The following is a 42,646-nucleotide window of genomic DNA, read 5'->3' on the forward strand; positions in this document are numbered from 1 at the left end:
CAGATTATCTGTTTGAAACGCTGTCGCAAAAATTCGGAACCGACAAAGGCAACCTGGCCAAACAGGCCATCGCCTTGATTGAAAAAATAAAAGACCCGGTGCTGGCTAATCTGCTGCTTGAAAACCTTGCCCACAAACTGGGTATGAACAGCAGTGAGGATTTAAAGAAGAAGCTCGGCATTGGGGGCCAAACCGGCGGGGCCAAAATAATGGCTCAAAAAGGCCTCAAAGGACGCGGTACTCCACTGCGTCTGGCGATTGCCCTGTTGGTGCAAAGCCCCGAGCTGGGTCATGGTCTGGCAGTGCAACCAGCGTTGAGCCATATCCGTATGACCGGATTGGGGCTGCTGACAGAGCTGCTTGAACTGACCCGGGACAAGGCGCTGACCACAGCGCAACTGTTGGAACATTATCGGGAAACCGAACACTGGAGCCCTTTGACCAAGCTGGCCCAGTGGGAACACCAGATAGCCGAAGACAATGTGGCTCAGGAATTTCGCAAAACGCTGATATGGCTCAATAATCAATATATTGAGCAGCGCTACCAGGAGCTCAGCATCAAACCCGACCTGACCCGGGAAGAAAAGCTGCAACTCCAAAAGCTAATTGCTGTGATGAAGGGTATGAACTAGGGCAAAAAACCGCCCCGCCCCTCTGGCACAGGCTTAGGCAGATGGCTATAATTGACGATTTGCGCGGCTTTGTGACTCTGTCACAGTCGCCATCGTTGTAACAATTACCCAAATTGGATGATATCTATGGATCATACTCCGCAGTCGCAACTCAAATTGTTGCTCGCCAAAGGTAAAGAGCAAGGTTACTTAACCTATGCAGAAGTGAATGACCACTTGCCTGCAGATATGGTCGATTCAGACCAGATCGAAGATATTATCCAGATGATCAATGACATGGGTATCCGCGTATTCGAAGAAGCGCCGGATGCCGATGACATGATGATGTCCGAAGACAATACTGACGAAGATGCCGCTGAAGAAGCTGCAGCGGCGCTGGCCACAGTAGAGAGTGAACTGGGCCGCACTACTGACCCTGTGCGCATGTACATGCGTGAAATGGGTACCGTTGAACTGCTGACCCGTGAAGGCGAAATCGTTATCGCCAAGCGCATCGAAGAAGGCATCAACACGGTTCAGAGTTCGGTGGCAGAATACCCACAAGCCATCGCCATGATACTGGAGCAATTCGACCAGTTCGAAGCCGATGCTATCCGTCTGTCTGACATTATTTCTGGCTTTGTTGATCCCAACGAAGAAGATGTTGCTCCCTCTGCAACCCATATCGGTTCCGAACTTTCAGAAGAAGAGCTGGAAGATGAAGACGATACGGACGATGATGAAGATGAAGATGAAGACGGCGACAGCAGCGACGACGACGGTGCCAAGGGTCCTGATCCGGAAGTTGCCCGTGAGCGTTTTGCCGCCTTGCGGACCTCTTACTACAACGCGCTGAAGATTATTGAAGTCAAAGGCCGCGCACACCCCGAAGCCACCGTAGCCCTGTTTGAGCTGGGTGAGATCTTCAAAGAATTCCGTCTGGTGCCCAAGCAATTTGACCGCCTGGTCAAAAGCATGCGCGAAATGATGGACAAGGTTCGCGTTCAGGAACGCCTGATCATGAAGCTGTGTGTTGAGCAAGCCAAGATGCCAAAGAAGAACTTTGTAAAGCTCTTCACCGGTAATGAAACCGATCTGAGCTGGTTTAACAAAGAAATCGCAGCCGGTCGTGCTTACTCCGCTGATCTGAAGCTGGTTGAAGAAGACGTACAGCGCTGTCGCAGCAAGCTGGAATCCATAGAAGTGGAAACCGGTTTGTCCATTGAATCCATCAAAGATATCAACCGCCGCATGAGCATCGGTGAAGCCAAAGCTCGCCGTGCCAAGAAAGAAATGGTTGAGGCCAACTTGCGTCTGGTAATTTCTATCGCCAAGAAATACACCAACCGCGGCCTGCAATTCCTGGATCTCATCCAGGAAGGTAACATCGGCCTGATGAAGGCGGTGGACAAGTTTGAATACCGTCGCGGTTACAAGTTCTCGACCTACGCGACCTGGTGGATACGTCAGGCTATCACCCGCTCTATTGCAGATCAGGCCCGAACCATCCGTATTCCGGTGCATATGATTGAGACCATTAACAAGCTCAATCGCATCAGCCGCCAGATGCTGCAGGAAATGGGTCGTGAACCCTCCCCTGAAGAACTGGCTGAGCGCATGGCCATGCCTGAGGACAAGATCCGCAAGGTACTGAAAATCGCCAAAGAGCCAATCTCCATGGAAACCCCAATTGGTGATGATGAAGACTCGCATCTGGGCGATTTTATCGAGGACACCACCCTCGAGCTGCCACTGGACAGCGCCACCAGCGAGAGCCTCAAGCAAGCCACTCACGAAGTACTGGCAGGTCTGACTGCACGTGAGGCCAAGGTACTGCGGATGCGTTTCGGTATCGACATGAACACTGACCACACCCTCGAGGAAGTGGGTAAACAGTTCGACGTTACCCGTGAGCGTATCCGTCAGATTGAAGCCAAAGCTCTGCGTAAGCTGCGCCACCCAAGCCGCTCTGAAATTCTCAAGTCATTCCTCGACGATTAAAAATCAGTGCACAGCAACACAAAGCCACCTTCGGGTGGCTTTGTTATTTACGGGCTGCCTTGCAGCTGATTACCCATTAACCAATTGAACATCAAGCTGGAATTTTGCGCCATTTGCCCCGTGACAAGCCTTGGCAAACTTCGTATACTGCAAGCCGCCTCGGGGAACGCCGCGGCAAATATGGCCCCTTAGCTCAGTTGGTTAGAGCACACGACTCATAATCGTTAGGTCCACGGTTCAAGTCCGTGAGGGGCCACCAAATTCGAAACAAAAAAGCCCATGTCATCATGGGCTTTTTTGTTTTTATCTGAGGATGATTCACTCAGAGCCCTTGCTGCAGGCTGGCATTTGCCAGCCTGCCTGCTCAGTTCAGGGATTCACCACCAGTCTATGGCTTTCATGCAGCTGATGGACAATCTCGGCAGCGTGTCGCGCCCGGTTCTGCAGCGGCAAACTAATGCGCTCGGCTATCTCATCGGCACTGATGACTCCACACAGACTGTCGTCGGCATCCACCACCAATAACATTCGCTCACTAGCATGGGCAAGCGTACGTCTGACATCCCCGACGCTGGCATATTGCAGCTCATTCAGGGTCACCGCCTGCAATCTGTCACGGGGTAACATTACGTCAGCCAGCGTCAACGAAAAGGGCGTCACAGTCTTGCTGACCATCGACAGAATACGGTCGGCGGCAAGTTCTGTCGCCCCAACAACCCCTTGCCAGCGTCCGCGTGAGTCTGTCACAAGAAAAATAATTCCCGGTGCAGACAACAGACGTTTTCGGGCATCGGCCACCGACATGTCGGCGGGCAGAGACCAAAGATGATGATCGGCAATCGCTTGCATGGCAGATAAGGCGCTGCTTTGCTCAGTCAGTGTATGATGGGCAGCGCGCAGAGGCAGTGCGCCCAGAGAAAAGGGATGCAGAGTTTTCATGGAATTCTTCCTTTGATAATTGATTTTGATTAACGACCGGTAAATCAAACGGTCAAAGGAGGAGAGCACCCAGTCGGAAAATGACGGCACAGGCTATGCAATGCGATATCACGAGTGTCCGCAAAAACGAGGGGGAAGACGCTATACTGCGCAAGCGGCATTGGCACAGCCTGCACTGGCAACTCTTCATCCCCCTGCGGCGGACGCAAGGAATTAAGGGAGGGCTCAGAAACAGGCAAAAGGCTGACAGCATGGCTGCTGTCCAGCAGCACGGGGCCATGGGCAAAATCGGCACGCTCCATGGCGGGGATCCCCAGCAACACGGTCAGCGTAAATAGCCAAACAACAACTTGCCTGCTCAACATTCTGTGATCCTGATCAATTCTGAGTCACATTCGTCATGCTAGAGGAAGTCGCTGTAGGCTGGCAATGGCTATCACCCTGATGAAAAAATTTTAATCTTGCGACATCAGCCGCGCCTATTTTCAAGGCAAAGTGGGGCAATCATCTTATTCATCTCGTGTCAGCACTTCGAGCAATTCAATCTCGAAGGTCAAATCTGAGTTGGGCGGGATCATATTGCCTATCTGGCGCTCGCCATAGCCCAAATGCGCCGGTACCTGCAAACGGCGCTTACCACCCACTTTCATGCCGATAATGCCCTGATCCCAGCCCTTGATTACCCGGCCGGTGCCAATCACACACTGGAACCCCTGCCCCCGTTTATGGGACGAATCAAACTCAGTGCCATCGGCAAGCCAGCCGCGATAGTGCGTGGTGATAAGGGCGCCCTTGACGGCGGCCTTACCCTCGCCTTCCAACAAATCTTCAATTATCAGTTCTGTCATTGGGAGATCTCTTACAGTTTGTAGGAGCAGAAGTTTACCACAGCCACCCGCAACAGAAGGACTGTAAGCGGACAGGTCGCAGGCACCTGCTATGTCCACTGTGGTGAAATCGACCAGTTTTTAGTGTCCGATACAATCCACCAAGTAATGAAAAAATATAATTACCTAAATATCATAAACTTAAAGTGTGGCACAACTTATGCTTTACTGGTAAAGCGTAAATCACTATTCAATGGTTCAGTACAAGGAATTCACCATGACCCTCAGCAAATCCGTTATTGCCCTCGCCCTGACCTCAGGAATGATATTTTCATCTGTAGTTGCCGCAGCAGACGAACAACTTCGCGAGCTATCGCTGCCTGCTTCGTCGCTGACCGGCCTTAACGCTGAGGTGGGAGCAGGCGGCTTCACCCTCAAAACCAGTGCAGATACGGATACAGTGACCGTAACGGCACTGATAGGTCATCAAGGTGACAGGGAGCCTGAGCTGAAGCTTGAACAACGGGGCAATGATGCATTTCTGGTAGCCAAATTCCCTGCAAATACATCCTGGTTTGGCAAGTCTCCATACATAGATATCACAGTTACAGTTCCAGCAAACTTCAACCTCGAGCTGGAGGATGGCTCAGGCGATATTCACATCAGTGGCCTCAAGGGCAACATTAAGGTGAAAGATGGCTCTGGCAACATCGAACTGATGGGGGGCAATACGGTGTCCATTGAAGACGGCTCAGGCGATATTGAGCTCACGGATATCGTTGGTACCCTGAGTATCACCGATGGCTCCGGTGACATTGACATCAGCAATGTCGGTGGCAACACCCACATTAAAGATGGTTCTGGCAATATTCAGGCGTCAGATATAAACGCCAATATCGAAATAAACGATGGCTCGGGCAATATTGATGTGAGTAGAGTTGCCGCCAAAGTCGAGATCACCGACGGTTCCGGCAATATCAAGGTCAGCGATGCCGAGAGTCTGGTACTGCACGAAACTGGCTCAGGTAACGTCACCTCAAACAACATCCGCTCAGGCGTTACCCTGTAAACATCTTCCCGGCGCTGAAGCGGTCCCGGGCTTGCCTTGGCTGCTTCGGCCCACCCTTTTGCGATATTTCAGCGCTTGCGAATGACCAGGGTCACCTGGCCAACCGTGATACCAAACTTATTGATATCGCTCTTGTTAAGCAGGGTGTTTTCATCAATCAGATAGAGCCAGTCGTCAAAAGCTACCTCAACCTCGCTGCCATCCACCTTAAGGCGCATATCGTAGCGCCAGCGCAGGGCAAAGCCTTCCAGCTGCCCCTCGGCGACACCTAAAATATCATCGGCACGACCAAGCCAGCGACCACCGCCCTGTGGTTCGAGCTGCCATACCCGGCGCTGCTTTTCACCGTCATCAAACACAAAGTCCTCTTCAAGAATGATGCGCGCGCCGTCGAGCCGACCCTGCATGGCGACCACAAAGCGGCGGGTGACCTTGCCGCTGATATCCTGCACCATGCCATGGGCATCGAGTTCGCCCACAAAAAAGTGTTCCAGCTTCAGCTCGTTGTTTACACCGCGATAATCATCGATGTCTGCGCTCTCGCATCCCAAAAGAAAGCTTGCACAAAGCAATAGCGCTAGCAGTCGCATGAGGTCTCTCCCAATAGCTGCGCCCTGAGCGAGGGCTCACTGGTGTCGTCTCTTAGCCAGATCCCCAAAAAGACCTGCATCAGTCCTGTGTCGACAACCCCGCCAAGGGATTGACCATTATAAAAAAACTCGCCGTGGTTCTCGTCACTCGCCACCAGCAGCAGAGTGTCGCCCCGCTTCACATCAACCCAGAGAGGGGCAAGTTTAGCCAAAAACACTTTCACCTGGGACTCATTCAAACCCTGCTTTTGCCATTCGCTGCCAGTGGCATCCAGCAATTCTTTGGCTTTGATATCCCGGGAATATTGGATTTCCAGCGCCTGAGGGTAGCGGCCGGCCTGATAGCGACCGTCAACTGTGTAAAGGCTGGCATGGTATAACTCAAGCCACAGCCAATTCATTTGTCCTTTACCCACCCGGTTCATGCCATCAAGGGGTGCTGCATCGCTGCCTGAAATTGCCAGACCGCTGACAGCCATCATCAGGAATGCACCGCACAGCCGTATTATCGCCATGATACATAGCCCTCCTTACCTGGCAGCCTTTGCTGCAGCCAAAAGAAGCCGGGAATGATGACCGCCCAAAGGGGCGCCAACAACAGCAAAGTGAGCAGGTTCCCAAGTGGCAGTGACACGGCACCAAGCTGTGCGCCGGCAAGGTAGCTGCCCGCGCCACCAATCACACCGGCACCGGCCTGTAACCAAACAGGCTGGTTGCCTAGCCAGGCCAGACAATGTCCCATGGCAAGTAAAAAATGCAGCCACAGCAGCATAAGCCATACCGGCATGGCACTGAATTCAAATACCCCTGCGTACATAAGCAGGGTATCCATGGTCATGCCAATCAGGGCCAGCGGCAGTAGCTGGAAATCCCTAAGCCGTGTTGGGCTCAGGGCAAAATGCACCAAAAGTAATAAACACAGCCAAATCAGCCCCTCGCCGCGCCACAGCACCGCAAGCCACCATGCGGCGGTGTAAATGGCGGCACTCAACAGCAAAAACCATTGCCGGGTCATAGAAGGCTCCTTTGATTATTGGGGGCGCCAGCCAGGCCTTGCAGCCACCAGATGCACCGCACTGGTGGTTCGCTCCCAGAAGCCACCTTCACAGTAGCTCAGGTAGAATTTCCACAAACGGATGAAGCGTTCATCGTACCCCAGAGCACGGATTTGCGGCAGTTCACGGTCGACGTTCTCGTGCCAGTGCTTCAGGGTGCGGGCATAATCTTCACCTATGTCATCCAGACTCATCATCACCATGTCTGTACGCTGGGCAAGCAGTGCGGCCATGCGGCTGACCGAGGGTAAACAGCCACCGGGGAAGATATATTTTTGGATGAAGTCACAGCCTTTTCGGTAGCTCTCGTACCTCTGGTCTGCGATGGTAATGGCCTGCAGCAACATCAAACCCTCGTCTTTGAGCAGGCTTTCAAGCTTGCCAAAGAAACCCGGCAGGTATTCGTGTCCCACAGCTTCAATCATCTCAATGGAAACCAGGCGATCGTATTTACCTTCAAGCAGGCGATAATCTTTTTTAAGCAGAGTAATCTGACCTTCGAGCCCAGCTTCGCGAATACGCGCCAAGGCATAGTCATGCTGCGCATCAGAAATAGTGGTAGTGGTAACCTTAACCCCGTAATGGCTGGCAGCGTAGATGGCAAGCGCTCCCCAACCAGTACCAATTTCCAGGAGTTCCATGCCTGGCTTGAGCTTCAGGCGCTCACATATGGTGGCAAGCTTGTGCTGCTGCGCCGCTTCCAAAGTCGCGTTGACGTCGGGATAGATCGCAGACGAGTACAGCATCGACTTATCGAGGAAGCACTCGTACAAAGCATTGCCCAAATCGTAGTGCGCCAGAATGTTGCGCTTTGAGCCTTCAATACTGTTGCGACTGAGCAGGTGGCTGACACGGTTGGTAACGCCGGACAAAAACGCAAACCGCTTCTCCAGCCGTTCGAGCAATGGCAGGTTGGCGGCAAAAAGACGCACAACCTCAGTTAAATCCGGACTGTCCCAGTGACCGTCAATAAAGGACTCCCCCGCCCCAACCGAGCCGGACAATAGCACTTCGCGAAAAAACCTTGGCGACTTCACATGTATCACCGCCTGCGACCCCTGATGACTGCCAAACACCAGGGTTTCGCCATCAAAAATCAGCCTCAGGCCACCGTAAGACAAGCCTTTGAGAGCGGTCAGCAAGATACGCTGAGCCAAAGATTCCAGAGTCGATGAAGTGCTCTTATTGGCAACTGCGGTATTGTCCATGGTTATTTCTCCACCGGCCCTGGGTGGGCCACAAAAGTCACACCTTTTCGAAACAGGCTCAGAGCCTGACGATAAATGCCGTACAGAATATAGGCTGTAAGCATAGGAAAACGTTTAAAAAACTGATTAAGACCTGCCCTATCAAAGGGCTGCCCGCGAAGCTGTAATCCGGCACGGAACAGTCGCTCACCGCCATCACGCTCGTTATCAATTTGCAACCTGAAACATTCGCTGTTGACGTCAACCTGCCAGCGATAACGCATATCCAGGGTCATAAAAGGCGATACGTGAAAGACTTTGTCGTTCAGCGCCAGGCCTTGTTCATGAGCTTGGTTGATATCAACCAAATAGCAATGGCGTTCATTCCAAGGGGTATTGCTCACTTCCGCCAGCAAGTAACGCTGCTTTTCGCCATCACAGATAAAAAAGAAGTTCACCGGACTGAAATAAAACCCGAAATGGCGAACCTGCCCGGCAAACACAACTCGATTCAATTCGCCTTGGGCACCAAGATCACAGGCTTTGGCGAGCACCCTTTGTTTTAGCGCCAGCACAGCCGGTTCCGGGCGTTTATCTTTAGTGCCTGCAGTGTCATCCGCTGCACCTGACACCAAATAATCTTCGGCACGAAACCGCAGCGGCCGAAACCAGTCAAAGCCAAACAGGGAACTGAGACTGGCGAGCCTGGGCAGCTCATCCAAATCCATCACCAACATGGCCATGGGGTAACTGAAGCTGTGGCGCACCGGCCCCAGCCGCTGGTGACTCACGTGGCCAAAAAAGATGCCGCTGTTCATGCACTCTCCAGGGTGACACCGAAGCGTTGGCACACATCGAGCGCACTTCGTACACCGTCCTCATGGAAACCGTTGTACCAATAGGCACCGGCGAGATGGGTGTGCCGCTGACCACAAATCTCCATTCTGCGAGCCTGAGCGTTCATGGCAGCCGTGGAAAACACAGGATGGGCGTAACTGAACTTACGCAGAATTTTGTCTTTGGCGATGGCGTCGGTTTGATTCAGGGTGACCATAAAGTCCGGTGAACCCGCCGGCAGTCGCTGCAGGGTATTCATATGGTAAGTCACCGCAGCCGGGCGCTGATTGTCTTCATCGAGGCGATAGTTCCAGCTTGCCCAGGCCGCACGGCGTTTGGGCAGCAAGCGGGTGTCAGTGTGCAGCACCACATCGTTGCGCCTGTAGGGCAAGGCGCCAAGCAGGTCGCGCTCGGTATCGGTGGCATCGGTGAGTAATCTAAGCGCCTGATCGCTATGGCATGCCAACACCAACTCGTCGAAGTCGAGCCAGTCCTGACCATTTATCTCAATGGCGACACCATCATGGTTACGCTTAACCGCAGTAATGGGAGTCGACAGATGAATGCGCTCGGCAAAAGGTGCAACCAGAGCGGGAATATAGCTGCGTGAGCCCCCTTTGAGCACATACCATTGAGGGCGGTCGCTGACATTCAGCAGGCCATGGTGATGGAAAAAGCGCAGGAAAAATTTAAGCTCAAACGCCGCCATATCATCCAGGCTGGATGACCAGATCGCTGCCCCCATGGGCAGTATGTAGTGACGGGAAAAAAACGCGGAAAACTGCTCTTTGGCCAGAAACTCGCCCAGGGTATTACAGGGGAATTGCCCAGATTCAATACAGGCCTTACCCAGCTTATTGAATTTAATGATTTCACTCAGGAAACCCCAAAACCTGGGGTTCAATAGATTGCGCTTTTGGGCAAACAGGGTTGCCAGCGTATGGCCATTATATTCAAGACCGCTGTCTAAGTTTTGTACCGAAAAACTCATTTCGGTGGCCATAGGATTAACTGACAGCCGCGCCAGCAACTTTAGAAAATTAGGGTAAGTGCGGTCGTTAAAAACGATAAAGCCGGTATCTATTGCGTAGTCTTTGCCGCCAACGCACACATCCACGGTGGCCGTGTGTCCACCGAGATAATCATTGGCTTCAAACAGACTCACCTCATGGTGGCCTGAAAGCAAATGGGCAGTGGTGAGGCCGGAAATTCCCGAGCCGATAACGGCGATTTTTTTCATCTTATCTTCCAGTGGTGAATACCAAAAAATACAGAGCGTACATCAGGGGCGAGTTCTCATCAGACCTGCAGAGGATTGACCACTGATACCCGCTTTGGCAATCCGTCCCCAAAGGGCGTCAGGCAGCAGTGCAAGTAAGCGCATCGGCCACAGCAATCTGCGTGGGAACTGAATTCGGTCTTTGCCTCTGGAAAGCGCACTGACAATACGTCGAGCAGCATCTTCTACTTCTATCCGTCCCGGCATGGGGAAATCGTTCTTATCGGTCAAAGGCGTGCGCACAAAGCCTGGCTCAATCAGGGAAACATCTATCCGACTGGCTGCCAGATGAAGCCGCAAGGAGTTGGCCAAATAGGCCAGTGCCGCCTTTGAGGCACCGTAAGCTTCTGCCCGAGGCAATGGCAATAGCGCCGCGCTTGAGCCCATCAGTGCGACCCGCCCTCCGGCCTTCAGCGCAGGCAAGAACGCCTCAAGGCAGTAACCAACTGAAATTAAGTTATTTTCTATCACTCTCGCGAACAATTTTCCGTCAAACATATTTGGATCATCTATGTATTCGCAGCCACCAGCGTTTAGGATCACAAGATCAAGTCGCCCATTCAATTCAGCCGCAGCTTCAAGACAGCCAATACGATCACAGACGTTAAATGCCAGGGTAGATAGTTGCGCACCATATCCCGAATAGGCCACAGGTATCTCATTCAGCCGAGTCTCGTTGCGTCCGCAAACAATTACCTGCCACCCCAACATGAGATAACGTGATACCAATGCCAGACCTATCCCGGATGTCCCGCCTGTTATCAGTACCCGCGAAGATTTTGATGCAGTAGCCTTACTCATTGTCTAGCCCTGCCCTTGACCAATACGACGTTTCAATAATCTCAGTAAAGCACCAAGGCCGGGAATGTGCTCATACACCATTGCACCAAGGTCAAAAAAATCACGATGGAATTCAATTTGTTGGTCGTAGGCAATCTGGCTTACACCGTCAACTCTGATGAGTTTTCCCGAAGCCAGTTTTGGGTGACTGAAGGCCATGGTCCACACCAGCATGGCATGTTGGCCATCGTCCATGACCTGATGGAAGGTAAAGTTGATACTGCGGAGATCCTGGTACATCTGGACAAAATAAGTTTTTAATGCGACCAAACCTTCAATCCGGTGCACAGGGTCGCAAAACACCACATCATTACTGTATACATCATCGAGTAATTCCAGATTATTGGCGTTAAGATGCCGATAGAGTTCCATCAGCCGCTGTATTTGCGCTGATATTTCCTGTTCATTCCCTCTGGGTTGCAGTTTTGCGTTCATATCTTCAGCCCTTCTTCATTACAGAGAACACATCCAAGGCTCTCGAGCGAGCCTTACCATGTTCCACCAACATATCCGGGTATCCGCCGCTATCAATCACTCCCGCCCTACTAGCCTTGTGCAAAGATTTGACAGGCCAGTCAGCGACCTCTGGTAAATACTTACGGATAAAGAGGCCGTCGGGATCAAATTTTTCTGACTGACTCATGGGGTTAAAGATCCGAAAATAAGGCTGGGCATCACAGCCTGTACCGGCGGCCCACTGCCAACCACCATTATTCGCGGCCAGGCAGCCATCTATCAGTTGCTCGCGGAAGTAGCGCTCTCCCCAGCGCCAGTCGATAAGCAAATGCTTGGTGAGGAAGCTGGCCACCACCATCCGCAATCGATTGTGCATCCAGCCGGTTTGCTTAAGCTGTCGCATCGCGGCATCCACCAGCGGGTAGCCAGTGCGGCCGTTTTTCCAGGCCTCGAACTCACGCTCATCGTTACGCCAGCAAATAGCGTCACCGAGGGAATTGAAATTCTTCGCCATGCTGAGCCCGGGAAAAGCCACCAGCAAGTGGCGGTAAAACTCACGCCACACCAGCTCATTAAGCCAGGTGCGCGCGGGCGAGGCTTCATTTACAAACACATCCGGAAATGCTTCCAGCAGCGAGGCCAGACATTGGCGGGGAGATATAACCCCAAGCGCCAGGTAGGGCGACAGGCTGCTGGTTCCGTCGATGGCAGGAAAGTCACGTTGCTCACCGTAACGTGCCATAGCACGCTCACGAAAGCGGGACAGTTTTTCGAGTGCAGCATCCTCGCCAACGGGCCAGTTGTCGAGCGCAGGGTCGTCCCGGGTCGAATCGCCCCAAAATGCAAAGGGGATAAAAGCCACTGGTGCCCCAACAGGCGCAGGTGCCGGAATGGGCCACAATGGGCGGGAGGCGGCGATATCACGCCAACGGCGGGCGAATGGCGTAAATACCCGGTACATGGCACCGTCTTGCTCCCTTTGCCCTTGAGTAACCACACTGCCGGGCGGCAATATGCAGTGCTCATCAGTCAGTTGCAGTGGGAATCCTTTGTCCAGCAGTGCTTGATCGCGTCGGCGCTCATCAATTTCGATTTGCGCTCCGGCGAATATGTCAGAAATGTCATTGGCCTTGCAGAATGCCTTAAGAACGGCCGCAGTTTGATTAAAGAAATCGACCTTCAGCAAAGTAAGCGGGATCCCAAGACGCCCAAGGGCTTCACCCAGGACATTGAGGTTTGCCAGTAAAAAACGCTGTTGCCGCTGCCCCATATCATGTTGTAGCCATTGACCCGGGCTTGCAATAAAGATCGCATGCACCTTACTGCCCCGTGCGCAGGCTTCCTCACACGCTCTGGTGAGCGCATGGTTATCAAGGGTGCGCAAGTCCTGTCTGAACCAGACAAGTGTATTCATTCTTTTTTTCCGTTTTTCAATATCTTGTCAGTAAGCATATCGCAGACGCAGCGAGTCAGGATGCGGATTCAAATACACCTGAGCTGCGATGTAATCGTTTGGATGCTCCCGCAGGTAATGGCGTATCAAGGTAATGGGCACCAACAGCGGCTGCAGCCCCTGACGGTAAGCATGAATCGCTTCTGTCAGCTCAGCCTTTTGGCTGCCGGACAGGAAAGTCTTAAAGTATCCCTGAATATGCTGCAGTGCACTGGTGTGATTGCGACGGCTGGCTTTTTGCTCAAGCGCCGTCATAAAGCCATCGAAATAAGCATCGGCCACAGCTTCAAGCTCGCCATTCCCGGCCAGCAATGGGCCGAGGGTGCGGTAAATGGCAGGACTGTGGGATAACAACAGGTATTTATAGCGGGCATGGAAATCGGTCAGCGCTTTACGGCTAAGCCCTTCCTGTCTCATACAATGCCAGTCGTGGAAGGCATAGACCCGGGTGAAGAAGTTCTCACGAATAACCATGTCATGCAGCCGGCCTTCTTCTTCTACCGGCAAATGGGGGAAGCGATTCATCAGCGCACGGGCAAAGACACCTATGCCTTCTTTCGAGCCGCCCGTACCATCGGCTTTGTAAACGGTTACCCGCTCCATACCGCAGGAAGGGGACTTGCTGCAAAACAAATAGCCACCCAAAAAACCAAGCTCAGCAGTCTTTTTTGCGCTGAACTCGGTCAAAGCATCGGTTACGTCCAGGGTGCCATCGCCACTGCGGATCCGGATTTCATTACCAATACGCACCTGCCGTATACTTTTGCGTGGCGCCCCAAGGCCTATGGCCATTTCAGGGCAAACAGGCACGAACTCAAAATGTTGCTTCAGCTCTTGCTGACAATAAGCGGAGTTTTTATGGCCGCCGTCAAAACGCACCTGTTGACCCAATAAACAGGCGCTGATCCCAATCTGGATTTTGTCTGGATTGAATACGTGCATGATGTCTCTCCCGGCATTTTTGTTGTAATACGCATAGCTGGGCAAAAAGATCATTGAGGTGGCAATTATTGGCTGACAGTCTCAGCACTTTGCCGGCACGCTCAGTGGGGCGCTGCGGTTTGCAAGCTGATGACTTTTTGATTTTGTCCGACTTTTCGCCGCACATTAAGCCAGCGCATCAATTCACCAAAAGGCTTGGGGCGGCACACCAGAAAACCCTGCACAATCAAATCGGGGACATTCTCAAGAAACGCAAAATCCCGTGGATCTTCAACACCTTCAGCAACAACTTTAACGCCCAGCTGATTACCGATATCCAACAGTGACTTCAAAATAGTTTGGGCAAGCGGATCCATATGGATGCCACGTACCAGGCTCATATCCAATTTCAGCTCGCTGATTGGCAAACGGCACAGCTGGGTCAGATTGGTGTAGCCGGTTCCAAAATCGTCTATCGCAACGCCGAAATTATGCAGTCGCAGGCGGGAGATTCCTGAATGTTGCGACTGACGATCCAAAGCATGATTTTCTGTTATCTCAACTGTCACCCGCCCCATATCCACCTGGTGCTGCTCACAAAAATGTTTCAATCGAGAGGGCCAATAACTCTGCCCAAGTTGCTTTGGAGTGAGGTTAATAGAAAGAGTCGCCAGACTGCAGTCAGGGTGTCGTTCAATGTCACCCCATTCATCTAACGCGCCGTCTATCAGTTGCTCAGAGACTGCATTGAGCAAGTTATTTTGTTCGGCCAACTCAATAAAAAAATCCGGTGTAAGGAGCTTAAGCTGCTCTCCCTGCTGCATACGGCACAGCACTTCAAAGCCTTCAATCCGACCTGTGTTGATATTGACCTGAGGCTGATAGTAGGGCACGACTCGCCGGTGAATAATCGATTGCTTCAATGACTCCAGTTTCATCGGACGCTTGGGGCTAACCAGCTCGGGAGACATCATCAACAATCTTTCAATGCAGATCTGTAGTTGGGCACGGCATATGGGCTTCATCAAGGCTCCAAGCAATCGAAGCCGTGAACCGATAACCACCTCTGACGCCGTTTCAATGATCCGGCTTTCCATAGCAGAGGCTATGATTACCCCGCCACGGAATCCAATCCGCGCTAATTTACTCAGCAGTTCAATACCATCCATACCCGGCATATGCAGGTCAACCACCAATATATGGTAATAATTCCGGTTGGCCGCCAGCCGAGACAGAGCCTTGCCGCCTTCATGACAATAATCCACTTGATTAACGTCGAGGGTATTGAAATAACTGGCAAGCAACTGGCAACAACTCAGAGAATCGTCAATGATCAGCACATTAATTGACATATTGCGACTCCGGAATATTAATTGAGTCGGGTCACAGCAGATGACAGTTTCTTCCCTGAAACCCGAACTTTACCACTGGTTAATGAAGGCATGTAACTGAAAGCCTAGTTCAGCGAGTTATCAAGTCAAACCCTTGCAGAAATAAAAGGACGAGCCGGGGATAAAAAATCTGCTATAATTCGCGCCCCTTTGTGAAAAGGCATATTCCGACCAAGGCTGAAATTACCCAATGCCGCCTTGTTAACTGTCTGTTTACGCCCAGGAAAGACCATGAAATTTGAATCTTACAGCTTTGCACCAGAAATCCTGAAGGCCGTCGCCGAATGCGGCTACGAGACCATGACCCCGGTTCAGCGCCTTGCCATTCCTCCGGTTCGCCGTGGTCAGGATGTGCTCGCCTCCGCCCAAACCGGCACGGGTAAAACGGCAGCCTTTGCCCTCCCTATTCTGCAAAAGCTGTTTGACAACCCCAAACCTATGGAAGCGACCAAGGCACGGGCGCTTATTCTGGCTCCCACCCGTGAACTGACAGAGCAGATTTCCAAAAACATTCAGGCTTACAGCCGTTATCTGGACTTGTCCATTGTGACTGTCTTCGGCGGCGGCAAAACCGAAACCCAGGCACAAAAACTGCGTAAGGGTACCGACATTATTGTGGCCACGCCCGGTCGTTTACTTGAGCATCTGCTGGCGGGTAACCTGTCTCTTGCTGGCATCGAATTTTTAGTACTGGATGAAGCCGACCGTATGCTCGATATGGGCTTTATCGCCGATATTCAAAAGCTTATCCAGGCTGCCAATAAAGAACGTCAGACTCTGATGTTCTCTGCAACCTTTTCCGGCGGCGTACGTAAGCTTGCCGATGAGATAATGAAAAAGCACAGCGTGCTCACCGCAGACAGGCACAATACTGCCGCCATCACAGTCAGCCAGGTGGTGTATCCGGTTGAGCAGCGCCGCAAGCGCGAACTGCTGTCTGAACTGATTGGTCGTAAAAACTGGCAACGGGTGCTGGTGTTCTCGGCCACCCGGGAAGACTGTGAAAAGCTTACAGAAGAACTGAATCTTGACGGCATTCCAGCGGCAGTGATCCACAGTGAAAAGACCCAGGGCACCCGCCGACGCGCTCTGAGTGATTTCAAAGAAGGCAAACTACGGGTATTGGTATCCACCGAAGTGGCCGCCAGGGGCCTGGATATCCCTGACCTTGAGTATGTGATCAACTACGATCTGCCTTTCCTGCCGGAAGACTATGTGCATCGCGTTGGCCGTACCGGCCGCGCAGGCAAGAGTGGCGTAGCCATCAGTTTTGTCAGCCGCGAAGAAGAGCGCACCTTATCTGACATCGAGAAACTCATCGGTCAGCGGCTCAAGCGCATCGTAATGCCAGGTTATGAAGTATCCAACCGAGATCTGCTGCTCAAGCAGCTGCAAAAACGTCGCAGTTTCGCCAAAAAGACCCGGGTTGAGAGCGATGCCATCGCTCAGGTTGCTGCCGAAAAAAGCATGGCCGGCCGCAGGGTTAAGGTAAAGGTAGGCTCAAAAGGCAGCGATAAGAAAATTAAATAACTGCCTAACAACAATCGAAAAAAAGCGGCTCTGAGCCGCTTTTTTATTTTTCGCTGTTTTTTTCCCGTCAGCTGAAAGCCCTGCAGGCCACCGCAGGTCTTTTAGGCAAACACCAATCGTGCCCAAGGGAATTTAACATGCGCACCTTAACCCAACCGCTTCGCCTTCTGACAAGCCGCCCAGACTCTGCTGCCAATCTCAGCACCCACCTGCTTGCAGCTGTGTTATCACTCGGCCTGCTGATGCCAGCCTCAGCCAACCCTATCGCCAAGGATGAAGTATCGGTATCACCACTGCTTAATGGGGAAGTAATCCCCGATATTAAACTCAGCGACAGCAAAGGAAAAACCGTCAGCCTCAAAGCCCTCACAGAGAGTAAACCCACGGTTTTCTTCTTCTACCGTGGTGGCTGGTGTCCGTTTTGCAATAACCAGCTCGGACAGCTCAAAGAGATTGAGCCCAAACTGATTGAACTTGGCTATCAACTGGTCGGGATAAGCCCTGACAGCCCAGAGCAACTTTCCGCCTCAGCAGGCGAGCGCCAGCTCGACTATCTGCTGCTGTCCGATGCCAATATGGAAGCGTCCAAGGCCTTTGGTCTGGCGTTTTTCACCAGCGAGCAGACCACCCAAACCTATTTGAACCGCATGAAGCTTGAAAACACACTGTTCAAAACACCTCAGGGCGATGAGCGTTTGGTGTTGCCGGTACCGGCTGTGTATATCGCAGATAAAAAGGGCCTTATCCACTTTCAGTACGTCAACCCAAACTTCCGCGTACGTCCGGCGCCCAGGCTTATTCTGACCGCGGCCGAACTGGCACTGCAGTAAGTGGCGCACCGCAGCCTCTATTCAGGTGCTGCGGGTACAATAGCCACTTTACAGCCGGGAGCCGCTATTCCTAAAATAGGCCGCCTTTTTATTTTGGATACACCCATGTCGACTCCCGGTTATAACCAAACTCTGCTCAGTATGGCCAGCGATGCTCTCGATGCACTCGCCGCCTCCAACGCAGGCAGCAGCCACGCCACCGCCGCCCAGCAAAGCCATTTTCTGTGCAGTTGGATGGCACAGGCACTGAAAGACAGACGCTATGCCAAATGCATCGCCGACGATCTTACCCAGTGGGTTCGTCAGGGCAGAAGCCTGGGCGCCGGTGCCAACCTAACTTCACTTTTAGAGCGGATCCGCAGTCAATACACAGCGCTGATGCAATCACCGACCGCCCTGGGCAGCGCGCTTGCATCTATGCTGGACGCCGCCCGCGAACAGGACTTTATCGTCTACAGCGACACCCCGATTAAAACCAAACTAAAACTCGATGCCGATGGCCAGGCCTCCATCATTGTTTGCGCCGACGAATATCAGGCCAACATCCGCGACGGCGAGCTTATCAAGCCCATCAGCCTTTATGTTCGCTGTGACGAACAGGCACTGGCAAAACTCGCGTTCGACCATGGTCTAATGCTGACCCTGGGCGACAAAAAGAGTTCGTTAATCAAGCACCACAAGGCATACCGCCTGTTTCCTGAAAATGAACTGCCTTCGCTGGCACTGCTGACAAATCATTAACAAAGGCGTAAAGTTACAGCAAGTATCAACAAATAGGGTCATGAAGTTTATGCGCATGTTGCTCTTCGCTTTGTTGCTGACTCCAGTGTTCGCCTTTTCAAATAATATTGATCTGCCAGTCCTGAAGTACAGCGTATCCGGCTCCAGCAGCTGGTACCCTTATTACATCCCCAACAACTCAGAAAACCCGGGACTGATTTCAGAGTTGTTGCCAGCTTTATTTACCCATGCTCACATTCAGGGGCAAAACATACCCTTGCCCCCCAATCGCACCAATCAGGCGTTAGACAAAGGGACATTGGATTTCGATATCGTCAGCCCCAGCTGGTTCGAGCACGGCAATTTTGGTCCGCTGTTTGTCAAATCAGATCCTATTATGACCATCACCGAATATGTGATTACCCTGCCGCAGAATCAAAGCGACTGGCTGGACATCACCAAGATCAAAAACCGGGAAGTCGGAACCGTAATGGGCTATCTCTACCACGATGACGGTGATTTCACCCGGATAGATTTCAAGTCAGAACAAGAACTGATAAAAGCATTGCATCGCGGACGCATCCAGGCTGCAATCAGCGGCGATAACACCGCATTATATTGGTCTGCCAAACTGGAATTACCAATAGCACTGGCTGCCGAGCACTCCAGTGGCGATCTGGTATTCAGACTCAGAAAAGAACGCGCAAATTTGTTGCCGGCTATCAACGAGGCTATCGCCACATTAAAAGCGAACGGCACCATAGACAGACTCATAAACAAGTACACACATACATTGGATAATGACTAGCCGCAGGCCTGAGTAGATTGCACACTCTGGTTTACCAAAGCGCTGCGGGCCAACTGCCATGCAACACCCTGAACACCTGCTGTGTCTGTACCCAGCCATTAAAAAAGCGCCTTTCGGCGCTTTTTTAATGGCTGTTTGTAACCCTTTTATTCGTCTGCGGCTTGCTGCACCAGGTGACCATTAATACGGGTTTTGGCCTGCTCCACCACCTGCATTGCCTGGGTAGTCAGGGCATTGTTTCCGGTGAGCAAATCGTTCAGGCCGCCTGTATCTTTGTCTACCAGACCCAGCTCCCGCAGCATGGCATCCACCACAGGGGCATTGGCACGGTAATTCAGGGCAGCCTGGGTTACCTGCTCGGCAATACCGCCATTGGCAGCACCTTCACCAGTGGCCAACGTGGTACCATTTGCGCCATAGCCCTGCAAAATCTTAATGCCTTCAATATTTTCCAAAGGCTTAACCGCATTGGCCACAATCTCAGGCAGGGCACGCAAAATCGCAAGCGACTTTTGCAGCTCAATCTGCTCATCTCGCAGCACGTTTTCGGCCTCGTATAAGGCCTGCTTACCGGCAGCTTCCACCGCATATACCTTCTGGTCGGCCTCCGCCTTAAGCTTCTTGGCATCGGCGGCAGCGCGGGCTTCGGTAAGGATGGCAGACGAGCGGTCTTCTGCTGCACGCTTCTCTGCTTCGGCCTGAACTGTCACGCCCACGGCCTCACGCTCGGCTTCTTTGCGGGCGTCAATCACTTCGATTTCTTTGCGACGGTTGGCCTCGGCCACCTGACGCACGGTAATAACCGCTTCTTCTTTTTCCACTTTCAGCTTTTCGGCTTCAGCGGCGCGGGCACGGGCGGCAGACTCTTCTTCCGACTTGGCGGCTACCGCAATTTGCTTTTCCTGCTCGGAGACTTCAATGTCACGCTGCTGCTGAATGCGCGCCTGCTCAATGGTTTTGCGCTTTTCAATCTCACGGGTTTCAATTTCGCGGGTCTTTTCAATCTCGGCCGCTTCTACCGCACGTTCCTTGGCAATTTCCGCCTCGCGCTCTTCACGGGCCTTCTGCTCCCGCTGCTTGATGATTTCCGCCTTTTGTTCGGCGCGTTTGAACTCCAGCGCCTGCTGTTGCACCAATTTGGCTTCTTCTTCAGACTTTTTGATTTCCAGTGATTCTTTTTCCGCCTCGAGGTTTCTCATCTCGATCTTGATGCGGTTTTCCTGCTGGATGTCGTTGGTTTCTTTGCGCTTCTCTTCAATAATTTTAGCCAGACGGGCACGACCTTCTGCGTCGAACGCGTTATTTTCATTGAAGAAATCAAGTTCAGTCTGGTCAAAGCCGGTCAGTGACACTGACTCAAGCTCCAACCCGTTTTTCTCAAGGTCGTTGGCAACATTATTTTGCACCCGCTGCACAAAGTCAGCACGCTGCTCGTGCATCTCGGTCATGGTCATTTCAGCAGCCACGGCACGCAGCACGTCAACAAACTTGGACTCCATCAGTTTTTTCAGCTCTTCTACCCGGGTAGTGCGGGTACCCAAAGTCTGAGCCGCCATGGAAATGCCCTCGGCGTGGGGGGCAACCCGCAGATAGAAGTCGGCTTTTACGTCCACCCGCATGCGGTCTTTGGTGATAAGCGCATCTTTCTGAGTTTTTTCCACCTCAATACGCAGGGTATTCATATTCACGTGGATGGTTTCATGCAGCACGGGCAGCACTATTGCGCCACCATCTTTAACCACTTTTTCACCACCAAAACCGGTACGGACAAAGGCAGTTTCTTTGGTAGCCCGGCGATAGAGCTTGGCAAAAATCAGCCCGATGACCAGCAGGCCAAGAACGGCCACACCGGCCATCACAAACATAAAGGTGCCGCTGTCGGCAAAAAATTGAGTGTTTTCCATGTAGCTTCCTTGTTATCTACAGCACGTAATCATTTGTTATTAATTAAATTTACTGGCAGCCCACACCCGTCCTTCCCGGCGAAGCAGCACCACCTGCGTGCCCTGGGTAAACTCCGACTCCACCTCATCGGGCTCGACCAGCACATAGTGTTTCTGTTTGTAGCGATCGCGCACCAGAGCCTCAGATGGATTGCCCTTGACCGCCCGGCCAAGCGTAATTGTGGCAATACAGCCACTGAGGTCATCAATAGAAACGGCACTGGTTTCATTTTTTGGCAGCAGCTGTGCCAAGGGTGAGCCCAGATAACGACAACCGAACGCGGCCAGAAGCAGCGCCAGTGGCACCGACATCCAGCCAGGCAAGAAGTAACCCAGCACACCTGAAAACAGAAAGTTCAGGGAAAAGCCTGCAATAACAAAGCAGGTCATGGCCAGAACAAGCCAGATAAGCAATGGCAGCCGATTGAGACATAGCCAGCCCAAAAGCCCGGTCAGACCGCCACCGGCCACATCGGCATCCACATCCGCCATATCCAGGTCTTTGAGCAGCCCCATCAGGCTTAAGCCTGTGACCAGCGCAAGCGCCTCTATAATTCCGAGCAGTAAAATAACCGTCAGAACAATACTGAAAGGTAAGTTGGCATCAGAAAAGAAAAAGCCAAGCATTATTAACTCCTTGTACAGAATGCTATTCCGTAGCTAAAACCCTGTATTTAGCAAGGTTCGAGCATATCAAAGCCAGAGCCTTTGCCAAGTGTTTTTACCCGCGGCCGTAAGATGCATTATCATGACGCTATTCCTTTTGCCGAGAACCTGCGATGAGCCAACATTACCAGTCACTTCGTAAACACTTTGCCCAAATCGCCCATTTTGAACATTTCAACGCACTGGGGGACTGGGATCAGGCCACCATGATGCCCATGGGCGGCAGCGAAGGCCGCAGCGATGCAATGGCGACGCTCGCAGGCCATATCCATTCCATGCGCACCGCTCCCTGGCTGATGGATGTCATAGCCCAAGCCGAAGACGAAGCGCTGAGCCACATCGACCGCGCAAACCTCAGGGAAATGAAACGCCAGTGTCTGGAAGCCACTGCAGTGCCCCAATCTCTGGTTGAAGCGAAAACCAAGGCCGCCTATAAATGCGAGAACGCCTGGCGCAGCCAGCGTAACGACAATGACTGGCAAGGGTTTAAGCCCAACCTCGAGGCCGTGATGACACTGGTGCGCGAGGAAGCCGCTCACCGTGCTGCTGCATCCGGCCTTGCCCCGTACGATACCCTGCTGGACAAATTTGAACCCGGCATGACCGCGGCCAAAATCGAGTCCACCTTCGCTCAGGTACGTCAGTTTCTGCCGGGCTTAATTCAGGAAGTGTGCAGCCGTCAGACCTGTGAGCAACAAGCCGCCATCGAAGGCCCCTTTGATATTCAGGCACAGGAAGCCATTGGCCGCGAAATCATGCAGATTCTCGGGTTTGACTTTAATCAGGGCCGACTGGATGTGTCCAGTCACCCTTTTTGTGGCGGCGTGCCCGGCGATGTGCGCCTGACTACCCGTTATCGCGATGATGACTTCACCGGTGCCCTGCTTGGCATCATCCATGAAACCGGTCATGCCCGCTACGAACAGGGGCTGCCACAAGCACTTCGAGGCCAGCCCGCTGGTGCTGCGCGCTCCATGGGCGTGCACGAAAGCCAAAGCCTGTTTTTTGAAATGCAGCTCGGGGCCAGCCAGGCTTTTATTGAGCAAATCACCCCCAACATCAATCGCCATTTTAAGCGCAACTTCAGCGCCGGCCAGCTTATCCATCAGGCTACCCGAGTAAAGCCGGGGCTCATTCGGGTGGACGCCGATGAGGTCACCTACCCATGCCATATTCTGCTGCGTTTTGAAGCCGAAAAAGCCCTGGTGGATGGCAGTCTGACCGTGGCTGATCTCCCTGACTTCTGGTCAGCCCAAATGCAGCAGCTTTTGGGAATAAACACCGACGGCGACTATCGCAATGGCTGTATGCAGGACATCCACTGGACTCTGGGTGAGCTTGGCTATTTCCCAAGTTACACCCTGGGCGCCATGTATGCCGCCCAGCTTCGCTTCGCCATAGAAGCAAGCCTGGGGCCGCTGGATACCCTTATTACCAAACGACAGCTGGATAAGGTATTTGCCTGGCTTAATACCAACATCTGGTCGCAAGGTTCGTTGCTTGAAACCGATGCGCTGATCAGCGCCGCCACCGGCGAGCCCCTGAATGCCCGCTACCTTGAGCGCCACCTGAGACAACGCTATCTGGGCGAATAAGCAGCAATCAGGTATAATCGCGCCCTTTGATTAGTCGTATGCAGTTTTTCAAAGGGCAAGCAATGCAACTCAGGGCAATTCGGGCCGATGATTGGCCAATGATCCTCAATATTCAGGACGAATGTTATCAGGCACTGGATCCGGAACCTTTGCATGTGCTCAAAAGCAAATGGGAAGTATCGCCCGACTCTTGCTTTGTAATGGAAAAAGAAGGTCAGGTGCTGGGTTACTGTCTGGCACACCCCTGGGTGGAAGCCACACCGCCGCCGCTGTATCAGGCACTGACTGAGCTGCCGCTGCCCAACACTCTGTATTTGCATGACATGGCTATTTCTGCCAGAGCGCAAGGCTTGGGCGCCGGCACCAAAGCCCTTGCCATGCTTAAGCAAGTGGCGCGCAGATGGTCACTTAACTCACTGTCACTGGTCGCAGTTCAAGGCGCCGACAGCTTCTGGCGTCGTCAGGGGTTTGCCGACACTGAAAGCCTTAAGTGTCTTGGCAGCTACAGCGAAGACGCCAGCTATATGATTTTGACTGTTTGAGGTCACTATGCATCCTGCACTGACAACTATCGGATTACTCTGTCTGTCCAATATCTTTATGACCTTCGCCTGGTATGGACACCTCAAGGCACTTAATCACAAGCCCTGGATTATTGCCGCGCTGGTGAGTTGGGGAATTGCCCTGTTCGAGTATCTGTTGCAAGTTCCAGCCAATCGTATTGGCTACACAGTGATGAATGTGGGGCAGCTTAAAATTTTGCAGGAAGTGATAACCCTGAGCCTGTTTGTTCCCTTCGCGGTGTATTATCTGAAAGAGCCGCTAAAGTGGGATTACCTGTGGGCCGGGCTGTGCATTCTCGGAGCTGTGTACTTTATTTTCCGCAGCGAATTCAATTAATCCCAACGCTCAAATCGGGATTCAGTTTAAAACAACGAAAGGACCATACAATGGCACGTCAGGTAGCCTACACCTATAAAGGTAAGGCCAAGGTGATCAATTTTGCCTATGACAAATACCACGATATGTACGAGGCAGCCGCTGCTGCCGAAGGCGTGGATCTCAGCCGCTTTCTGGCCATGGAGCAACAGGTAGCCATGACAGCCAAAGGCAAAGGTGCGCTCAAAAGCTATCGGCTGAACGAATTTGCCCGCATGGGGTTTAAAGATATCCGAATGTTACGTGACGAAGAACAGGGCTGAAACATGATAAATCAGGAACACGCCAATTTCCCCCGCGCCGGATTCTTCCGCCGTCTCGGTGCCATGGTGTACGACCTTTTGCTGGCAGCGGCCGTGTGGATCCTTGCTGGTGTTGTCAGTTTCGTGGTGTTTGCCGTATTGGTGAATACTGGTCTTATTGACCGGGGTAGTCACGAGCATGTGATTGATGTACTGAATGGCAACGAAACATTCCGTAACCTCAATTTCGCCTGGATCCTCTTTTGTGTAGCGAGTTTTTATGTGCTGTTCTGGTGTAAAGGCGGCCAAACCCTGGGTATGCGTGCCTGGCGTCTTAAAGTACAGCACCCCAACGGTCAGAACCTCAGTATTATTGCCGCGGCAGCCCGTTTGGTATGGTCGCTGTTCGGTCTGGGTAATCTGTTTATCCTGATAAATCCCGACAAGCTTGCGCTGCAGGATAAGATGACCCGCTCCGAAGTAGTGGTGTTATCAGCAGAAGCCAATCAAATGCGCAACTGGCACGGCATGAGCTGAATTTTACTGCGTACATCGTCGAGCCAGCCCTGATTGGCTGTGCAGACAGCCAAACAACCAACAGCCAAACACAAAAAAGGGCGCCAAATGGCGCCCTCTTCGTTAATTATCAGTCAGTCCATTACTGTCAGCGACGTATGTAGTACACGGCAACAGTGGCAAACAGCATCGCCGGCGCTCCGGCGCCAATAAAGGCCGGTAATTGATACACCAGCGTCATGGGACCAAAGATTTCGTTACAGATATAGAAACCAAAACCGGCCACGACTCCAAGCAGCACCCGGGCGCCCATGGTTACAGTGCGCAGCGGTCCGAACACGAACGATAAAGCCACCAACATCATCACCGCCACCGTAATCGGTTGCAGCAATTTGCGCCAAAGCGCCAGTTCGTATCGGCTCGGGTCCTGGCTGTTCACCTTGAGATATTCAAGATAGCCAAGCAGGCCCTGCACCGACAAAGACTCGGGCTTCACCGACACCACACTTAACTTATCCGGGGTCAGACTCGATTCCCAGGGTTCACTGGCCAACTCATCACGGGTTATCTGGTTTTCCTCAATGTGCGTTTTACTCACATCAAGCATCATCCACACCTTGCCATCAAACTCAGCACGGCGGGCATTGACCACATGCGTCAGATGTTGCTCGGCATCGAACTCGTAAAGAGTGATATTGCCAAGGGTATTGAGGTCTTCTACCTCGCCGATGTTCACAAACAAATCGCCGTCTTTGGCCCAGATGCCCCGATGAGACTTAATCAGGCTGCCACCGGAAATCATATTGGCCTTGAGCTCATTGGCACGCTGCTCGGCAACAGGGGCAACCCACTCACCAAGAGCCATGACCAGCAACATCAAAGGAACGGCAGTTTTCATCACTGACAGGGTAATTTGCAGTCGTGACTGACCGGAAGCCTGCATTACCACCAATTCAGAACTGGCGGCCATCATACCCAGGCCAATCAGTGCTCCAAGCAATACTGCCATAGGAAAGAACATTTCTATATCACGGGGGATAAGAAACAGCACATACACCCCTGCATCCATCATGGTGTAACTGCCACGCCCCACCAAACGTAACTGATCAACCCATTTGATAATGCCTGAAAGCCCGGTGAGCACCAACAAACACAGGGAAGAAGTGCTGACGAGAACCCGGGCAATATACCAGTCCAGAATACTCATTCTCACACGGCAGCCCTCCGCTTAAAGCGGCTACTTAGCCGCGCACCGAATGGCCGCTCTTTGCCCAGCAGCATCATGCCCATGACCAGCGCAGACAAATGGATCCACCACATACCCAGGTACGCAGGTATAACTTCATCTTCCAGCGCCTTGCGACCTGCCACCATCAAACCGAAATAGCCAAGATAGAGCAAAATCGCAGGCAACATTTTGGCAAATTTCCCCTGACGCACATTGACCCGTGCCATAGGCACGGCAATCAGGGTCATTAACGGAATCGCCAACGGGATCGCCAAACGCCAGTGCAGTTCGGCAACAGCTTCGGGTGTATTCTGCTTCACCAGTTGCTCAAGCGGCAGCGCCGACATCTTGCGTCTGCGCTCATCCACTTCCTGCTCCTTGATTTGCATACCGTAGCCACCAAACTCCAGCACCTGATAATCGAGGCGGCTTGGAGAGCCCTGATAACGCACACCATCACTGAGTTTAAGCTGCTGACCGCCGCTGGCATCTTCCACCACCTTACCGCCCTTGGCAGACACCAGATTAACCTGGCCTTGCTCATCTTCTGGGTCTGGCAGTTGTGCCACAAATACTTTTTCCAGCTCATTGTCTTTACCAATCTTTTCAACAAAGAGCACAGCACGTCCATCGGGACTGGTTTGAAAACGCCCCTGTACCAAAGCGGCAAGGCCTGCTTCGGACTGCGCTTTTTCCAGCACCTGATTTTGCCGCTCTTCAGCCCAGGGGGTAACAAACAACGACAAATAGCCGGTAAACAGCATATTAAGCACAGCAAGCAGCAGCGTGACACGGGTGACATACCATTCACTCACCCCGACGCCATGGAAAACCACCATCTCGTTTTCAGAGTACATGCGGCCATGGGCCAGCAATATCCCCAAAAACAGACTGAGCGGCAACACAAGAACCGCAAGATAAGGCAGGTTAAGCCCTAACAAGGTAACAACCAGAGACGCAGGAAACTCACCGTCCGATGCATCGGCGAGAACGCGGACGAAATGCTGGCTGATAAAGATAGTCAACAGCACCAAAAGTACCGCGATTTGTGCTTTGAAAACTTCTCGCAGCAGATATCTAAATACAATCACAGGCAGGATCCGGTATCAAAACTTATCATTTTGCTGGTATCAGCTTAACTTTCATGTAAACTGTCTACTTTTGATAGTTTTCTGACCAATACCATTGCGATGCGCCACTGAAAAAAGGCGCTGATAATCAGGCCTTGGCGCAGAAACTTAGGCCCGTTTTCGGGCACAAGCCGGCATTATCCAATAAATATAAAAGTTTGTCTTTAAGAATCTAGGAGTGCTCATGGAGTTTAGCGTAAAGAGCGGCAGCCCGGAAAAACAACGCTCAGCGTGTATCGTGGTCGGAGTTTACGAACCCCGCCGTCTGTCCGGCATCGCAGAGCAATTGGACAAAATCAGCGAAGGCTATATCAGTAATCTGCTGCGTCGTGGCGATCTGGAGGGGAAACCCGGTCAGATGCTGCTGCTGCACCATGTACCCAATGTGCTCAGTGAGCGTGTTCTTTTAGTGGGATGTGGTAAAGAGCGGGAACTGGACGAGCGCCAATACAAGCAAATCATTGCCAAGACCATCAACACCCTCAATGAAACCGGATCCATGGAGGCTGTGTGCTTCCTGACTGAACTTCATGTAAAAGGCCGTGACACCTACTGGAAAGTCCGTCAGGCAGTTGAAACCACTCAAAACAGCCTTTACAGCTTCGATTCCCTGAAAAGCCGCAAAGGGGAAACCCGTCGTCCGCTGCGCAAACTGGTGTTCAACGTCCCTACCCGTCGCGAACTGACCGTAGGCGAGCGAGCCATCGAGCACGGTGTTTCGGTAGCTGCCGGTATGCACCTGTGCCGCGACGTGGCCAATATGCCACCGAACATCTGTAATCCAGCCTATCTTGCTTCACAGGCCCGTCAGCTGGCAGAAGTCTATGAAAATCTGACTGTAACCACTGTTGGTGAAGAGCAAATGGCCAAACTGGGCATGAACTCCTACCTGGCTGTTGGTCGTGGCAGTGCCAACGAGTCCATCATGACTGTGATGGAATACAAGGGCGCTGTGGACAGCACAGCCAAACCAATCGTGCTGGTGGGTAAAGGGCTGACCTTCGACTCAGGTGGTATTTCCCTCAAGCCGGGCGAAGCCATGGATGAGATGAAATACGACATGGGTGGCGCTGCTGGTGTAATTGGCACAATGAAAGCCATTTGCGAAATGAAGCTTCCCCTGAACGTTGTCGGTATTCTGGCAGGCTGTGAAAACATGCCTTCCGGCAACGCATACCGCCCCGGCGATATTCTTACCACCATGAGTGGCCAGACTGTTGAAGTGCTCAATACCGATGCCGAAGGCCGTCTGGTGCTGTGTGATGTGCTGACTTATGTTGAGCGCTTCGACCCCGAACTGGTTGTCGATACCGCCACCCTGACCGGCGCCTGTGTCATTGCGCTGGGCAAACACGCCTCTGGCCTGTTCTCTTCTCACAACCCGCTGGCACACGAACTGCTTAGCGCTGGTGAACAGAGTGGCGATCGCGCCTGGCGCATGCCGCTGTGGGATGAGTACCAGGAGATGCTCGACAGCCCATTTGCAGACATGACCAACCTCGGTGGTCGTCCGGCTGGCTCTATCACTGCAGCCTGCTTCCTGTCGCGTTTTGCCAAAAAGTACCATTGGGCTCACCTCGACGTAGCCGGTACTGCCTGGAACAGCGGCGCAAACAAGGGTTCAACCGGTCGTCCGGTACCTTTGCTGAGCCAGTTCCTGATCAACCGCGCCGGAATCGATCAGGGCGAATAAATCCGCCCAAATGGATCTGAGTTACCTCATTTATGACCAAAAAGAGTGAAGCACAGCTTCACTCTTTTTTTATCTGCTAACGCATTGGCGCGTAACCCCTTTCCTACATAACCACACCAATCATTTTACAAACTGATCATTTTTTGTTTGACATTTGCTCTCTATTCTATAATTTTTGGAACGTTCCAATTTATATGTAGTAGCCATTTCTTCCATTTCATCCGTCAGCGGCAGTACTTCCTTGGTGCACCGCCTGACCATGGGCAAGATCGGTGTCAAATTGGTTCCGTTTGCGCAGCCTGTGTTGATAAGAAGACTGAAGGTCTTCATAGCTGGCGCTTTTTTTTACAACAAAAAGTGGAACGTTCCAATAACTGTTAAAACAGGGAGATAAATCATGCCAGACCACCGATTATTCAAACTCTCGCCACTGGCGCTGGCACTGCTGTTGCCATTACATGGCGTACAGGCAAACGAGGATGCCCCCCCCAATGCCAACACCGAAAAACCGCTGGAACGAATTTCCGTTACCGGCACCCGGATAAGCCGTGCCGATTTGGAGGGTGTGACCAATGTCGCAACCATTACCGCCGATGACATGATCAAGTCGGGCTTCAACACCGTCTATGACGCTCTGTCCAACCTCAGCGCCGCCAACGGTACCATCATAGGTGAGGTAGAAACCGGCTCTTACACGCCGGGTGCCAAGGAATTGAACCTGCGAGGTATCGGTCCTGAATACACCTTAATTTTAGTCAATGGTAAACGTCTGGCCTATTATCCTATGCCCTATGGTGGCCAAACTAACTTCGTCAATCTCGACATGATCCCGACGGCTATGGTTGAACGCATCGACATCCAGACCGGAGGAGCCTCAGCAGTATATGGTTCTGAAGCAATGGCGGGGGTTATCAACATCATCACCAAAAAAGGCATTGAAGGGCACTATATCGATGCAGAAGCTGGTATCGACACCTACAACAGTAATCCCAGGCAGATGCTGAGCTTCGTGGGTGGCTTTGCCAATGAGGGCTGGACGCTGGATTACGCTCTCGAATACAAACGTAACGAAGGCCTTTATGCAAGTGATCGCCCCTATCATGACAGCGTTTGGGACAACCCCAACCCCAACGCCAATCGCGAACTAAACCGCTCCATTACGGTGTATTCCAGCGATACGCCATACATCAACAATTACGCCGACAAATACTGCAATACCGCCGATAACCCTCACCCCAAAGCAGTGGCTCATTATATCAGCCGAAACAATTACGGCATGAGCTGCGGCTGGGATGAAACCGGCGATAATCACCTGATTAATAAGAATGAAAGTTTCAGCGGTTACCTTAATACCGAATATGAACTTTCCGAAAATGCCCAACTGTTTGCCAACGGCTTTTTCATCACCCAGGAAAAGAAAGGCGCCCGCGGCGTGCTCTTGTTCAACGACACCCAGTTTGTCGATCCAGATTTGCTTGATAAGGATGGAAATCAGGGCGCTGTCGTCAAGTATATGTGGCGTAAAGTGCTCGACTCGGAATATACCAATGATGGCCTCGGCCGCACCTATGACGACCAATCCTACTCCATCAATGCTGGCCTGAAAGGACTACTTGGGAGCCTGGATTACTCACTCACCCTGTCCCGCTCCGAATACGACTTCTCTGACAAATACATGCATGCCACCAGAATCGGCTTTGCCGATGTGCTCGGGCCACAACTTGGCACTCATGAAGGGCTACCTGTGCATCGCCCCGACTACCAGTACTGGTTTGGTGCCTTTGATCAGCAGAAAATGTCGCGCGTCGCCGATTGGGTCACCTACACAGGTAATTCCTATAACAATACCTTTACTGCCGATCTCGCAGGCGATCTGTTTGAGTTGCCAGCAGGACCGCTGTCCTTTGCTGCGTACCTCGAAGTGATGGAAGAAGGCACTTCAAGCATCCCGGATGAGCGGGTGCTGAACAAGGGCTTTGCCGGACTCACCGGAGTGATTACCGAAGGCTCACGAAACCGCTATGCCGCCGCTATAGAAGTGTTGGTACCTGTGCTGGAAGAGCTCGAAATACAAGGAGCTGTTCGCTACGACTATTACGACGATGACTCCAATGTTGGCGGAGCATTTTCCTCTCAGCTTGGATTTACCTATCGCCCGGTGGAATCACTGGTACTGCGTAGTGCCGCTGGCACCACCTTCCGCGGCCCGGATATGGCTGCAATTTACAAAGGCTTTAGCGGCAATTTTGGCATGGCTAATGACCGCCTCACCGCCGATGCATGCCGTACTCTGGCACAAACCGGCTCAGTACCCGGTTACGATGCTGATTCACTGGCACTAAGCTGCGCAGATGCCGATCTGACTTCAGATCCATCCAAACCATCACTGAATGCCAGTTACGAGTCCATCTCCAGCGGTGACAAAACCCTTAAGGAAGAAACCGGCACCACCTTCACCGCGGGACTTGTCTACGAGTTCAGCGAGGCGCTCTCATTCAATCTCGATTATTACGACATCACTATTAAAGACAAAATCCAGGCTCTCGATCCGGGTTATATCATCAACACCGACTATGAATGCCGCACCGGAGTTTATGACAGCAATTCAGAGCTATGTCAGAACATGGCTGCACGCATTGTCCGTTTCGATGAGACCGGCAAAGGGATTGATTACCTTGGAAACAGCATAAGCGGTAATCCGTATCTTATCCACACTGTTACCGGCGGCTATATCAATGCGGCCGAACGTCAGGACGCCGGTATCGATATCGGCTTTGAGGGCTACATTCCCTCAACTTTTGGTGACTGGCGCTACGATGTGAGCCTGACTCAGGTACTGAAAAAGAAAGAACGTCTGCGTGAAGGCGATGAACTGCTGGATCTCCTCGATTCACAAAACAACTTCGACTTTAAGACCATGGCAAGCGCCCAACTGAGTTGGAGCAAAGACGATACAGCTGTGTCTCTGCTCGGCTCTTACAAGGGCGAAATGTGGAACAACGCCAATTATGGAGAACGCGAACATCTGCCTGGCTGGACCCGTTTCAACCTGACCATAGGCCAGCGCTTCGGCGACGACACCCGCCTGCTGTTTACCGTTACTAACCTGCTTAATGCCATGCCGCCGCAGGATGAAACCTTTTCATCGTTTCCATTCTACAGGGTTGGTGCTTACGACACCCTTGGCCGCCAGTTTTCACTGCGGGTAACTCACCAATTCTGATTTGAATAAAAATTAAGGAAAACAAAAATGAAAACCCTATGTATGTCATTGCTTGCCTTATCTGTCGCTGTTGCCATTGTTGGCTGTAACGACGGGTCTGGCTTCCATTCAACCCAGGATGACACTCCCAAAGCCGGCAATCCCCCTGGAAATGGTGAGACCCAGGACACTATTCGCAATATGTCATCCGATAAGGGTGCCGAAATTTCGGCACCCGGTGCCAATTCACCAGCCGCCGAAGATATCAGTAAACTGATAGACGGAGACATTGCCAGCAAGTTTCTGACCTTCAGTCCCGACGCCTTGATTGTCTTCAAGAGTGTAAAACCCTATGTGCTGAACTCTTATAATCTTGTGTCGGCCAACGATGCGCCGCCACGGGATCCTAAAAGCTGGACGCTGGAAGGTTCAAGCGATGGTGAAAATTGGACCGAACTCGATTCCCGCAGTGAACAGAGCTTCTCCGGTCGAGGTAAGCGCAACAGCTATAGCCTGGAAAACACCCCCTCGGCATATCAGTATTTCCGCTTCAAGATGCTCCATGGTGGCACCGATCAATGGGGCAGCAACATACTGCAACTGGCAGAACTCGAGCTGATGGTCACAGCCGAAGAGCCAATAGTCTCTTTCAATGCCACGACCACCACTCCGGCGATCGGTGAGTTTGTTATCTTCCACGACACGTCACTGGTTAATCCCAGCCAATGGCAATGGCATTTTGAAGGAGGCACACCGGCCACCAGCAGCGAACAAAATCCGCTGGTGCGTTTTGACAGCCTCGGCGCCAAAACCATCACCCTTAAGGCAAGCAATAACAAGGGCGAAAGTGAACTGGTTAAAGAAGACTTTATCCGGGTATGGGATCCCACTGAACCTTGGGCAGGTTTCCACAATCCAATCGTCAGGTTTGAAAAGAACAAACCGCAACATCCGGGTCAAATGGCGCTGGAAAGGGTAATGCCGGATCTCGAGACTGTGATTCATCAGGTATCACTGGGAGTAGCTAAGGTTCTGTATCACAACGTTACTCAGAGTAAGGTGTTCAATTCTGTCACCTTCGTCACCGATGAATACGAGTTTCCTGCAGCCAAATCCGGCACGGACAAAGATATGGTGCTGATGTTCGATCTTAATCACATTGCCAATCTCGAAAGTCAGGGTGACGAAGCACTTCGACGCGAGATCCTTGGTGTGCTTTGGCACGAGCTGACCCACGGTTACAACAATACGCCACAAAACGGTCTGTATCAGCCCGGTAATGAGAAGCATACTTTCCTTGAAGCACTGGCCAACTATGTACGTATTCAGGCGGGCTATCTTGAACAATACCGTAGCAACATTGTTTACATAGAAAGCTGGAATGAAGATGCTTACAACCAAACATCATTCTTCCTTGAATGGGTCGCCAACACCAACCGCAACAGCGACTTTATCCGCCGTTTCAACCAAAGCGCGCAGGATATAGAAGACTGGAGCTTTGACGCCGCATTCACATCCATTTTTGGTGAAGAGCGTGGAATTGAGGCAGTATTCAAGGAATATCAGCAATATCTGATAAAAGATCTGGGACTGACACCGAACTACCCAACGCCGGTGGCAGGCTATCGCAACTTTGCCATTGACCCGGGCGTCAGCATTTCCACAACTGCCACCCACATAGGTATTTGGGGCGAAGGACCGGACAAGCTGATTGATAACAACATCAAAAACAAATTCAATGCCGTGATTGAGACCCCCTGGTGGTTGACTCAGTACGCTCCTGAACTGGCCCCCATTAATGAGGTCAGTACTGTCGACGTGTTCATAACCACACCCGACCCGGTGGTACTCAGCAAATACAGCCTGACCACGGGCAATGATAATGAAAACCGCGATCCCACCAGCTGGAGCGTTTCAGCATCAAACGACGGAGAGCACTGGCAAGCGCTCGGTGAAGGCTATTATCCGCCCAACCCAACGCGCCTCACCACCTTTCATTTTGACGTTGAAGGGAATAATACCCCCTACCGCTTCTACAGGTTTGAGTTCGACAATGCCCGCACAGATGCAAGTGTCGGTGGCGACAATGGCCGTCTGGTTCAAATTGGCGAATTGGCTCTGCTGACAGGAGAGGCAAACTGAATCAACATAAACGAAAAAAAGCGAAGCTTAGGCTTCGCTTTTTTATTGTGTTCAATCCGTGATTGTCAGGAAGCCTTATCGATACGCAGATCCTGATCATTGCCAGCACGTCGACGGCAGGCCTCACCAAAGGCTTTGAAAATCTTGATAGAATCAGGGTTTTCCATGGCTTTCCACTCCGGATGCCACTGCACGCCCAAGGTAAATTGCGTTAATGCCGGCAAATGGATTGCTTCCACCAGGCCATCTTCGGCGTAAGCCAAAGGTTCGACGCCCTTGCCAAGATTATTGATCCCCTGCCCGTGCAGCGAATTCACTGTAATGGACCCACCCAACAACTTTTGCAACCAGGAACCTTCAACCATGGTGATCGAATGACTTTCACCATATTGCACTTCCGGTGGGGTGTCCGGATCTTCACGGTGATCATCCAGATGTTCCTGGTCATACACCTTCTGATACAAATCGCCACCAAAGGCAATATTCATTTCCTGCATGCCGCGACAGATACCAAGCAAAGGCAAGCCACGCGCCACCGCACCTTTAATCAACGCCAAATCCACCAGATCCCGCGCCAAATCCTGCTTTTTCTCGGGAGTCAGGTTTTCCTGCCCATAAAGCGCAGGGTCGATATTGGAGGCAGCACCGGAAAGGTAAACGCCGTCGGCCATGTCCAGATATTGTTCAATATCTGCCACACCGAAACAGGTAGGGATAAGTAGCGGAATGCAATCGGAAATGTCTACAACTGGCTGCATATATTTGTGGGTCATGACCTGATAGGCGTGGCCATTTCTGTCTTGCTGACCCATGGACATTAAAATGACCGGTTTTCGTTCTTGTCTTGCTGATTCTTGTTGTAAGGGCATAGATCACCTGATTTTAAAACGCGTTGTGTTCGCGCTTTGGGCATAGCCTGTGACTGATGAAAACAATTCAATCAGTTCAGGACATGCGCAAAACCCGTACCTGCAACGTCCTCTTCAGGACGGTAATAGCCAAATCAGCATGCCCAAAGGTGTTCAATATGTCAAACGTATAACAATATATTATTTACAACAGTTGACTGTAAACGAATGAGAATAAGGCCAGCGCAGACACACAAAGATTCTGCGATTTGCCGATAACAGCCACGCCATCATTAACCGCTTTGCAACTGAAGCTCTCCACAAGCGAACTTGGCAAAATAACCCCACCCGGCTTTATGTCTGACGTCCAACTAAGTTAGAATCCGGAGTTATTGTTTATACGCTGGTTGTCCACGGGCAGACTCATCATGACCCAGGCACTTTTTTATGTACTTCCGCCGTCCCAAATGACGGATGCTGCCGAGTTGCTGGCCTGCCGTCTGGCGGCGTTTCATTACCGCCGAGGCGCCTGGGTGTATATTCACTGCAACGATGAATCCCAAAGCTTCGCCATTGACGAGCAACTTTGGCAGTTTGACCCAAACGATTTTGTGCCCCACAACCTCAAGGGAGAAGGGCCACAGGGCGGCGCGCCGGTGGAAATCGGCCACGATCGCCTCGGGCCGTCAAAAAACCGCGGTATTCTGATTAATCTTGCAGAAAAACTACCGCCTTTTGCGGTACACTTTGGCCACTTAATCGACTTTGTCGCCGGTGACGAGGCCACCAAGGCACAGGCACGGCTGCGTTTTCGCGAGCTGCGCGGTCTTGGCATCGAGCCATCCACTCAGGATTTGGCGACACAACCCCTTAATCTAGTTTGAGAAAATCTGATCCCCATGGAAAAGACATACAATCCACAGTCCATCGAACAGGCCCTCTACCGCGTTTGGGAAGAAAAGGGTTACTTTAAGCCACACGGTGATTCCAGCCAGGGCAACTACTGCATCATGATCCCGCCGCCGAACGTCACCGGCAGCCTGCACATGGGTCACGCCTTCCAGGACACCATCATGGATACCCTCATCCGCTACCAGCGCATGAAGGGCAAAAACACCCTGTGGCAAGTGGGTACCGACCACGCCGGCATCGCCACCCAGATGCTGGTTGAGCGTAAGCTGGAAGCCGAACAGGGCAAGAGCCGCCACGATCTCGGCCGCGAAGCCTTTATGGAAAAGGTTTGGGAGTGGAAAGGCCAGTCCGGCGGTACCATCACCAGCCAGCTGCGCCGCATGGGCGCCTCCGTGGATTGGGACCGTGAGCGCTTCACCATGGATGAAGGCCTGTCCAACGCGGTGCAGGAAGTGTTTGTGCGCCTGTACGACGACAAACTGATTTACCGCGGCAAGCGCCTGGTAAACTGGGATCCCAAGCTGCACACCGCCATTTCCGATCTGGAAGTGGAAAACAAAGAAAAAGCGGGCCACATGTGGCACTTCCGCTATCCGCTGGCCGGCACCGACCTGACCGCCGATGGCAAAGACTATCTGGTAGTAGCCACTACCCGTCCTGAAACCATGCTGGGCGACAGCGCGGTAGCCGTACATCCCGAGGATGAGCGCTACGCCTCCCTCATCGGCAAGGAAATTATCCTGCCAATCGTGAACCGCCGCATCCCCATCATCGCCGATGAATACGTTGATAAAGACTTCGGTACCGGCTGCGTGAAGATCACCCCGGCCCACGACTTCAACGACTACGAAGTAGGCAAGCGCCACAACCTGCCGATGTTCAATATCCTGACTCAGGATGCCACCATCCGCGCCCTGGCTGAAGTACTGAATACCGACGGCAGCCACAACAGCGAGCTGGATGCCAGCCTGCCTGAACGCTATGCCGGCCTCGACCGCTTCAAAGCCCGCGACGCCATTGTTGCCGAGTTTGAGACTCTGGGTCTCTTGGAAAAAATCGAGCCACACGCCCTCAAGGTGCCTTATGGCGACCGCTCCGGCGTAGTGATTGAGCCGCTGCTTACTGATCAGTGGTACGTTGCGGTGCAGAAACTCGCCCAGCCTGCCATCGAAGCGGTGGAAAACGGCGACATCAAGTTTGTGCCTCAGCAGTACGAAAACATGTACTTCTCCTGGATGCGCGACATTCAGGACTGGTGTATCTCCCGCCAGCTTTGGTGGGGCCACCGCATTCCTGCGTGGTACGACGAAGCCGGTAAGGTGTACGTTGGCCGCAGCGAAGACGAAGTACGCCAGAACCATCACCTCGGCAGCGATGTGAAACTGCGTCAGGACGACGACGTACTGGACACCTGGTTCTCCTCTGCCCTGTGGACCTTCTCCACCCTGGGCTGGCCGGAGCAAACCCCAGAGCTCAAGACCTTCCACCCCACCGACGTGCTGGTGACAGGTTTTGACATCATCTTCTTCTGGGTTGCCCGGATGATCATGATGACCATGTACTTCATCAAAGACGAAGACGGCAAGCCGCAGGTACCGTTCAAGACGGTATACGTCACCGGCCTTATCCGCGACGAACAGGGCAACAAGATGTCCAAGTCCAAGGGTAACGTCCTCGACCCATTGGACATGATTGACGGTATCGATTTGGAATCCCTGGTTCAGAAGCGTACCGGCAACATGATGCAGCCACAGCTTGCCGCCAAGATAGAAAAGAGCACCCGCAAAGAGTTCGAAAACGGCATCGAGGCACACGGCACAGACGCGCTGCGCTTTACCCTGGCGGCCATGGCCTCTACCGGCCGTGACATCAACTGGGACATGAAGCGCCTCGACGGCTACCGCAGCTTCTGTAACAAGCTGTGGAACGCCTCCCGCTACGTGCTGATGAACACCGAAGAGCAGGATTGTGGCCCCAATTCACCAAACGGAAAGTCCGGTGGCGAAATGAAGCTGTCGCTGGCCGACCGCTGGGTCATCGGCAAGTTCCAGGAAACCGTCAAAACCTTCGACGAGCATATCAATGCCTATCGTTTTGACCTGGCCGCCAACACCCTGTACGAGTTCACCTGGAACCAGTTCTGTGACTGGTATCTGGAGTTGACCAAGCCAGTACTGCAAAACGGCTCCGAGGCCGAGCAGCGCGGCACCCGTCATACTCTGGTGACTGTGCTTGAGCAGCTGCTGCGCCTGATGCACCCCATGATGCCTTACATCACCGAGACCATCTGGGATCGCGTGAAGCCGCTGGCCGGTGTTGAAGGCGACACCCTGATGCTGATGTCCTTCCCCGAGTTCGATGCCGCCAAGGTGGATCCCAAGGCCATGGCCGATCTCGAATGGGTTAAGCAAGTGATTGTGGCCGTGCGTAACATTCGCGCCGAGCTCAACATTGCGCCAAGCAAGCCGCTGTCAGCCCTGCTGCGCGGTGTAAGCGATGAAGATAAGGCCCGCATCGAAGCCAACCAGACCTTCTTTGCCACTTTGGCCAAGCTTGAGAGCATGACCATTCTCGCTGAAGGCGAAACCGCCCCCATGGCCACCACTCAGCTGATTGGCGAGATGGAACTGCTTATTCCTATGGCAGGCCTGATTGACGTTGCCGCCGAGATGGCCCGTATCGACAAGCAGCTGGAGAAGCTGACTGGCGAAGTGGCCCGTATCGAAGGCAAGCTGTCCAACCAGGGCTTTGTGGCCAAGGCCCCGGCCGAAGTGATTGAGAAAGAGCGTGCCAAGGCCGCCGACATCAAGCGCGACATGGACAAGCTGACCGAGCAAAAAGCTGAGCTGGCCAAGCTGGAAGCCTGAGGCTGACACCCGCCAGGCAGCGTTAATGCAAACAAAAAGCAGCCAATAGGCTGCTTTTTTTATTGCAGAATGACGCTCATGCTAATTCAAGCCAAGCTGACTCACGCCAAGAGCCAAGAAGTTTTGGATTACTCAACGAATGCAAACCACTCTATAGCTTGCTGAGTTACCGCGTCAGGCCAAACTGCTGCCTGTATTGGCTGGGCGTAATGCCCAGCTGCTTTTGAAAATGCAGCCGTAAATTCAGCGCCTGACCAAGTCCTGCTTGCGCCGCCACTGCATCCAGCCCCAGATTGGTTTCCTCAAGCAACCTTTTGGCGCTATCCAGTCGGTGCTGCAACAGCCACAGCTTGGGACTGGTGCCTGTGGCAAGCCTGAAACGACGGTCAAAACTGCGGCGCGACATATGACTTTTTGCGGCAAGCTGTTCCACGCTGATGACTTCATCGAGCCTTGATAACGCCCAGTCCAGGGTGGCGGAAAAAGCATCGGGGCGACGGGGCACTGGCGTCTGCACAAACTGCGCCTGACCGCCGCTGCGGTGGGGCGACAGCACCAGCCGCCGCGCCACCTGATTGGCCATCTCGCTGCCAAAGTCATGGCGGATAAGCGCAAGCCCCAGGTCGATCGCCGCCGCACTGCCGGCCGAGCAACCAATGCGACCATCGAAGCTATAAAGCACCTCATCCTGCACAGTCACATTGGCAAACCTTTCCCTGAATGCAGCACCATAACGCCAATGGGTGCAGGCGGCTTTGCCATCCAGCACCCCTGCGCCCGCCAGTAAAAAAGCGCCAGAGCAAAAAGAAATCAGCCTGCCACCACCTTCAAAAAAGCGCCTGATGGCATACAGCAATGAGGCAGGCGGCGTCACCTCAATTGGCCAGCTTGGCACCACCAGAGTATCTACCCCATCGAAGCTATCACCAATTGGGGCGACAAGCCCCAGGCCACCACTGGCAGGCAATGGCTCAGTCAGTGCTTTGGCCTCATGGCTGGCCGACTCGTGCCAGCGCATTAATCTGGTTTGGTACCAGTGGCTGAACTCAGGCCGCGGCAGGGCAAAGAGCTCAGTGGCGCAGCCGAGCTCAAACAGGGAAACCTGCGGCGGCACCAATATCAATACCTTGTGGGTGGCTGATGTCATCATCACATCCTCTGGCAAAAAAGTTCCCATCTGAGTTTGCAGCAAACCCCGGGGCTTGCAAGCGAATGCCGCCATTGTCGCCGCCGAGTCTCGGCACGCAAGCCAAGGCACAAAGACTGGCTTAAAACTATCGAATAATGGCAATTAAGCCAATCACTGCGGCGTGCGTGTTAGCGCACACTAGGCTCACTACTTACAGTTAAGGAGCTTTTATGTCATCAGTTGTCAGCCGCCCACCCGCCGCCGAGCCAAGCCGCGCCGCCAGCCATTTTGCCGCCCTGCTTGCCTTTGAAACCGATTGCTGGGATGTAAACCACGCCATCACTCAGGGGCGGCAGGACTTTGTGCTATTGGATGTGCGCGGCGAGGCCCTGTACGGCGAAGGCCATCTGCCCGGTGCAATAAACCTGCCCCATCCCCGTATCAATGAAGCAACGCTCGCGCCCTATCCTGCCGACACCCTGTTTGTGGTCTACTGCGCCGGCCCCCATTGCAACGGCGCAGACAAAGCCGCCCTTAAGCTGGCAACGCTGCGGCGGCCAGTGAAAAAAATGATTGGCGGCGTGACTGGCTGGCTCGATGAAGGTTTCAGCCTGAATAAGGTCTGATTTCAGTGTCCAGGGCAGTAAACCAGGCTTGACCCGCTATAAGATAAATAGGCAAACTCATAAAAATCAGACATTTTTTGAGTTTATCGGTGAAAGATACTGCTGCCATCATCCTGCCCTTAACCAATCTGCTGGCTGAGGGCGGCTACACCGCCTGCCTGACACTGGGCAGCGAAGCTCAAGCCGTAAACCTCATTATTGACACCGGCAGTTCCTCCCTGGTGGTGCACGAAAGTGGTTATCAGGCGACCAGAGACACTGAGCTTAAAGCCACCACTCTGGCTCAGGAAGTGAATTACGGCCTCGGTGGCTGGCTTGGCGCCGTGGTGCACACCAAGCTTACTGCGGGTGAACTCGCCATGGCCGACACCCCGCTGGCACTGGTGCACGCCGAGGCTGAACACACCTTTTTGGATGCCGATGGTATCTGGGGCATGGCCTATCATCCCCTCAATCGCGGCTACGACCTGAGCACTTACCTCGCAAGCCACGGCATAACCCCGGCAGCGAGTTTTCCCTGGCCCTTCCCCGATGCCGCGCATCCGCTGGTTAAACAGCAGCTGGATGACTTTAAGGCACTGCTTCCCCAACTGCCCGAAGAAGACGTGGCCACCTGCTTTACCCTGATGGAAGAGCGCGGCCTGTGCGCCAACCGCTTTACCCTGATAACCCGCCGCTCCAGCATCCACGTGGCGAGCGCGCATTCCTGCGCCAATGAAAATAAGGCAGCACTCGCGGCCGATCCCCTCAATCAGGGGCTGTTGATTTTGGGCAGCCATGAAGAAGATGCGGCGCCCAACCATGGCAGTGCGGTCGACCTCAAGGTGGTGCACGACCGCTATTACAACGTCAACTTAAAGGCGGTGCGCTGGCAAAACGATGTGAATATTGCGTTGCCGACGCCTGTACAAGCACACCTGCATCGGGGCTCCAGCAACGCCATTGTCGACTCGGGCGCTTCGCTGATTTGTCTGCCTGCGGTGGCCTTTACGCCACTGATGCAGCGGCTGTGGGCACGATTACCAAACAGCAAGCAGCTGACTTCGCCTTTTATGGGCGATATCAGCCAGATAATTGCAGCGCAAAAACAGGGCATCGACAGTAGCCTGCTCAACCTCGATGACTGGCCAAGGCTTGAATTTGTATTTGAGGGCGCAAATGGCGAAGAGGTCTGCCTTGGCGTGGATGCCCACCACTACTGGCAAGTGAATGCCCCGAGCCATGGCAAAGCGGTGTTTAAACTCATGGGTCAACTGCCCAACTGGCCGGCGCAAAGCATTCTCGGTCTGCCGCTCTTTAACCCATTTAAGGTCGAGTTTCGCCGCGATCTCGGCGAACAGGGCATTATTCGCTTCATGCCCCAACCCCACGCACTGCAGGGGACAGCAAAATGAACAGGCTCAGCAGCCCCAGACTGACACTACTGCCGATCCAGACAGACGACAGAAACATCATAGTGGCCTTGAACACCAACCCGGATGTAATGAGCTTTGTCTCAGCCCCCATGACTGACATACAGGCTAATCGCACTGCGGATATCATATTCAAACAGACTGCGACCACACCGCCAAAGATGTATTGCTGGAAAATTCTCGAGTCAGTCAGTGGCCAAACCATAGGCATA

General features: G+C 52.7%; 39 protein-coding genes, 1 tRNA gene and 1 pseudogene. 21 read left to right on the forward strand and 20 right to left on the reverse strand.

The genetic code is table 11. From position 1 onward, the window contains the following. From dnaG to ABYK60_RS10185, 3 genes and pseudogenes are all read left to right on the forward strand, one after another. A pseudogene (dnaG, locus tag ABYK60_RS10175) lies at window positions 1-632 on the forward strand (DNA primase); the annotation flags it as partial. Window positions 633-758: 126 nt separating this feature from the next. Then, the gene (rpoD, locus tag ABYK60_RS10180) at window positions 759-2,612 is read left to right on the forward strand and encodes an RNA polymerase sigma factor RpoD (RefSeq protein ID WP_372871910.1); all 1,854 of its coding nucleotides are present in this window, start codon (window positions 759-761) and stop codon (window positions 2,610-2,612) included. A 182-nt stretch (window positions 2,613-2,794) separates the two neighbouring features. Further along, window positions 2,795-2,871, forward strand: a tRNA-Ile gene (locus tag ABYK60_RS10185). Between the two features lie 110 nt (window positions 2,872-2,981). Here the strand turns inward: ABYK60_RS10185 and ABYK60_RS10190 are convergent. From ABYK60_RS10190 to ABYK60_RS10200, 3 genes are all read right to left on the reverse strand, one after another. Beyond that, entirely contained in the window at window positions 2,982-3,551 is a 570-nt protein-coding gene (locus ABYK60_RS10190; protein ID WP_372871911.1) for a CBS domain-containing protein, read from the reverse strand. 44 nt (window positions 3,552-3,595) lie between these two features. Further along, a complete protein-coding gene (locus ABYK60_RS10195) occupies window positions 3,596-3,916 on the reverse strand; it encodes a hypothetical protein (protein WP_372871912.1) in 321 nt (106 codons plus the stop codon). A gap of 144 nt (window positions 3,917-4,060) precedes the next feature. Further along, entirely contained in the window at window positions 4,061-4,399 is a 339-nt protein-coding gene (locus ABYK60_RS10200; protein WP_372871913.1) for an FKBP-type peptidyl-prolyl cis-trans isomerase, read from the reverse strand. Window positions 4,400-4,655: 256 nt separating this feature from the next. On the opposite strand from ABYK60_RS10200, the gene ABYK60_RS10205 reads away from it, so the two are divergent. Beyond that, entirely contained in the window at window positions 4,656-5,447 is a 792-nt protein-coding gene (locus ABYK60_RS10205) for a DUF4097 family beta strand repeat-containing protein (protein WP_372871914.1), read from the forward strand. A gap of 68 nt (window positions 5,448-5,515) precedes the next feature. Here ABYK60_RS10205 and ABYK60_RS10210 read toward each other — a convergent pair whose 3' ends face one another. The 11 genes from ABYK60_RS10210 to ABYK60_RS10260 all read right to left on the reverse strand — a co-directional run bounded on the left by ABYK60_RS10210 (window position 5,516) and on the right by ABYK60_RS10260 (window position 15,417). Then, entirely contained in the window at window positions 5,516-6,037 is a 522-nt protein-coding gene (locus ABYK60_RS10210; RefSeq protein ID WP_372871915.1) for a DUF3833 domain-containing protein, read from the reverse strand. Beyond that, window positions 6,025-6,552 (reverse strand): chalcone isomerase family protein, encoded by a 528-nt coding sequence (locus tag ABYK60_RS10215; RefSeq protein WP_372871916.1) that lies wholly within the window; start codon window positions 6,550-6,552, stop codon window positions 6,025-6,027. The genes ABYK60_RS10210 and ABYK60_RS10215 overlap by 13 nt, the downstream gene beginning before the upstream one ends. Further along, window positions 6,543-7,052 carry a DUF2878 domain-containing protein gene (locus ABYK60_RS10220; RefSeq protein WP_372871917.1) on the reverse strand — a complete coding sequence of 170 codons (510 nt, stop codon included), beginning with the start codon at window positions 7,050-7,052 and terminating at the stop codon, window positions 6,543-6,545. Before ABYK60_RS10220 ends, ABYK60_RS10215 begins: the two co-directional genes overlap by 10 nt. A 15-nt stretch (window positions 7,053-7,067) precedes the next feature. After that, window positions 7,068-8,300: a class I SAM-dependent methyltransferase gene (locus tag ABYK60_RS10225; protein WP_372871918.1), complete on the reverse strand. Its 1,233-nt coding sequence runs from the start codon at window positions 8,298-8,300 to the stop codon at window positions 7,068-7,070. 2 nt (window positions 8,301-8,302) lie between these two features. After that, on the reverse strand, window positions 8,303-9,097 hold the full coding sequence (locus ABYK60_RS10230; protein WP_372871919.1) for a DUF1365 domain-containing protein: 795 nt from the start codon (window positions 9,095-9,097) through the stop codon (window positions 8,303-8,305). Continuing rightward, window positions 9,094-10,356, reverse strand: coding sequence for an NAD(P)/FAD-dependent oxidoreductase (locus ABYK60_RS10235; protein WP_372871920.1), 1,263 nt, complete (start codon window positions 10,354-10,356; stop codon window positions 9,094-9,096). Before ABYK60_RS10235 ends, ABYK60_RS10230 begins: the two co-directional genes overlap by 4 nt. Window positions 10,357-10,398: 42 nt before the next feature. Then, window positions 10,399-11,196: an SDR family NAD(P)-dependent oxidoreductase gene (locus tag ABYK60_RS10240; RefSeq protein ID WP_372871922.1), complete on the reverse strand. Its 798-nt coding sequence runs from the start codon at window positions 11,194-11,196 to the stop codon at window positions 10,399-10,401. 3 nt (window positions 11,197-11,199) lie between these two features. Continuing rightward, window positions 11,200-11,670, reverse strand: coding sequence for a nuclear transport factor 2 family protein (locus ABYK60_RS10245; RefSeq protein WP_372871923.1), 471 nt, complete (start codon window positions 11,668-11,670; stop codon window positions 11,200-11,202). A 4-nt stretch (window positions 11,671-11,674) separates the two neighbouring features. Next, complete coding sequence (gene phrB, locus ABYK60_RS10250) at window positions 11,675-13,105, reverse strand: deoxyribodipyrimidine photo-lyase (RefSeq protein ID WP_372871924.1); 1,431 nt, start codon at window positions 13,103-13,105, stop codon at window positions 11,675-11,677. A 27-nt stretch (window positions 13,106-13,132) separates the two neighbouring features. Next, a complete protein-coding gene (locus ABYK60_RS10255; protein ID WP_372871925.1) occupies window positions 13,133-14,086 on the reverse strand; it encodes a YbgA family protein in 954 nt (317 codons plus the stop codon). Between the two features lie 101 nt (window positions 14,087-14,187). Continuing rightward, the gene (locus tag ABYK60_RS10260; RefSeq protein ID WP_372871926.1) at window positions 14,188-15,417 is read right to left on the reverse strand and encodes an EAL domain-containing protein; all 1,230 of its coding nucleotides are present in this window, start codon (window positions 15,415-15,417) and stop codon (window positions 14,188-14,190) included. A gap of 270 nt (window positions 15,418-15,687) precedes the next feature. Here ABYK60_RS10260 and ABYK60_RS10265 point away from each other — a divergent pair, with 270 nt between their 5' ends. From ABYK60_RS10265 to ABYK60_RS10280, 4 genes are all read left to right on the forward strand, one after another. Continuing rightward, window positions 15,688-16,986, forward strand: a complete 1,299-nt coding sequence (locus ABYK60_RS10265; RefSeq protein WP_372871927.1) for a DEAD/DEAH box helicase — start codon at window positions 15,688-15,690, stop codon at window positions 16,984-16,986. Window positions 16,987-17,123: 137 nt separating this feature from the next. Then, window positions 17,124-17,816: a peroxiredoxin-like family protein gene (locus ABYK60_RS10270; RefSeq protein WP_372871928.1), complete on the forward strand. Its 693-nt coding sequence runs from the start codon at window positions 17,124-17,126 to the stop codon at window positions 17,814-17,816. A 105-nt stretch (window positions 17,817-17,921) separates the two neighbouring features. Beyond that, window positions 17,922-18,557, forward strand: a complete 636-nt coding sequence (locus tag ABYK60_RS10275; protein ID WP_372871929.1) for a DUF2913 family protein — start codon at window positions 17,922-17,924, stop codon at window positions 18,555-18,557. A gap of 49 nt (window positions 18,558-18,606) precedes the next feature. After that, window positions 18,607-19,344 (forward strand): substrate-binding periplasmic protein, encoded by a 738-nt coding sequence (locus ABYK60_RS10280; RefSeq protein WP_372871930.1) that lies wholly within the window; start codon window positions 18,607-18,609, stop codon window positions 19,342-19,344. Window positions 19,345-19,490: 146 nt separating this feature from the next. On the opposite strand, the gene ABYK60_RS10285 is transcribed toward ABYK60_RS10280, so the two are convergent. Together ABYK60_RS10285 and ABYK60_RS10290 are read right to left on the reverse strand one after the other, a co-directional pair. After that, the gene (locus ABYK60_RS10285; RefSeq protein ID WP_372871948.1) at window positions 19,491-21,209 is read right to left on the reverse strand and encodes a flotillin family protein; all 1,719 of its coding nucleotides are present in this window, start codon (window positions 21,207-21,209) and stop codon (window positions 19,491-19,493) included. A 78-nt stretch (window positions 21,210-21,287) separates the two neighbouring features. Further along, entirely contained in the window at window positions 21,288-21,914 is a 627-nt protein-coding gene (locus ABYK60_RS10290) for an OB-fold-containig protein (protein ID WP_372871931.1), read from the reverse strand. 152 nt (window positions 21,915-22,066) lie between these two features. Between ABYK60_RS10290 and ABYK60_RS10295 the strand changes: the two genes are divergently transcribed. From ABYK60_RS10295 to ABYK60_RS10315, 5 genes are all read left to right on the forward strand, one after another. Beyond that, complete coding sequence (locus ABYK60_RS10295) at window positions 22,067-23,548, forward strand: carboxypeptidase M32 (protein WP_372871932.1); 1,482 nt, start codon at window positions 22,067-22,069, stop codon at window positions 23,546-23,548. 62 nt (window positions 23,549-23,610) lie between these two features. After that, window positions 23,611-24,090: a GNAT family N-acetyltransferase gene (locus ABYK60_RS10300; protein WP_372871933.1), complete on the forward strand. Its 480-nt coding sequence runs from the start codon at window positions 23,611-23,613 to the stop codon at window positions 24,088-24,090. A 7-nt stretch (window positions 24,091-24,097) separates the two neighbouring features. Then, on the forward strand, window positions 24,098-24,448 hold the full coding sequence (locus ABYK60_RS10305) for a DMT family protein (RefSeq protein WP_372871934.1): 351 nt from the start codon (window positions 24,098-24,100) through the stop codon (window positions 24,446-24,448). A gap of 50 nt (window positions 24,449-24,498) precedes the next feature. Then, a complete protein-coding gene (locus ABYK60_RS10310; RefSeq protein ID WP_372871935.1) occupies window positions 24,499-24,750 on the forward strand; it encodes a DUF2960 domain-containing protein in 252 nt (83 codons plus the stop codon). Window positions 24,751-24,753: 3 nt separating this feature from the next. Beyond that, the gene (locus ABYK60_RS10315) at window positions 24,754-25,266 is read left to right on the forward strand and encodes an RDD family protein (RefSeq protein ID WP_372871936.1); all 513 of its coding nucleotides are present in this window, start codon (window positions 24,754-24,756) and stop codon (window positions 25,264-25,266) included. A gap of 127 nt (window positions 25,267-25,393) precedes the next feature. On the opposite strand, the gene lptG is transcribed toward ABYK60_RS10315, so the two are convergent. Together lptG and lptF are read right to left on the reverse strand one after the other, a co-directional pair. Beyond that, a complete protein-coding gene (lptG, locus tag ABYK60_RS10320) occupies window positions 25,394-26,452 on the reverse strand; it encodes an LPS export ABC transporter permease LptG (RefSeq protein WP_372871949.1) in 1,059 nt (352 codons plus the stop codon). Between the two features lie 2 nt (window positions 26,453-26,454). Next, window positions 26,455-27,564 (reverse strand): LPS export ABC transporter permease LptF, encoded by a 1,110-nt coding sequence (gene lptF / locus ABYK60_RS10325; RefSeq protein WP_372871937.1) that lies wholly within the window; start codon window positions 27,562-27,564, stop codon window positions 26,455-26,457. Between the two features lie 223 nt (window positions 27,565-27,787). Here lptF and pepA point away from each other — a divergent pair, with 223 nt between their 5' ends. The 3 genes from pepA (at window position 27,788) to ABYK60_RS10340 (ending at window position 34,640) form a co-directional block, all read left to right on the forward strand. After that, window positions 27,788-29,296, forward strand: coding sequence for a leucyl aminopeptidase (pepA, locus tag ABYK60_RS10330; protein ID WP_372871938.1), 1,509 nt, complete (start codon window positions 27,788-27,790; stop codon window positions 29,294-29,296). A 397-nt stretch (window positions 29,297-29,693) separates the two neighbouring features. Beyond that, window positions 29,694-32,519 (forward strand): TonB-dependent receptor domain-containing protein, encoded by a 2,826-nt coding sequence (locus ABYK60_RS10335; protein ID WP_372871939.1) that lies wholly within the window; start codon window positions 29,694-29,696, stop codon window positions 32,517-32,519. Between the two features lie 27 nt (window positions 32,520-32,546). Beyond that, window positions 32,547-34,640, forward strand: a complete 2,094-nt coding sequence (locus tag ABYK60_RS10340) for a basic secretory protein-like protein (protein WP_372871940.1) — start codon at window positions 32,547-32,549, stop codon at window positions 34,638-34,640. A 65-nt stretch (window positions 34,641-34,705) separates the two neighbouring features. Here ABYK60_RS10340 and ABYK60_RS10345 read toward each other — a convergent pair whose 3' ends face one another. After that, on the reverse strand, window positions 34,706-35,458 hold the full coding sequence (locus ABYK60_RS10345) for a gamma-glutamyl-gamma-aminobutyrate hydrolase family protein (RefSeq protein WP_372871941.1): 753 nt from the start codon (window positions 35,456-35,458) through the stop codon (window positions 34,706-34,708). Window positions 35,459-35,916: 458 nt separating this feature from the next. Between ABYK60_RS10345 and ABYK60_RS10350 the strand changes: the two genes are divergently transcribed. Together ABYK60_RS10350 and ABYK60_RS10355 are read left to right on the forward strand one after the other, a co-directional pair. Beyond that, window positions 35,917-36,372 carry a DNA polymerase III subunit chi gene (locus ABYK60_RS10350; RefSeq protein WP_372871942.1) on the forward strand — a complete coding sequence of 152 codons (456 nt, stop codon included), beginning with the start codon at window positions 35,917-35,919 and terminating at the stop codon, window positions 36,370-36,372. Between the two features lie 15 nt (window positions 36,373-36,387). Continuing rightward, complete coding sequence (locus ABYK60_RS10355) at window positions 36,388-39,267, forward strand: valine--tRNA ligase (RefSeq protein ID WP_372871943.1); 2,880 nt, start codon at window positions 36,388-36,390, stop codon at window positions 39,265-39,267. 166 nt (window positions 39,268-39,433) lie between these two features. Here ABYK60_RS10355 and ABYK60_RS10360 read toward each other — a convergent pair whose 3' ends face one another. Then, window positions 39,434-40,417, reverse strand: coding sequence for a helix-turn-helix domain-containing protein (locus ABYK60_RS10360; RefSeq protein WP_372871944.1), 984 nt, complete (start codon window positions 40,415-40,417; stop codon window positions 39,434-39,436). Window positions 40,418-40,626: 209 nt separating this feature from the next. Between ABYK60_RS10360 and ABYK60_RS10365 the strand changes: the two genes are divergently transcribed. The 3 genes from ABYK60_RS10365 to ABYK60_RS10375 form a co-directional block, all read left to right on the forward strand. After that, window positions 40,627-41,022, forward strand: a complete 396-nt coding sequence (locus tag ABYK60_RS10365) for a rhodanese-like domain-containing protein (protein ID WP_372871945.1) — start codon at window positions 40,627-40,629, stop codon at window positions 41,020-41,022. Window positions 41,023-41,111: 89 nt separating this feature from the next. Then, complete coding sequence (locus ABYK60_RS10370; RefSeq protein WP_372871946.1) at window positions 41,112-42,416, forward strand: pepsin-like aspartic protease; 1,305 nt, start codon at window positions 41,112-41,114, stop codon at window positions 42,414-42,416. Next, window positions 42,413-42,646, forward strand: a 234-nt coding sequence (locus ABYK60_RS10375) for a GNAT family N-acetyltransferase (protein WP_372871947.1), incomplete at its 3' end; no start/stop codon positions are given. The genes ABYK60_RS10370 and ABYK60_RS10375, both read left to right, overlap by 4 nt.

The sequence above is a fragment of the Shewanella sp. genome (assembly GCF_041630135.1).
Lineage (GTDB): Bacteria > Pseudomonadota > Gammaproteobacteria > Enterobacterales > Shewanellaceae > Shewanella.

Excerpts from the sequence above, each read along its gene's own strand:
- rpoD (WP_372871910.1), top strand. The coding sequence starts at position 759 with ATGGATCATACTCCGCAGTCGCAACTCAAATTGTTGCTCGCCAAAGGT.
- ABYK60_RS10190 (WP_372871911.1), bottom strand. The coding sequence starts at position 3,551 with ATGAAAACTCTGCATCCCTTTTCTCTGGGCGCACTGCCTCTGCGCGCT.
- ABYK60_RS10195 (WP_372871912.1), bottom strand. The coding sequence starts at position 3,916 with ATGTTGAGCAGGCAAGTTGTTGTTTGGCTATTTACGCTGACCGTGTTG.
- ABYK60_RS10200 (WP_372871913.1), bottom strand. The coding sequence starts at position 4,399 with ATGACAGAACTGATAATTGAAGATTTGTTGGAAGGCGAGGGTAAGGCC.
- ABYK60_RS10205 (WP_372871914.1), top strand. The coding sequence starts at position 4,656 with ATGACCCTCAGCAAATCCGTTATTGCCCTCGCCCTGACCTCAGGAATG.
- ABYK60_RS10210 (WP_372871915.1), bottom strand. The coding sequence starts at position 6,037 with ATGCGACTGCTAGCGCTATTGCTTTGTGCAAGCTTTCTTTTGGGATGC.
- ABYK60_RS10215 (WP_372871916.1), bottom strand. The coding sequence starts at position 6,552 with ATGGCGATAATACGGCTGTGCGGTGCATTCCTGATGATGGCTGTCAGC.
- ABYK60_RS10220 (WP_372871917.1), bottom strand. The coding sequence starts at position 7,052 with ATGACCCGGCAATGGTTTTTGCTGTTGAGTGCCGCCATTTACACCGCC.
- ABYK60_RS10225 (WP_372871918.1), bottom strand. The coding sequence starts at position 8,300 with ATGGACAATACCGCAGTTGCCAATAAGAGCACTTCATCGACTCTGGAA.
- ABYK60_RS10230 (WP_372871919.1), bottom strand. The coding sequence starts at position 9,097 with ATGAACAGCGGCATCTTTTTTGGCCACGTGAGTCACCAGCGGCTGGGG.
- ABYK60_RS10235 (WP_372871920.1), bottom strand. The coding sequence starts at position 10,356 with ATGAAAAAAATCGCCGTTATCGGCTCGGGAATTTCCGGCCTCACCACT.
- ABYK60_RS10240 (WP_372871922.1), bottom strand. The coding sequence starts at position 11,196 with ATGAGTAAGGCTACTGCATCAAAATCTTCGCGGGTACTGATAACAGGC.
- ABYK60_RS10245 (WP_372871923.1), bottom strand. The coding sequence starts at position 11,670 with ATGAACGCAAAACTGCAACCCAGAGGGAATGAACAGGAAATATCAGCG.
- phrB (WP_372871924.1), bottom strand. The coding sequence starts at position 13,105 with ATGAATACACTTGTCTGGTTCAGACAGGACTTGCGCACCCTTGATAAC.
- ABYK60_RS10255 (WP_372871925.1), bottom strand. The coding sequence starts at position 14,086 with ATGCACGTATTCAATCCAGACAAAATCCAGATTGGGATCAGCGCCTGT.
- ABYK60_RS10260 (WP_372871926.1), bottom strand. The coding sequence starts at position 15,417 with ATGTCAATTAATGTGCTGATCATTGACGATTCTCTGAGTTGTTGCCAG.
- ABYK60_RS10265 (WP_372871927.1), top strand. The coding sequence starts at position 15,688 with ATGAAATTTGAATCTTACAGCTTTGCACCAGAAATCCTGAAGGCCGTC.
- ABYK60_RS10270 (WP_372871928.1), top strand. The coding sequence starts at position 17,124 with ATGCGCACCTTAACCCAACCGCTTCGCCTTCTGACAAGCCGCCCAGAC.
- ABYK60_RS10275 (WP_372871929.1), top strand. The coding sequence starts at position 17,922 with ATGTCGACTCCCGGTTATAACCAAACTCTGCTCAGTATGGCCAGCGAT.
- ABYK60_RS10280 (WP_372871930.1), top strand. The coding sequence starts at position 18,607 with ATGCGCATGTTGCTCTTCGCTTTGTTGCTGACTCCAGTGTTCGCCTTT.
- ABYK60_RS10285 (WP_372871948.1), bottom strand. The coding sequence starts at position 21,209 with ATGTTTGTGATGGCCGGTGTGGCCGTTCTTGGCCTGCTGGTCATCGGG.
- ABYK60_RS10290 (WP_372871931.1), bottom strand. The coding sequence starts at position 21,914 with ATGCTTGGCTTTTTCTTTTCTGATGCCAACTTACCTTTCAGTATTGTT.
- ABYK60_RS10295 (WP_372871932.1), top strand. The coding sequence starts at position 22,067 with ATGAGCCAACATTACCAGTCACTTCGTAAACACTTTGCCCAAATCGCC.
- ABYK60_RS10300 (WP_372871933.1), top strand. The coding sequence starts at position 23,611 with ATGCAACTCAGGGCAATTCGGGCCGATGATTGGCCAATGATCCTCAAT.
- ABYK60_RS10305 (WP_372871934.1), top strand. The coding sequence starts at position 24,098 with ATGCATCCTGCACTGACAACTATCGGATTACTCTGTCTGTCCAATATC.
- ABYK60_RS10310 (WP_372871935.1), top strand. The coding sequence starts at position 24,499 with ATGGCACGTCAGGTAGCCTACACCTATAAAGGTAAGGCCAAGGTGATC.
- ABYK60_RS10315 (WP_372871936.1), top strand. The coding sequence starts at position 24,754 with ATGATAAATCAGGAACACGCCAATTTCCCCCGCGCCGGATTCTTCCGC.
- lptG (WP_372871949.1), bottom strand. The coding sequence starts at position 26,452 with ATGAGTATTCTGGACTGGTATATTGCCCGGGTTCTCGTCAGCACTTCT.
- pepA (WP_372871938.1), top strand. The coding sequence starts at position 27,788 with ATGGAGTTTAGCGTAAAGAGCGGCAGCCCGGAAAAACAACGCTCAGCG.
- ABYK60_RS10335 (WP_372871939.1), top strand. The coding sequence starts at position 29,694 with ATGCCAGACCACCGATTATTCAAACTCTCGCCACTGGCGCTGGCACTG.
- ABYK60_RS10340 (WP_372871940.1), top strand. The coding sequence starts at position 32,547 with ATGAAAACCCTATGTATGTCATTGCTTGCCTTATCTGTCGCTGTTGCC.
- ABYK60_RS10345 (WP_372871941.1), bottom strand. The coding sequence starts at position 35,458 with ATGTCCATGGGTCAGCAAGACAGAAATGGCCACGCCTATCAGGTCATG.
- ABYK60_RS10350 (WP_372871942.1), top strand. The coding sequence starts at position 35,917 with ATGACCCAGGCACTTTTTTATGTACTTCCGCCGTCCCAAATGACGGAT.
- ABYK60_RS10355 (WP_372871943.1), top strand. The coding sequence starts at position 36,388 with ATGGAAAAGACATACAATCCACAGTCCATCGAACAGGCCCTCTACCGC.
- ABYK60_RS10360 (WP_372871944.1), bottom strand. The coding sequence starts at position 40,417 with ATGATGACATCAGCCACCCACAAGGTATTGATATTGGTGCCGCCGCAG.
- ABYK60_RS10365 (WP_372871945.1), top strand. The coding sequence starts at position 40,627 with ATGTCATCAGTTGTCAGCCGCCCACCCGCCGCCGAGCCAAGCCGCGCC.